At 59.8% G+C, this 55,536-nt stretch carries 60 protein-coding genes and 1 pseudogene (1 of these 61 only partly in view); 35 read left to right on the plus strand and 26 right to left on the minus strand.

Annotated features, from left to right (window positions below; translation table 11 throughout):
- From repA to DSM14862_RS21175, 6 genes are all read left to right on the plus strand, one after another.
- Entirely contained in the window at positions 1-1,188 is a 1,188-nt protein-coding gene (gene repA / locus DSM14862_RS21150; protein WP_007120631.1) for a plasmid partitioning protein RepA, read from the plus strand.
- Positions 1,188-2,258 (plus strand): plasmid partitioning protein RepB, encoded by a 1,071-nt coding sequence (gene repB, locus DSM14862_RS21155; RefSeq protein WP_007120632.1) that lies wholly within the window; start codon positions 1,188-1,190, stop codon positions 2,256-2,258. The genes repA and repB overlap by 1 nt, the downstream gene beginning before the upstream one ends.
- A 155-nt stretch (positions 2,259-2,413) precedes the next feature.
- Positions 2,414-3,463, plus strand: coding sequence for a helix-turn-helix domain-containing protein (locus DSM14862_RS21160; RefSeq protein ID WP_007120634.1), 1,050 nt, complete (start codon positions 2,414-2,416; stop codon positions 3,461-3,463).
- 153 nt (positions 3,464-3,616) lie between these two features.
- A complete protein-coding gene (locus DSM14862_RS21165) occupies positions 3,617-4,000 on the plus strand; it encodes a hypothetical protein (protein ID WP_007120635.1) in 384 nt (127 codons plus the stop codon).
- 100 nt (positions 4,001-4,100) lie between these two features.
- A complete protein-coding gene (locus tag DSM14862_RS21170) occupies positions 4,101-4,370 on the plus strand; it encodes a type II toxin-antitoxin system prevent-host-death family antitoxin (RefSeq protein WP_007120636.1) in 270 nt (89 codons plus the stop codon).
- Positions 4,363-4,779 (plus strand): hypothetical protein, encoded by a 417-nt coding sequence (locus DSM14862_RS21175; protein WP_237273231.1) that lies wholly within the window; start codon positions 4,363-4,365, stop codon positions 4,777-4,779. Before DSM14862_RS21170 ends, DSM14862_RS21175 begins: the two co-directional genes overlap by 8 nt.
- Positions 4,780-4,807: 28 nt before the next feature.
- On the opposite strand, the gene DSM14862_RS21180 is transcribed toward DSM14862_RS21175, so the two are convergent.
- Complete coding sequence (locus DSM14862_RS21180; RefSeq protein ID WP_007120638.1) at positions 4,808-5,101, minus strand: hypothetical protein; 294 nt, start codon at positions 5,099-5,101, stop codon at positions 4,808-4,810.
- Between the two features lie 367 nt (positions 5,102-5,468).
- On the opposite strand from DSM14862_RS21180, the gene DSM14862_RS21185 reads away from it, so the two are divergent.
- From DSM14862_RS21185 to DSM14862_RS21260, 16 genes and pseudogenes are all read left to right on the plus strand, one after another.
- Positions 5,469-5,939 carry a hypothetical protein gene (locus tag DSM14862_RS21185; RefSeq protein ID WP_007120639.1) on the plus strand — a complete coding sequence of 157 codons (471 nt, stop codon included), beginning with the start codon at positions 5,469-5,471 and terminating at the stop codon, positions 5,937-5,939.
- A 40-nt stretch (positions 5,940-5,979) separates the two neighbouring features.
- The gene (locus tag DSM14862_RS21190; protein WP_007120640.1) at positions 5,980-6,918 is read left to right on the plus strand and encodes an ArdC family protein; all 939 of its coding nucleotides are present in this window, start codon (positions 5,980-5,982) and stop codon (positions 6,916-6,918) included.
- A gap of 23 nt (positions 6,919-6,941) precedes the next feature.
- Positions 6,942-7,151 (plus strand): DUF6330 family protein, encoded by a 210-nt coding sequence (locus DSM14862_RS21195; RefSeq protein ID WP_007120641.1) that lies wholly within the window; start codon positions 6,942-6,944, stop codon positions 7,149-7,151.
- A gap of 87 nt (positions 7,152-7,238) precedes the next feature.
- The gene (locus DSM14862_RS21200) at positions 7,239-7,628 is read left to right on the plus strand and encodes a DUF3768 domain-containing protein (protein ID WP_007120642.1); all 390 of its coding nucleotides are present in this window, start codon (positions 7,239-7,241) and stop codon (positions 7,626-7,628) included.
- Between the two features lie 158 nt (positions 7,629-7,786).
- Positions 7,787-9,769: a ParB/RepB/Spo0J family partition protein gene (locus tag DSM14862_RS21205; RefSeq protein ID WP_007120643.1), complete on the plus strand. Its 1,983-nt coding sequence runs from the start codon at positions 7,787-7,789 to the stop codon at positions 9,767-9,769.
- Between the two features lie 72 nt (positions 9,770-9,841).
- A complete protein-coding gene (locus DSM14862_RS21210) occupies positions 9,842-10,435 on the plus strand; it encodes a hypothetical protein (protein WP_007120644.1) in 594 nt (197 codons plus the stop codon).
- Positions 10,435-11,088, plus strand: a pseudogene (locus DSM14862_RS21215) (DUF6927 domain-containing protein). Before DSM14862_RS21210 ends, DSM14862_RS21215 begins: the two are co-directional and overlap by 1 nt.
- Before the next feature lie 125 nt (positions 11,089-11,213).
- A complete protein-coding gene (locus DSM14862_RS21220; protein WP_040701733.1) occupies positions 11,214-11,540 on the plus strand; it encodes a type II toxin-antitoxin system PrlF family antitoxin in 327 nt (108 codons plus the stop codon).
- Positions 11,537-12,055 carry a type II toxin-antitoxin system YhaV family toxin gene (locus DSM14862_RS21225; RefSeq protein ID WP_007120648.1) on the plus strand — a complete coding sequence of 173 codons (519 nt, stop codon included), beginning with the start codon at positions 11,537-11,539 and terminating at the stop codon, positions 12,053-12,055. The genes DSM14862_RS21220 and DSM14862_RS21225 overlap by 4 nt, the downstream gene beginning before the upstream one ends.
- Before the next feature lie 94 nt (positions 12,056-12,149).
- Entirely contained in the window at positions 12,150-12,314 is a 165-nt protein-coding gene (locus tag DSM14862_RS21230) for a hypothetical protein (RefSeq protein ID WP_007120649.1), read from the plus strand.
- The gene (locus DSM14862_RS21235; protein WP_007120650.1) at positions 12,304-12,456 is read left to right on the plus strand and encodes an antitoxin PaaA2 family protein; all 153 of its coding nucleotides are present in this window, start codon (positions 12,304-12,306) and stop codon (positions 12,454-12,456) included. Before DSM14862_RS21230 ends, DSM14862_RS21235 begins: the two co-directional genes overlap by 11 nt.
- Positions 12,457-12,558: 102 nt before the next feature.
- Positions 12,559-16,821: a strawberry notch family protein gene (locus tag DSM14862_RS21240; RefSeq protein WP_007120651.1), complete on the plus strand. Its 4,263-nt coding sequence runs from the start codon at positions 12,559-12,561 to the stop codon at positions 16,819-16,821.
- Positions 16,822-16,942: 121 nt separating this feature from the next.
- A complete protein-coding gene (locus tag DSM14862_RS21245) occupies positions 16,943-17,329 on the plus strand; it encodes a DUF6878 family protein (RefSeq protein WP_007120652.1) in 387 nt (128 codons plus the stop codon).
- Between the two features lies 1 nt (position 17,330).
- Positions 17,331-17,801 carry a DUF6915 family protein gene (locus tag DSM14862_RS21250; protein ID WP_040701721.1) on the plus strand — a complete coding sequence of 157 codons (471 nt, stop codon included), beginning with the start codon at positions 17,331-17,333 and terminating at the stop codon, positions 17,799-17,801.
- A gap of 100 nt (positions 17,802-17,901) precedes the next feature.
- Positions 17,902-18,204 carry a hypothetical protein gene (locus tag DSM14862_RS21255; protein WP_007120654.1) on the plus strand — a complete coding sequence of 101 codons (303 nt, stop codon included), beginning with the start codon at positions 17,902-17,904 and terminating at the stop codon, positions 18,202-18,204.
- A gap of 124 nt (positions 18,205-18,328) precedes the next feature.
- On the plus strand, positions 18,329-19,057 hold the full coding sequence (locus tag DSM14862_RS21260) for a DUF736 family protein (RefSeq protein ID WP_007120655.1): 729 nt from the start codon (positions 18,329-18,331) through the stop codon (positions 19,055-19,057).
- 371 nt (positions 19,058-19,428) lie between these two features.
- Here the strand turns inward: DSM14862_RS21260 and DSM14862_RS21265 are convergent, their stop codons facing one another.
- Genes DSM14862_RS21265 through DSM14862_RS21275 form a run of 3 tightly spaced genes read right to left on the minus strand, consistent with a single transcriptional unit; the run spans position 19,429 to position 22,768 of the window.
- Positions 19,429-20,850: a phospholipase effector Tle1 domain-containing protein gene (locus tag DSM14862_RS21265; protein ID WP_007120656.1), complete on the minus strand. Its 1,422-nt coding sequence runs from the start codon at positions 20,848-20,850 to the stop codon at positions 19,429-19,431.
- Between the two features lie 3 nt (positions 20,851-20,853).
- Positions 20,854-21,462, minus strand: a complete 609-nt coding sequence (locus DSM14862_RS21270; RefSeq protein ID WP_007120657.1) for an SLATT domain-containing protein — start codon at positions 21,460-21,462, stop codon at positions 20,854-20,856.
- Positions 21,443-22,768: an SMODS domain-containing nucleotidyltransferase gene (locus DSM14862_RS21275; protein WP_007120658.1), complete on the minus strand. Its 1,326-nt coding sequence runs from the start codon at positions 22,766-22,768 to the stop codon at positions 21,443-21,445. The genes DSM14862_RS21270 and DSM14862_RS21275 overlap by 20 nt, the downstream gene beginning before the upstream one ends.
- 178 nt (positions 22,769-22,946) lie before the next feature.
- Here DSM14862_RS21275 and DSM14862_RS21280 point away from each other — a divergent pair, with 178 nt between their 5' ends.
- From DSM14862_RS21280 to DSM14862_RS21310, 7 genes are all read left to right on the plus strand, one after another.
- On the plus strand, positions 22,947-24,008 hold the full coding sequence (locus DSM14862_RS21280) for a helix-turn-helix domain-containing protein (RefSeq protein ID WP_040701722.1): 1,062 nt from the start codon (positions 22,947-22,949) through the stop codon (positions 24,006-24,008).
- Between the two features lie 7 nt (positions 24,009-24,015).
- Positions 24,016-24,501, plus strand: a complete 486-nt coding sequence (locus DSM14862_RS21285) for a PIN domain-containing protein (protein WP_007120660.1) — start codon at positions 24,016-24,018, stop codon at positions 24,499-24,501.
- A gap of 568 nt (positions 24,502-25,069) precedes the next feature.
- Complete coding sequence (locus DSM14862_RS21290; protein WP_007120661.1) at positions 25,070-25,999, plus strand: DUF2493 domain-containing protein; 930 nt, start codon at positions 25,070-25,072, stop codon at positions 25,997-25,999.
- Positions 26,000-26,535: 536 nt separating this feature from the next.
- Entirely contained in the window at positions 26,536-26,742 is a 207-nt protein-coding gene (locus DSM14862_RS21295) for a hypothetical protein (RefSeq protein ID WP_007120662.1), read from the plus strand.
- 564 nt (positions 26,743-27,306) lie between these two features.
- On the plus strand, positions 27,307-27,900 hold the full coding sequence (locus tag DSM14862_RS21300; RefSeq protein ID WP_007120663.1) for a hypothetical protein: 594 nt from the start codon (positions 27,307-27,309) through the stop codon (positions 27,898-27,900).
- Positions 27,887-30,238 carry a relaxase/mobilization nuclease domain-containing protein gene (locus tag DSM14862_RS21305; RefSeq protein ID WP_322790859.1) on the plus strand — a complete coding sequence of 784 codons (2,352 nt, stop codon included), beginning with the start codon at positions 27,887-27,889 and terminating at the stop codon, positions 30,236-30,238. The genes DSM14862_RS21300 and DSM14862_RS21305 overlap by 14 nt, the downstream gene beginning before the upstream one ends.
- 8 nt (positions 30,239-30,246) lie before the next feature.
- On the plus strand, positions 30,247-32,247 hold the full coding sequence (locus tag DSM14862_RS21310) for a type IV secretory system conjugative DNA transfer family protein (RefSeq protein WP_040701724.1): 2,001 nt from the start codon (positions 30,247-30,249) through the stop codon (positions 32,245-32,247).
- A gap of 469 nt (positions 32,248-32,716) precedes the next feature.
- On the opposite strand, the gene DSM14862_RS21315 is transcribed toward DSM14862_RS21310, so the two are convergent.
- Together DSM14862_RS21315 and DSM14862_RS21320 are read right to left on the minus strand one after the other, a co-directional pair.
- On the minus strand, positions 32,717-33,622 hold the full coding sequence (locus tag DSM14862_RS21315; RefSeq protein WP_243254691.1) for a cyclic nucleotide-binding domain-containing protein: 906 nt from the start codon (positions 33,620-33,622) through the stop codon (positions 32,717-32,719).
- Positions 33,601-34,476 carry a WYL domain-containing protein gene (locus DSM14862_RS21320; RefSeq protein WP_007120668.1) on the minus strand — a complete coding sequence of 292 codons (876 nt, stop codon included), beginning with the start codon at positions 34,474-34,476 and terminating at the stop codon, positions 33,601-33,603. Before DSM14862_RS21320 ends, DSM14862_RS21315 begins: the two co-directional genes overlap by 22 nt.
- A 128-nt stretch (positions 34,477-34,604) precedes the next feature.
- Here DSM14862_RS21320 and DSM14862_RS21325 point away from each other — a divergent pair, with 128 nt between their 5' ends.
- Positions 34,605-36,206 (plus strand): nucleotidyl cyclase domain-containing protein, encoded by a 1,602-nt coding sequence (locus DSM14862_RS21325; protein WP_007120669.1) that lies wholly within the window; start codon positions 34,605-34,607, stop codon positions 36,204-36,206.
- Positions 36,203-36,997, plus strand: coding sequence for an E2 domain-containing protein (locus DSM14862_RS22025; protein ID WP_407705406.1), 795 nt, complete (start codon positions 36,203-36,205; stop codon positions 36,995-36,997). Before DSM14862_RS21325 ends, DSM14862_RS22025 begins: the two co-directional genes overlap by 4 nt.
- A 231-nt stretch (positions 36,998-37,228) precedes the next feature.
- Here DSM14862_RS22025 and DSM14862_RS21330 read toward each other — a convergent pair whose 3' ends face one another.
- The 15 genes from DSM14862_RS21330 to DSM14862_RS21400 all read right to left on the minus strand — a co-directional run bounded on the left by DSM14862_RS21330 (position 37,229) and on the right by DSM14862_RS21400 (position 48,929).
- Positions 37,229-38,305, minus strand: coding sequence for a type IV secretion system protein (locus DSM14862_RS21330; RefSeq protein WP_007120670.1), 1,077 nt, complete (start codon positions 38,303-38,305; stop codon positions 37,229-37,231).
- A gap of 12 nt (positions 38,306-38,317) precedes the next feature.
- The gene (locus DSM14862_RS21335) at positions 38,318-38,731 is read right to left on the minus strand and encodes a hypothetical protein (protein ID WP_007120671.1); all 414 of its coding nucleotides are present in this window, start codon (positions 38,729-38,731) and stop codon (positions 38,318-38,320) included.
- On the minus strand, positions 38,728-38,922 hold the full coding sequence (locus DSM14862_RS21340) for a DUF4177 domain-containing protein (protein WP_007120672.1): 195 nt from the start codon (positions 38,920-38,922) through the stop codon (positions 38,728-38,730). The genes DSM14862_RS21335 and DSM14862_RS21340 overlap by 4 nt, the downstream gene beginning before the upstream one ends.
- On the minus strand, positions 38,919-39,905 hold the full coding sequence (locus DSM14862_RS21345; protein ID WP_007120673.1) for an ATPase, T2SS/T4P/T4SS family: 987 nt from the start codon (positions 39,903-39,905) through the stop codon (positions 38,919-38,921). Before DSM14862_RS21345 ends, DSM14862_RS21340 begins: the two co-directional genes overlap by 4 nt.
- 4 nt (positions 39,906-39,909) lie before the next feature.
- The gene (locus DSM14862_RS21350; protein ID WP_007120674.1) at positions 39,910-41,289 is read right to left on the minus strand and encodes a TrbI/VirB10 family protein; all 1,380 of its coding nucleotides are present in this window, start codon (positions 41,287-41,289) and stop codon (positions 39,910-39,912) included.
- Entirely contained in the window at positions 41,286-41,981 is a 696-nt protein-coding gene (locus DSM14862_RS21355) for a TrbG/VirB9 family P-type conjugative transfer protein (protein ID WP_040701727.1), read from the minus strand. Before DSM14862_RS21355 ends, DSM14862_RS21350 begins: the two co-directional genes overlap by 4 nt.
- A gap of 2 nt (positions 41,982-41,983) precedes the next feature.
- On the minus strand, positions 41,984-42,637 hold the full coding sequence (locus DSM14862_RS21360; RefSeq protein ID WP_007120676.1) for a virB8 family protein: 654 nt from the start codon (positions 42,635-42,637) through the stop codon (positions 41,984-41,986).
- Positions 42,638-42,751: 114 nt separating this feature from the next.
- On the minus strand, positions 42,752-43,561 hold the full coding sequence (locus DSM14862_RS21365; protein WP_007120677.1) for a type IV secretion system protein: 810 nt from the start codon (positions 43,559-43,561) through the stop codon (positions 42,752-42,754).
- Positions 43,561-44,715 (minus strand): lytic transglycosylase domain-containing protein, encoded by a 1,155-nt coding sequence (locus tag DSM14862_RS21370; protein WP_007120678.1) that lies wholly within the window; start codon positions 44,713-44,715, stop codon positions 43,561-43,563. The genes DSM14862_RS21365 and DSM14862_RS21370 overlap by 1 nt, the downstream gene beginning before the upstream one ends.
- Entirely contained in the window at positions 44,705-44,872 is a 168-nt protein-coding gene (locus DSM14862_RS21375; RefSeq protein ID WP_165481287.1) for a hypothetical protein, read from the minus strand. Before DSM14862_RS21375 ends, DSM14862_RS21370 begins: the two co-directional genes overlap by 11 nt.
- On the minus strand, positions 44,869-47,244 hold the full coding sequence (locus DSM14862_RS21380; protein WP_007120680.1) for a VirB4 family type IV secretion/conjugal transfer ATPase: 2,376 nt from the start codon (positions 47,242-47,244) through the stop codon (positions 44,869-44,871). Before DSM14862_RS21380 ends, DSM14862_RS21375 begins: the two co-directional genes overlap by 4 nt.
- Positions 47,234-47,512: a type IV secretion system protein VirB3 gene (locus tag DSM14862_RS21385; protein ID WP_243254692.1), complete on the minus strand. Its 279-nt coding sequence runs from the start codon at positions 47,510-47,512 to the stop codon at positions 47,234-47,236. Before DSM14862_RS21385 ends, DSM14862_RS21380 begins: the two co-directional genes overlap by 11 nt.
- A complete protein-coding gene (locus DSM14862_RS21390) occupies positions 47,505-47,789 on the minus strand; it encodes a TrbC/VirB2 family protein (protein ID WP_040701741.1) in 285 nt (94 codons plus the stop codon). The genes DSM14862_RS21385 and DSM14862_RS21390 overlap by 8 nt, the downstream gene beginning before the upstream one ends.
- Before the next feature lie 107 nt (positions 47,790-47,896).
- Positions 47,897-48,517 carry a lytic transglycosylase domain-containing protein gene (locus DSM14862_RS21395; RefSeq protein ID WP_040701729.1) on the minus strand — a complete coding sequence of 207 codons (621 nt, stop codon included), beginning with the start codon at positions 48,515-48,517 and terminating at the stop codon, positions 47,897-47,899.
- A 43-nt stretch (positions 48,518-48,560) separates the two neighbouring features.
- Positions 48,561-48,929 carry a hypothetical protein gene (locus DSM14862_RS21400; RefSeq protein ID WP_007120684.1) on the minus strand — a complete coding sequence of 123 codons (369 nt, stop codon included), beginning with the start codon at positions 48,927-48,929 and terminating at the stop codon, positions 48,561-48,563.
- A 201-nt stretch (positions 48,930-49,130) separates the two neighbouring features.
- Here DSM14862_RS21400 and DSM14862_RS21915 point away from each other — a divergent pair, with 201 nt between their 5' ends.
- The 3 genes from DSM14862_RS21915 (at position 49,131) to DSM14862_RS21920 (ending at position 50,170) form a co-directional block, all read left to right on the plus strand.
- A complete protein-coding gene (locus tag DSM14862_RS21915; protein ID WP_007120685.1) occupies positions 49,131-49,391 on the plus strand; it encodes a hypothetical protein in 261 nt (86 codons plus the stop codon).
- A gap of 124 nt (positions 49,392-49,515) precedes the next feature.
- Entirely contained in the window at positions 49,516-49,773 is a 258-nt protein-coding gene (locus DSM14862_RS21405) for a helix-turn-helix domain-containing protein (RefSeq protein ID WP_007120686.1), read from the plus strand.
- Positions 49,774-49,942: 169 nt separating this feature from the next.
- Positions 49,943-50,170, plus strand: coding sequence for a hypothetical protein (locus DSM14862_RS21920; RefSeq protein ID WP_007120687.1), 228 nt, complete (start codon positions 49,943-49,945; stop codon positions 50,168-50,170).
- 120 nt (positions 50,171-50,290) lie between these two features.
- On the opposite strand, the gene DSM14862_RS21410 is transcribed toward DSM14862_RS21920, so the two are convergent.
- Both DSM14862_RS21410 and DSM14862_RS21415 read right to left on the minus strand, forming a co-directional pair.
- The gene (locus tag DSM14862_RS21410; RefSeq protein ID WP_243254693.1) at positions 50,291-51,046 is read right to left on the minus strand and encodes a hypothetical protein; all 756 of its coding nucleotides are present in this window, start codon (positions 51,044-51,046) and stop codon (positions 50,291-50,293) included.
- Positions 51,047-51,150: 104 nt separating this feature from the next.
- On the minus strand, positions 51,151-52,152 hold the full coding sequence (locus DSM14862_RS21415; RefSeq protein WP_243254694.1) for an IS30 family transposase: 1,002 nt from the start codon (positions 52,150-52,152) through the stop codon (positions 51,151-51,153).
- A gap of 294 nt (positions 52,153-52,446) precedes the next feature.
- Between DSM14862_RS21415 and DSM14862_RS21420 the strand changes: the two genes are divergently transcribed.
- Positions 52,447-53,112: a L,D-transpeptidase gene (locus tag DSM14862_RS21420; RefSeq protein WP_040652264.1), complete on the plus strand. Its 666-nt coding sequence runs from the start codon at positions 52,447-52,449 to the stop codon at positions 53,110-53,112.
- Positions 53,113-53,482: 370 nt separating this feature from the next.
- Here DSM14862_RS21420 and DSM14862_RS21430 read toward each other — a convergent pair whose 3' ends face one another.
- The 3 genes from DSM14862_RS21430 to DSM14862_RS21440 form a co-directional block, all read right to left on the minus strand.
- On the minus strand, positions 53,483-53,983 hold the full coding sequence (locus DSM14862_RS21430; protein ID WP_007121392.1) for a L,D-transpeptidase: 501 nt from the start codon (positions 53,981-53,983) through the stop codon (positions 53,483-53,485).
- A gap of 198 nt (positions 53,984-54,181) precedes the next feature.
- On the minus strand, positions 54,182-54,739 hold the full coding sequence (locus DSM14862_RS21435) for a methyltransferase family protein (protein ID WP_007121393.1): 558 nt from the start codon (positions 54,737-54,739) through the stop codon (positions 54,182-54,184).
- A protein-coding gene (locus DSM14862_RS21440; protein WP_007121394.1) for a cation diffusion facilitator family transporter crosses the window boundary here: on the minus strand, positions 54,732-55,536 show its 3' portion. It continues 104 nt past the right edge of the window; the window shows 805 of its 909 coding nt (coding positions 105-909); its start codon lies beyond the right edge, outside the window; its stop codon occupies positions 54,732-54,734. The genes DSM14862_RS21435 and DSM14862_RS21440 overlap by 8 nt, the downstream gene beginning before the upstream one ends.

The following is a 55,536-nucleotide window of genomic DNA, read 5'->3' on the forward strand; positions in this document are numbered from 1 at the left end:
ATGAACGAGCAGCGGATCAGAATGGATCAAAAAATCCAAACGATGGCGACACGTCTAAGCAAATCGCTTGATGTGAATATGCGCAAGTCGTTTCTACCTGATGAACGAAAGTCTCTCAGACGCTTCTCATCCACGGAAGTTGCCCAGATCCTCGGGGTAAGCCAAGATTTTTTGCGGAAGATGTTTTTCGAGGACAAGCTCGATCTCGGTGATATCGAGACAGACGCCCGCGGCCGCAGGTTCTACACTGCAGAGCAAATCGATATAGCGCGCCACGAAATAGCCCGGTCAAGCACCAAGTTCCAGCATATCGTTCCTCGTCGTCGGGATGGGGAGCATATCCAGATCATTTCGATCGCCAACTTCAAAGGGGGGGCCGGGAAGACGACAACGGCGATCCATCTGGCCCAAAAGCTTGCCCTTGATGGTTATCGAGTTCTGGCAATCGATCTCGACCCACAAGCCTCAATGACCACCATGTTCGGTTTCCGGCCGGAAATCGACTTCCCTGAGGCCGGAACGGTGTACGATGCCCTCCGGTATGAGGACCCTATCCCATTTAGAGACGTTGTGCGCAAAACGTATTTCCACAACCTCGATCTAGCCGCGGCCGGCTTGTTGCTCTCTGAGTTCGAGACCGAAACCGCACACGCGCTTCGAAACAATATCAGGCCGCCGTTCTATCAGCGGCTTGCTCTTTGCATTAATGAAGTCGAGACAGACTACGACATTGTCGTCATCGACTGCCCACCGCAACTCGGGTTTACCACACTATCGGCTTTGGTAGCGTCGACATCCCTAGTCGTCACTGTCATTCCAAGCATGCTTGACGTCGCCTCGATGGCCCAATTCCTGCAGCTCACATCCAGCCTCATGGCAACAATTGCTGATGTGGGCGCATCGCCCGACTGGGACTTCATGAGATTTCTAATCACTCGTTTCGAGCCCAATGACGGCCCCCAAACTCAGATGGCGGCATTCCTGCGGACCATGTTCACGGATGACGTTCTTACTCAGCCTTTCCTGAAATCCTCCGCAGTCTCTGACGCTGGACTCACGCAACAGACACTGTTCGAGATCGCCAGAACGGATTTTCATCGCCAGACGTACGATCGGGCTATCGAGTCCATCAACGGGGTTGTGGCGGAGGTCGAAGGGCTCATCAAAACGGCATGGGGGCGTAAGTAATGGCCCGCAAAGTCACATTCGACATTCCCGAGGATGAAGAAAAGCAGCAGAGCTCGTCGATTTCTCCGACTCGAACCCAGTCACGAGCCCCTGCCCTTTCGGGAATGGCCCGTTCTCTTCAGGATGCGGCACAATCTTCAATTCAAGAAATCAGTACCGACCTTATTGATGATTCCGAGTTCCAGGATCGTCTGGCCCTGGATGACGAAGATGACATCAGGGAACTGGCTGAAAGCATTGACAAGCAGGGACAGCTTATCCCGATACTTCTGAGCCCCGAAGGGGGGCGGTACAGGATCATCTATGGGCGCAGGCGATTAGCCGCCCTTCGACTTATCGGCAAGCCCGCAAAGGCTCTCATCAGAGGCTTGGATGAGGATCAAGCGATTCTTGCACAAGGCCAAGAGAACAGCTTCCGAAAAGACCTCAGCTGGATCGAGAAAGCCCTGTTTGCACGTTCTCTCATAGAGTCCGGCAAGGATGAGGGACTGGTCTGTGACGCCCTCAACATCGATCAGAAAGCCAGGAAAGCCGGTGACAAGCTCACGGGACTTGCTCGCATGAAACAAGTCACTTCCTGTATTCCGACTGAACTCATCCAAAAGATCGGGGCGGCACCCGGGGTTGGACGGGATCGTTGGTATGCTGCCGCAAAGGCTTATGAGAGCCTTGGCTTCTCTGGAGATGAAGGGTTTCCGGCCGGAAACCGAGAATTCCATGATGCTCTCATGGAATCCAGAGGTTCAGGCAAGACCTCCGACGAACGCTTTGCGATCTTCGAAGGGCTCCTAAAACAGCACAAGCCCCCTGCCCCATCGGCAATCAAGACAAAACTCGGGATGGTGAAGGTCACCAAAAGAAATGTGATCATCACCGTCAAGAACGGAAATGACGGGCTTCATAAGTGGATCTCTGAGAATCCAGAGGCCGCTCTTCTAGCGTTGGCGAACGCGAAGGCCGCTGGTCCAGGGCAGATCATTACCCCAGAGAAAATGGAACCCATAGGTAACCCAGTCTCCGGCAGGGATCAGGATCTTGATGGTCCTGACATAGACGATAACAAAAACTGAGCAGAAAGGAGGACAGGCCAGAAAAGGAAAGACCCCCCGAAAGCAGTGCTTCCGAAGGGCCTCGATTAGCTTAGACACCTGATTGATACCCCGAAGCCGAATCGTTTTCAACACCGTTCGCGGTGAACGGGGAAGCTTTTTCAGCCGAAATCATCATGAGACAGGTATTTTCTCACACACCCGCCTTGGCGGAACGATCTACTATACCCGGTACGAACCCGTACAGGGTAATCGAGCCAATCCGAGCGATTCGCAAAGAACTCGGTCTGACACCAAATGACCTGGTAACACTGCAGGCCTTGATCAGCTTCATGCCGAAGAAGGCCGGACAAACAGCTCCAATGACTATCGTCTTTCCCTCAAACGCATCATTGTCTGAGAGAACGAACGGCCTGAACGAGAGAACGATTCGACGGTGTATCGGACACCTCGTGGATGCCGGGCTGATCCAGCGCAGGGATAGCGCAACCCGCAAACGGTTCCCTCTTCGCTACGGTGGATTGATCAGAGATGCCTTTGGCTTCGATCTGCAGCCAATGTATGATCGGGAAAGAGAGTTCACCGAACACGCAGAACAGCTTGTGGGCGATCAGGAAAAGCTACGGTCACTCAAGGCGGAGGCACTGGCCCTTCGTGTCGAGGCTTTGCGCCAAGCAAAGGATGTTGAGACTGTCTCATTTCTCCAGAACGTACGAAACATCCTACGCCGTGCAACTCTCAAAGCCGACGAAATCATAGAGCTTATCAAGAGGCTGGCAGAGTTGGTCGGAGCGACCATCAGAGAGTTTCCGGCCGGAAACCATGACGCTCAGGAAACAATGCCCGACCAAATGTCCGGCGACGACGGACAAAATGTCCGGCACGTAGAACCCACAAGATTGAATATAAAAAAAGATAGAGCAGATGCACACTGCACCTCTGGTTTTCAGGAACGCCGAGATCCAACAATTATGGCATGGACGGACCTGAAAAACATATCGGACTTCTTCCCGCATGAACCAAGAGATCATCAATCAGTTCTCGAAATATTGGCCGATGTCGGAAGATTGCTAAGAATAGAACAGGGCAGGATCATGAAACACCTTAGAGAACGAGGTCCAGGGCAGCTCCTTATTGCACTCAACGAATTAATTTTGAGAGCCAGCTTAGGACAGGTGAAAAACAACAACGCCTACCTTGATGCTATGATGAGGCAAGGAAACTGATGCTCTTGCCACATAAACTCGACCGGCTGGTGAGTCTGCATAGCCATCGAAGATCAAGAGACAATTGCGGCACACTTCAGATCACCCGCGTCAGGTGCAAGTCTGGAATGTTGTAGCTTATCATGGAACAAGAAGCCATTCTAGGTTTGCTAGATGTTCACAGACGCCTCGGCCCAAGTGGCCAACCTTACCGTCGTGTTTGTCTGTGTTAATGCTTATAACGCCGAGGGTGATACAATGCTGCTCGATTGGCTGGTGACGGATGAACAAGCGACCCATACCAAACTACTCTCCGAGTATCAGGCCTTGGAAGAAGAGTACGCTAGACAAGATGAACCCCCCGAGATTGATACTCAGCTTGGCGTGTTGGAAGCAGAGATCCAAAAGATCGAGATCCGGCCGTTAGCCTTCAATCCGACAGACATCGGGCGGGCAGGGGCCTTCGTCATGTTTGACCGCTACGGCGCGCTGGCAGTCTCTCGCGGCTACGACCACCTGACCTCGGACGAGTCCGTTGAAGACGGCAACACCGCCTAAGAGTACGCCTACACTGGACCGTGCGGCGGTTCGGATGACACATGGGAGGGCTCAACCCATCTCTTGCAGAATATCCAGAATGTACGTATATTCTGCACGAATGGAGACCCAGATCATGCATGAGCTTCCCGAGTTCAAGGCGGCCGACCTGACGCGGCACACAAGTGACCTGTTTGACGCGGCCATTCGGTCGCCGATTGCGATCACCAAGCATCGCAAGCCGAAATTCGTGCTGATGAGCATGGACCAGTACCAGCAGCTCGCGCGGGGGGCCACGCAACAGGCTCATATGGTTGACGAGATGCCCGAGGATCTCAAGGCGCTGATGATTGAAGGGCTCGAGCGGGACTTGACGCGGGCGGATGACTAAGCCGAGTGCGGGAGAGGTTTTCCGCTACCCGTTCCTATGGAAACGCGAGCAGATGGCGGGCGAGACCGAGGGCCGCAAGACACGGCCTGTCTGTATCGCCGTCACTGTCGCCAAGTCCGATAGCGAGACCGTGGTGTTCATCCTGCCGATCACGACGCAACCGCCCTTGCCCTCGCGCAAGTGCATCGAGGTGCCACAGATCGAGTCGCAGCGTGTGGGGTTGGAGACCCATGTCCGCAAATGGGTCATGCTGGACAAGATCAACACCGATATTCTGGAGCGGTCCTATGTCTGGGAGGACCGCACGCCCATCGGCGCGTTCAGTTCCGTCTTCACATTCAAAATCCAGTCCAGCCTGATCGCGCTTGCCAGGTCGGGCGGGGCATCGATTGTTGATCGGCTGAAGTAGTCTCAATCACCGCAGGGGCTACCCAGCTTCATTTGTTCCCATCGATCCATTTTGACATCAGCCCCTTGTCGCGGAAACACTCATCCGGGACGGCGCGGCGTTTGATCCGGGCGAGACGCTCGGCGAAGGCGACCTGCTTCGATGTCGGGCGGCTGTCCTGCGCGCCCGGGTTCAACTTGGCTTGTGCGTCGATCCAGGCACTCAAGGAGCGCCGATCTTGCTGAACCTCCCACGGCAGAAGCGTCTGGTTGCGCAGGGCCAGCAACCGCGCATAGGCAATCTGCTTTGGCGTCGCGGGCAGGGCGTAAGTAGTGCTTTCCATCGGGGATTTCCCTTCTTAGCTCGGTTCTTAAAAAAGAACATAACGGGAACAAATACAAGCCACCTCCGGAAATCATGGGGTTTGAGAGGAAGAGGAGGGCCGGAGAGGGTCAGGCCTGAGGGTGTCGGAGAGAGGGTACCCGAAAGAGGGTTGAACCGGCTTGATCCTGTTCCTCATCGGGGTCTGATGCCGGAAAGTGCAGGATCCTGCGTTCTCATGAGCTTCGCATTTAACAATCTCCGGCATCAGATCCCTAAAGAGTGAAAGTGTCCTTCGGGTTTTGTGACTGACGGATGAGGGCCTTTGGGGTCCCTCAGATGGGTCCGGGCCGGGTTCCGGTCTGTCTTTCCTGATTAAGGGCATTCCCATGCAAACAGGTGTCTTGCGCGTGTTGCGCGCGACCGCTGCCTCGTCGTGGCGACACAAGGAACTACGCCGAACCGGCCAGACGGGGCAGTCACAACGGCGCGAGCGCGAGACTGTCCTGCGTGACCTCGGCTATCTGAAGCAGGCGGCGTCATTGCCAAACGCGCATATGATCTGCGGAGAGGGCGGGACATTCATCCATCTTGGTTGGACCACCGTGTCGACCTTCGCGCCGATCGAGCGCTTTCCCTTGGCCACTCTTGCGGTCGCACGAGGGACCCCGTTCATCGATGTCCGGCCCGTCACCGATGTCATTGCCTTCGCGAACTTGCCGCGGGTGGCGCGGGACGGATCGGACGACTCTGAACCTTGGGGTCCCGGCAGGTCCGTGTCGCTGACCACCTACATCGACATGGTCGAAGCCCTCGGTGCCAGGATCATCAACGATCCGCGGCCCCGTCAGTCAATCTAATCACCATTTCCTCTCACAAAAACTCGAAAGGAGGCCAGCCATGGCCCGATCCCGCACGCCCAAATTCGATGCCTCCGAGGTCATCACAAACGAAATCGTCCGCATCATTGAGCGCGGCGTTCTGCCGTGGCGCAAGCCCTGGACCGCAGGCGGCAGCTCTCGTCCCCTGCGCGTGGGCGGTGAGCCCTACCAGGGGGTCAACAACTTCCTGCTGACCATGCGAACGGTGATGGCAGGCCACAGCTCGCCTTTCTGGATGACGCTGCCGCAGGCCAATGCCTTGCACGCAAAGGTCCGCAAGGGCGAAAAGTCCTCGGTCGTGATCTATTACGGTCAAAGTCGGAAAGACGCCGATGGCGAGGACGACCGCAGCGACGGAGATGATCGCTCCGAGGAGGCCCGCATCTTCCGCTTCCAGAAATCCTACCGCGTCTTCAACGCCTGCCAGATCGAGGGCTTGCCCGAGAGCTTCTTCCCCGATCCGGAACCCGTGCCCGAGCATCCGCCGTCCGAGCCCGTCACGCACATGCAGGCGTTTTTCGATGCCATCGACATCACAACCGTCTTCACGGGCACGGAGGCGTACTATTTGCCGCCCGTGGACAAGGTCTACATGCCGTCCATCACGCGGTTCCAGGATCCGCGCAATTTTTACGGGGTCTGGACCCATGAGCTGGCCCATGCCACGAAGGCCCCCCATCGACTGAACCGTGATTTCGGGTTCTCGAAGTTTGGCAACACGTCCTATGCGCGCGAGGAGATCGTCGCGGAATTGACCTCGGTGTTCTTGGGGCAGACGCTCGGCTTCACGGCGCATACGCTCGAGATGAATGCCGCCTACCTGCACAACTGGTTGCGCGTCCTTCGGTCGGACAAGGGTGCGATCTTCAAGCACGCCGTGGACGCGCAGCGGGCCTGCGACTATCTGATCGCCAGATCTGAAGCGGGTAGGGCAGGGCGCAGCGCCGAGGCCGCGTGACCACACGGAGAACGGAGTCGTCCATGTCACGCAAGGAACCCAAGACGCTGCGGGTGGCCTGCTTCGAAGACGGCCGCCGCAAGATCATCACCTTCAAACGCAGTGCCTATTGGTGGAGCCGGTCCGAGGGCGCTTATCCGCTCTCGGCAGCGCTCGAGAGCATCACGGACCAGGGCGGCTGGATCGCAACCATTCCCAACCCGAATTACAGACCCAAGGGGCTGTTCGGGTAGGGCACCTTCTCCTTCGGCCCTGCCGCCAAGCGGAAAAGAAAAAGCAGGCTTTGGGAAGGGTGTTTCAACTTCTCAAAGGAGATCCCCATGTCCATGACCGTTCAACCCCAGCCAGACCGTCCGGATCCGACGGTGATCGCGGCGCAGAACGACGCGTTTCGCAAGCTCGCGTGCCTTGGAGTGCCGCCCGCGCAGCCCATCCAGGGCCGGATGCATGTCACCCGCTCGCTTATGGAGGCCGGCGATGGCTTCATGGCCGAGGCGGTCAAGGCAACCCGTGAGTTTGCCACGTTCGAGCCTGAGAATGATCCCGAGGGCTTGCACGATTTCGGGGCGGTCGAGATCCGGGGCGAGACCGTGTTCTGGAAAATCGATCTCTATGAGGCAGACTCGGATTTCCGCTACGGGGCTGAGACCCCGGACAATCCCGCCACCACCATGCGCGTGCTGACCATCATGCTGGCGCGCGACTGGTAGAAGGGCAGGGGACACCCCCTCCTGAAACCCCAGGCGATGAAGGCCCACTGACCCCTCAAAGGGAGAGTGGGCCTTTTGTCGTGGTGATCCCTGAAGCCGGGGATTGGTCACGCGCGTGAGCGCGCGGGCCACACCTCACCCACCTGGAAGGATATCCCATGACCACAAGCTTTGCCCCTCTCACCGTCGCTATCGGCGATCTGGTCCCGCATCCCGCCAATGTGCGCAGCAACGCGCCGGAAACCTATGACCCCGAGAACATCGCGCATCTGAAGGCCAGCATCGCCGTGCTGGGCCTGCTCCAGCCGCTCTTGGTCCAGAAGCTTGACGGCAAATATGCAGTGCTGGCCGGTGGCCGGCGCCATGCCGCGCTGAAGGAGCTGGTCGCCGACAAGGTCGCCAAAGGGTTCACTGCGAAAACCAAGATCGACTGCCGCCTTGTGCCGGAGGACTGTGACGTGACCACGGCGCTGTCGCTCGCCGAGAACATCACGCAAGCCCCGATGAACGCAATCGACGAGTTCGAGGCTTTCGCCCGGATGATGGGGGTCGACGGCCAGACGCCCGAGACCATCGCAAAGACCTTCGGCACCACGGTGGCCGCCGTGAAAGGCCGGTTGCGCTATGGCCTGATCCACCCCGACATCCGCGCCGCGGCGCGGGGCAAGGTGATCACGCTCGACACGATGAAGGCCTTCGCCGAGCACCCGAGCCAGGAGGCGCAGCGCGAGGTCTTCGAGGCGCTCACGAAAGACGGCGGCTATCTGCAGGCCTATACCGTCCGTCAGGCCCTCAAATCCCGCGGCGTGCAGGTTAGCGATGATATCGGGGCTTTCGTGCGCGAAGACTACGAGGCGCGTGGCGGTGCCGTCGCAGCTGACCTTCTGGAAGAGCATTCCGTGCTTGAGGATGCGGCGCTGGTCGAGACCATCCTGCTTGAGAAGCTCGGGGCTGCTGCCGAAGAGGCCCGCATAAAGCTGGGCTTTGCCTGGGCCGATGCGATGGTCCGCTATGATTACGCGACCATGGCCGACTACGGCCGCGTCTATCCCGGCCCGATCGAGCCTGATGAGGCTGCCCAGAAGCGCATCGATGAGATCACCGCCGAGCTTGAGAAATTGCAGATCGAGATGGAGGATGAGGGGCTCGAGGACGGTGCCTACAACGTGCTTTACGAGCGCGTGGACGCCTTGGAAGAGGAAGCGCGCGATCTGCAGGAGGCCTACAGCACCGAGGACCTCGCGCGGTCTGGGGTGATCGCGTCGTGGCAAGGTGGGCAGATCACGCTCCATGTGGGCCTCGTCCGCCCGAAAGACACCGTCAAAGAGGAGGGCGCGCGCGGCTCCTCGGCAAGCCCGACCGCGGAGGAGGCCCCAGACGCCGGCGAAATCAGCTACCCGGCCTCACTGGCTGAGGACCTCAAGACAGAGCGGGCCATGGCCCTTGGCGCTGCGATGGCGCTGCATCCGGAGGCCACGCTCGATCTGACGCTCTTCAAGCTGGTGAGCGACGTTCTTGCCAGCGGAACGAGTGTCACGCAGGCGATCAAGATCGATGCCCGCAAGGAATACCGCAGCCATGCCAAGATGGACGAGATCGACGAGACCTCGCTCGAGCAGGTGGCGGCGGCGCATGATGTGCTTGATCTCTCGTGGCTAGATGACGCCCGCGCGCCCGCTGATCAGTTCGCGGCGTTTCGCGCGCTGGAGACAGGGGAGAAGGCCAAGCTCGTGGCCTATGCCACGGCCAGCACCACGCAGTCCTGCTTCGCGCGGGACCCGCGGCGCGACAGCCTGATGCATGACTTCGAGATCGAGATCATGCCCGATATCCGCGCCCACTGGACGCCGAACGCGGCGCTCTTCAACCGCTTCAAGAAGGCTTGGCTCCTGAAGATCCTCGGCGAGGATCTGGGTCTCGCCCAGGAGGCTGTGACGCTCGCCTCGTCGAGCAAGAAAGAGATCGTCGCCTTCTGCGACAAGCTCTTTGCCGAGCCCTTCGCCACGCTCACCGACGCGCAGCGCGCTGCCGTTGCCGCCTGGTGCCCGCTGATGATGCAGACCGCCGGTGTCGCCTTTGATGAGGCGGAGCCCGCTGCGGAAACCCCGGAGCCTGACAGCGAGATCGCGCAAGCGGCCTGAGCCATCACGCGACCCGCGCGAGGCATTCCCCGCGCGGGTCGACCCTTCCAAACCACACAGAAAGACATCCCCATGGCTATTCTCAAGTTCTCTGCCTCCGCTGTTGCGGCGCAGATCGCCCATGCACGCGCCTGCAAAACCTTCTTGCCCAACTGGAACGGGCCCGTGGACAGGCCGGCCTTGATCCTGATCGTCGGCAATGGTGTGCATTTGCGCTCAAACGGCATCGATGGCACGACCACCCGTATCGTCACCACCGAACAGGCCGATCCGTCCTTTGCTTTCGCCGACGGCATGAACCCGTTTCGGGACACCGACTGGATGGCGCAGCGCCGAATGGCGTTCCGCGATCTGACCGGCCAGTTCTACACCGACATCCTGGATGACGTGCAGGTGCTCATCGAGAGGGGGCGGGGGGCGATCCGGCTCGCCACCGATGGCCACAGCATCCGCGTCTTCGTGCGCCGGGCCTCGGATTATCTCATCGGCGGGACCTACGAGGTGCCGTCAGGCCTCGGCGGCACCTTCCGGGTCATCCTCAAGGATGCCTGCGACACCTTCGCGATCGTGCAGAACTGCGGCAATTGCGAGGATTTTGACGCCATGCAGCCCTATCGCGTGCCGCTTGATGCGCTCATGGAGATCGACGATCGGAGGGCGGCATAGTGGGATGGCTTTTCTACACCGACGGCCGCGTTAAATCCTACGCGGATGAGAAGGCGGAAATTACACGGCTCTGCACCTTCGAGGGCGACACGCGCAGAACCGAACTGGTCAAGGCCTGCAAGGTCGCCTCCACCTGGTATGCGGCGGCAAGGGTCACCAATCTCGACGGCACCGCTGTCGAAGACGCGACCTATATGACCGATGCGGATGACTCCATCACGTTCGGGGCTGTCTTCCTCACCCGATACGATGACGGCTGCTGAGGCTACAAGGACATGGAGGAAAGTGCTGGCCCGAACGAATCTCGTGCTCCCCTTGGGCTGATCGAGCTCCTCTCCGACCTGAAAGACCCGGACAGCTACGCCCAGGACTGGCGCCAGCGCTGCCGGGATTGGGCGTCGATTCCAGACTACCAGGAAGGCGACAAGATCAGGCTCGCAGCGCCCGTGACGCTCACCGATGGCAGTACATGCCGGATCGTCACCGCGACCCACTACAGGCGGGGTCGGCAAAAGCGCCGCTGCTACCGCATCGAGGAAACCGGCGGGCTCGTGCGCCTGTCGAAAGCCTCGCTCGCGGGCTCGGAGCTGCTCAGCTCCGCGAAGGGTGCGGCCAGTCCTGTGTTGGCGGAGTATCTCGCGGGGCGAAATTAGGTCCTGCGCTCGACGGTTCATCGACCTGCCCGGCGACAGCAGATCCTGCGGCTTGTCTTGACAAGGCAATGCAAATGCATTACCTATCGCGGGCAGCAACGACCCTTTTCTTTCAGGAGACTGCCATGACAGCGCTCGCACAAGATGTCTCGAAACTCACGGATCGGTATCAGACGACCGTGCCGGCGGGTGTGCGCAAACAGCTCAAGCTGGGCAAGGGCGACCAGATTCGTTACTGCACCGAGCCGAGTGGCAGGGTCTATATCGAGCCCGTGCGCAGCGACGAGGAAGATCCCGTGCTCGGAGCCTTTCTCGATTTTGTCGAGGCCGATATCAAGGCGCATCCGGACCGCATTCGGGCGTTCGATGGGGCTTTGCATGACCGTCTTGCAGCACTGGTCGGAGACGTTGGTGTCGATCTCGATGCGCCGCTATCGCTCGAGGATGAATGAGCGGCGATAGCGTGCCCGCCCAAGCGCCCCTTGTCGTAAACGGATGGTCGATTTATGCGCATCCGCTCTTTCTGGAGCAGCTCGAAGGGCTGACCCTGGAGGTCGAGGCGCGCAAGGCACGCGATCCCAAGACTTGGCGCAAGAAAAATTCCACGAAACGGTTGGCCGCCATCTTCAAGCTGGTCACCGAGGCCATACCGGCGGATCCGGGTGCCGCGGCCTTCCGGCAAGGCGGCACACTCGGCGATCACCGCAAGCACTGGTTCCGGGCGAAATTTTTCCAGCAGTATCGGTTGTTCTACCGGTTCAACAGCGATGCGAAGGTCATCGTGGTGGCATGGGTGAACGATGACAAGACCCTGCGCGCCTATGGCAGCAAGACGGATGCCTATGCGACGTTCAAAGGGATGCTGGAAGATGGCAACCCACCTGACAATTTCGACGCGCTCTTGAAAGAAGCAGCGGCGGCGGACAAGCGGTTCGAAACTTCCCTTGAAGCGGCGCCAGATCGGTAAGTGGGCCAGCTTGCTGTGACGCTATGGCATTATCGTTTACGACGCCACGCTGGAAGATGTAGCATCGGCTGTTAATACGGTCGGAGAAAGCACAATGGACGAAACGGAAAAGGATGGGCAGCACCTCGGTCTAGAGGAGCAATGCGCGCCTGACCTGACGGGGCACCGTTTCCCAATTGCTGTGCGCGTTGCAGACATGCCCGATGACCTCGGCAAGCTGCTGGATATCGGGCTCGAGGAGCATTTCCGTGGCCGCTGAAGCGAATTCTTATGACGCGTGGTTTTGCGCGCAGGTGCAGGCCGCGCTGGAGGATGCACGCGCCGGAACTTCACAGGTTCAGGTAATGCAGGCCGCGCAGGCTTTGATTGATGCGAAGCGCGAGGTCGAACCCAAGTCCTGACCAAGCCTTGGAGGTCAGCGCGGTCCGACCTCATCTCCCTGAAAAGCGAAAGCGGGCTTTTTGTCCTTTGGAACTCAGACCCTGATCCAAAGGAAAATCCCCATGTCCAAGCCCAAACCGGCAAACCCGGCTTTCCCAATCTCCGACACTGATCTCGCAAATGCCATCGCGCAGATCGGCACGGAGGTCGACCACCGACCCCTGCGCAGTTCAGCGCTCGCGCGCATTATGCGCGAGACGTTTCATGGCAGTGATGCTGGTGGTGCCTGGGACTGGCGGATGGCCTATGACCTGATGCAGGCTGCGGCAATCCAGGTGCTGCTGCGTGGGGACGGTGCAGCAGGCGACATCGCCGCTGCAAAGCTGCTTGCCTCGCGGCTCCTCACGGAAACCCGCCGGTCAGAGCAGCAGATCCGGCTGCAGCAGTTTTCCACGCCGCTGCCATTTGCGACCATGGCGGTTCGGGCCGCGGCGATCCGCAAGGGCGAGACCGTTCTGGAGCCCTCGGCTGGCACCGGTGCCCTGGCCGCTTTCGCCGCCCGCGCAGGTGCCACGCTTTTGCTCAATGAAATCGACCCCTTTCGCCAGCGCCTCCTGCGCGCGGTTTTCGGCGGCGAGGTGACGGGCCATGACGGCGAGCATATCGACGATCTGCTGCAGTCGCCGGTTCTACCCGACGTCGTGGTGATGAATCCGCCCTTCGCCTCCTCGGTCGATCGGTCGCGTGACAAGCACATCGCCGCCAAACATCTCATCGCGGCTGCAAAGCGTCTCGTGCCCGGTGGGCGGCTGGTGGCGATCATGCCGCCGGGATTCACGCCCGAACGCGATGCCGCGCATTGGTCCCGCGCCTGCGGTCTCCTGACGCCACGATTGGCGCTGACGATGCCGGGGCAGGTCTACCGCAAGCTCGGCACCTCTGTCGAAACCCAGCTGATGGTCTTCGACAAGGTGCAGGAGGACGGCGAGATGATCCGCGCCATTGTGTGCGATCTGGACGAAGCCCTTCCTTTTGTCGACGCCGCGGCCGCAACCCGGCCCGAGATGCGCCCCGCCCAACGGCCTGAAGCGATCCCTCACGGGCGGCCGACCGCTCCATCATCTGCCCCGCGCAAGACCGCCGCTGCGCCTGTCGCCGCCTCCAAAGCCCGGGCCAATGCCGTCCGTCCGCTCAGCTTTACAAGCTTCGATGTCCCGCGCGACAACACGCCCATCTCGGACATCTATGCGCGTTACCGGCCGCAGCGGATCGAGATCGCGGGTGCGCAGGAACATCCCACGCCGCTGGTCGAGAGCATCGCCATGGCCTCGGTTGCCCCGCCCATGCCCTCAAACACGGGCAGTGATGACTTGCGCCTGCCCGCACGGTTGGTCGAGGAGGGAGATCTCTCCGAGGCGCAGCTCGAGACCATCATCATGGCGCATGATGCCCATGGACGCGACCTGCCGGGGCGGATGCGCCTAGATGACGACCAGAACAAGCTGACGCGCGCTGATGATGACCCTAAAGCACGGGCCTATCGCCTCGGTTACTTCCTCGGCGACGGCACCGGCTGCGGCAAGGGCCGCGAATGCGCGGGGCTCATCCTCGTGAACTGGCTTGCCGGGCGCAAAAAGGCGATCTGGGTCTCCAAATCCGCCACGCTTATCGAGGACGCGATCCGCGACTGGACCGATCTCGGCGGCTCGCCAGCCGACATCCAGCCGCTCTCCAAGTGGAAACCGGACCAGCCCGTCCCGATGGGCGACGGTATCCTCTTCGTCACCTACGCCACGCTGCGGTCCGCGGGCAAATGCGGCACCACGCGACTGAGCCAGATCCTCGACTGGATGGGCGCAGACTTTGAAGGCGTCCTCGCTTTTGATGAGGCCCATGCCATGCAGAATGCCGCAGGGTCAGAGCAGGGCAGGGGGGTCAAGCCCTCGCAGCAGGGTCTTGCGGGCCTGCGGCTGCAACTGGCAGCACCCCGCGCTCGCGTCTTCTACATCTCGGCCACGGGCGCCACGAGCGTCCACAACCTCGCCTATGCCGCGCGGCTCGGTCTCTGGGGGCAAGGGCCCGAATACCCCTTCCCGAGCCGCGAGAGTTTCGTCTCGGCCATGGAAGCCGGCGGTGTCGCCGCCATGGAGGTGGTCGCGCGTGATCTCAAGACGCTCGGGCTCTACACGGCCCGCGCCCTCAGCTTTGATGGCGTGGAGTATGACGTGCTCGAACATGCGCTGACCCCGGCCCAGATCGAGATCTACGACGCCTATGCAGGTGCGTTTCGGACGATACACCACAATCTCGAGGCTGCCCTGACGGCGACCGGTGTCAACGATGCTTCGGGAGAGACCAATGCCTCGGCCGCACGCGCCTCGGCCAAGTCCCGTTTCGAGAGCACGAAGCAGCGTTTCTTCAATCATCTGCTGATGGGCATGAAGGCCCCGACCATCATCCGCGCCATCGCGGACGATCTGGCGGCAGGCAATGCTTGCGTCATCCAGGTTGTCTCGACAGGCGAGAGCCTGCTGAAGCGTCGGCTTGAGTCGATGGACCCGGAGGATGAACTCGTCGAGGGTGCCTTGACGCCGCGCGACTATGTTCTGGGCTACCTCGAACAGGCCTTCCCGATCCATGCGCAAAAGCTGGTCGAGATCGACGGCAATATGGTGGCGGAACCTTTGCGGGATGAGACCGGGGCGCTCGTTGTCTCGCGCGAGGCGCTCGCCCTGCGCGATGCGGCCATGATGGAGTTGATGACGCTGGCGCCGATCCCCTCGGCGCTCGATCAGATCCTCTGGGCTTTTGGCGACGAGGCCGTGGCCGAAGTGACCGGAAGGTCGATTCGACCTCTGAAGGCGGACGATGGCCACCTCTTCATCGAAAAGCGCGCCGCCAGCAGCAATTCGTCCGAGACCCAAGCCTTCATGGACGGCGAAAAGGATATCCTGATCTTCTCCGATGCGGGTGGGACGGGCCGCTCCTATCATGCGGCACAAACGGCGAAGAACCAGAAGCGGCGGCGGCACTATCTTCTGGAGCCCGGCTGGCGCGCCGATGCGGCCATCCAGGGGCTCGGCCGCACGCATCGCTCGGCTCAGGTCAGCGCGCCCTTCTTCCGGGTTTGCACCTCCGATGTGCATGGCGAAAAGCGTTTCACCTCGACGATTGCCAAACGCCTCGACCAGCTGGGGGCCTTGACCAAGGGCCAGCGCGAGACCGGCTCGCAAGGCATGTTCCGGGAGGAGGACAATCTCGAAAGCCCGATCGCACGGGCCGCACTGCGTGGCTATTTCGCCGATCTGGCCGCCGGGCGTGCCGAGGCAATGAGCTACGAGAGCTTCACCGACTGGACGGCCCTGCGGCTGATCGACAAGGACGGGGTGCTCCTTGAGGAGCTTCCCCCGATCCAGCGGTTTCTGAATCGGGTGCTTGCCCTTCCCATCCACATGCAGAACGCGCTCTTTGGCGAGTTCATGCGCCGGATCGCTGATCAGACCGAACGCGCGCGGGCGGCGGGCACGCTCGATCTCGGCGTCGAAACCTTGCGCGGCGAAAAGATCGAGCAGGTCTCCACAGAGGATCTCTGGACCTGCCCGAAATCCGGCGCCGTGACGCGGATCATCGGGCTTGAGGTGACGGACCCGGTCCATGTCCTGGGCGCCGAAGAGGCCATATCGCGCAATCCGGACAAGCTGCCAATGGTGAATCGCGCCTCCGGTCGCGCGGCGCTCATCTCGGCGCGGCCGATGCAGATGTATGACGAGGACATCGTCACGCTGATGCGCAAGGCGGTGCGGCCCAACGGGTCGAGCTATCTGGAGGAGACGCGGTTCGAGTCCTCGGCCTGGGAAGAGATCGGCAAGCCTGAGTTCGCACGGCTTTGGGATGCCGAGGCGGGGTCCCTGCCGAAAACCACCACGACCAAGCTCTACCTGCTGACCGGGCTGCTACTGCCGATCTGGAAGGATATTCCAACCACCAATGAGCGCATCTACAGGGTCACGCCGGACGGGGCGACCGCCATGATCGGGCGCACGCTGAGCGAAGAAGGGGCGGCCGCGCTGCGCGCCCGCTTCCTCGTCTCCAACCCGCAAACGCCGCAGGAGATGCTGACCGCCGCCCTTGGCACCACCGCGCCGGTCGATCTGGGCCGGGGACTGACCCTGACCCGTCGCCGGGTCGCAGGCGAGATGCGCCTCGAGCTTGGCGGCGCGGACAAGGGCATGATCGAAGGCCTCAAGGCCATGGGGTGTTTCACGGAGATCATCGCCTTCCAGCTGAGGGTGTTCTTGCCGCATGGGGACGGGATCGACGCGGGAAGCATTCTGGCCCGGATCGTGGGGCAGGAAGCCGCCAGAGCGGCAGAACAAGCCGCCTGAAAAGTCAAAGGGGGCTTCCGGTCGGGCGTCGCGGATTTGGGTTTCACCGGTCTGCGCTTTCCGGGCGCGCGCAGACCAATGCCACGCCTGGCCCCCCAAATTCAGACAAGAGGACGGACCCATGACCAATCCCCAGATCGACTATGCCGCACTGGCGGCTCAGTGGCGTGCAGAGCGCGAAACCACCTTGAAGGCATCCAGAGTGGAGCTGCTCGCGCAACTACGTGCGCTTGGCATCAGCGAGGTCGCTGTCGAATACGAAGGCTATGGCGACTCCGGCAATGTCGAGGATGTGACGGTGCAGCCTGCAGAGGGCAACCTGCCGGAGGCGCTTGTCACAGAAGTTGGCGATTTCGCCTGGTCGCTCGCCTATCACCATCACCCGGGGTTCGAAAACAACGAGGGCGGCTACGGCACACTGACCTGGGACTTGCGCAACGACAGCATCACCCTCGATCACGCGGACCGCTATGTCGAATGCTCGCACAGCTATGATGAGGGTCTTTGAGATGGCCCATCCGCTTCATCATGCTGAAAGCTCTGCCCGGAAATTCGGCGGGGTGCCGTCTGACTATCAGGCCATCCATGACTGGTTTGATGCCTCGAAAGAGCATCTTGCGCTCTTCACGCACAGAGCCTTGCGTCACCACGCCCAAGGCCTGTTTGAAGCCGAGCGTGTCTTCAGTCTGACCCTGACCAATAGCGCGGGTCGGGACATCCCCGTGCGCTGGATCGGCGAGCAACATGTCCGCGAAGACTGCCAAGGCCGTATCCCGAGCATGGCGGACTGGCTGCGTCGGATCAAGCCCGAGCCATGGATGGCCAATGGCCACATCGACCGGCATTCTGGCGATGAGTCCTGCGGCGACCCAAGGGTTGCCTGGGCCTCCGAGGTCGCCGCCGGACGAACGGTTCTTGGCCTGAAGGATTGGATGGCCGCACGCGCGACGCAAGCCACGCAAGCCACGCAAGGTGCCTGACAGCTCTGGGCCGTTTGCCAAACGAATGCTGAATGGAAGCCCGGTTGCACGACCGGGCTTCTTGCGTCGTTTCACACCACTCTTCTTGAGGAAGACCCCCATGACACTCGATGAAATCAAGGCCGCCGTCGATGCCGGCCAGACCGTGCACTGGACCAATACCGGCTACGTTGTCCACAAGGACCGGCTCGGTCAGTACCTCATCACCTATGTGCCGAACGGTAGCTGCATCGGTCTGACCGACCGGGGCGGGCAACGGTTGAACGGAAAAGAGGCGGAGTTCTTCATCGCGCGATCGGAGGACGGCGCGGAAAATCCGGGCAGCCAATCAATACCAGACGGGCAGGGGAGGGGCGTAGCACCCGGAGGCGCGGGGGCATTCCCACTCGGACGGCAGCTTTGACCCGTGGGCGAGGCTGAAAGGAAAGCAGGCTTTCTGATTTGTGATCCCTCAAGGGGTCGAGAAAGCAATCCCGGATGCGCTGGCAAGGACGTCAGACACCGGCCAATCTGAAAGGAACCATCCCATGTTCGCAGGAACCCTCACCCGCAATGTCGAGACCGCAGCCGCTCAGTACACCGGCATGATCCACGGGGCGCGCTTTGACATCGCCATCCAGTTGGAGGCGCGGGCCAAGATGTCCGAACGCAGCCCGGATTTTGACGTCACGGCAGTCAACAAATCGGGCCGCAAGGTACGCATCGGCACGGCCTGGAACGAGACCGGCAACACCAGCGGCAACCCCTACATCTCGATGCAGATCGATGTTGGTCTCGGCCCGTTCCGGGTCAACGCGGTGCAGACGAAAGAGGCGCGCGCGGCCCAGAGCGGCGCGTTCGAGATCATCCCGCTGGTCTCGAACGGCCTGATGAAATCCGGCTCGATCTCGGGCGAGCTCACCGCTATGGACGCCGACAACGCCTTCACCGGCTACATCGCCAACATGATGTTCGATCTGGAGTTCATGCTGATCGAGAACAGCTACAAGACCGAGGAGACCCACCCCGATTACCGCATTGAGGTCAGCTCGCCCCGTGGCACACCGATCCGCGTCGGCTCGGCCTGGATGGCGAAAAGCAGCCGCACGGGCAATGACTACTTGTCACTGCTGATCAACACGCCTGATGGCGACCTGCGCGTCAACGCCGTGCAGAACGAAGAACAGCGCGGCGGGCAGACCTTCTCGATCATCCCGTTCATCGACAGCGGTGAGCAGCCGCAGGACGCAGGCGCGGGGCTGTCGCTGGTCGCATGATCAACGCGCGATATTAGACATCCGCACCGAAAGGGGAGCCGTGGGACCGCGGTTCCCCTTTTTCTTATCTCGATGTCGCAGCGAGACATATCGTACGATACTTGGGAAGACACCATCCATATCCTACCGGAGGTTGAGATCTACATCAATTCCAGGATGCTACGCTGCAGCTTGGCAAATGAGTCACTCGCTGTGGTCACTGGGTGTTGGGTCAATTGAACTCGCACATCGCTGCGCAGCGCGTGATCTCAGGGGATTCCTTTCGTGCGACACTATGGTCTTCTCTCACTTGCTGTTTCCAGTGTGACGTGGTCAGTCCCACATTAAGGTGAGCCGAGAAAGATGTTGCGGAAAAGGCCCGAAGACGCGTTTTACGTCTTATAGAAACGCTTTAGATCGCGTCGCTTGCTCAGTTGTTGCGGTCGGTATGGTTTGACCTCTCCGAATTGAGCGACCGCGGTCGCCTGCATGCGTTCTTGTACGGATGGGTGGAGAGGGAAATCGTCGCCGACTTCTCGGATTCCTTTTTTCCATGGAATGCTGACTGGTCCGAACGCCAAGATCGCGTCCTCGCGGTGCTGCAGGCCCAAAGGGTCAGGAGCGCGGTTAAGGTAATTTTCGTTGATTTTGATTGAAGGCACACACTCCTTTAACTCATCGACCATCCAGTCTAGGGCGATATCACTGAGACGGGATTCGGCCTCGGGGTAGCTGCCACCGATGTCGCTGTGACAACCCGGGAACCAGACCTGCTTGAGCCAAGCCGGTTCTCGGTTCTTGGTCTCTATAGCGGCTTTTTTGGACGCCCATCCAACTCGCGGGAAGTCTGCGCGGTCTTCATCGATCGCCATGGCGTGGCGGGCGTGGTTTACGTCGGGATCCAGCCACATGTCGTAGTTGCGCTTGTTCCAAGCGGCGAAATGCCCTGTCTTCAGAATCTGTGGCCAGTCTGTAGGGCGCAATATCTTCAATTTGCGACCAGGATCATCCGAGAAATACTTGAAATTATCGAGCAGAAGTGAGCCGAGTTGCCAAACAAGCACTCCGAGCAAGGCGCCGAGCGGGATGACAAGAAGCAATGACCATCCCAGCACGATTCCGGCAAGAAAGGCGGCACCGACTGTGAACGTCACTCCCCAAACAAGCGCGCGCACGACCGCAGTCCGCAGTGACGCCACCGTATCGAACACTCCGATGAAGGTTGGCTGAATATTGCCCTGATTGTCTTCGCCCTCGAGGGGAGCACTCGAATACTTCTCGCGAAATCTGTGACCGAGCTCTTCGCGATGCTTGAAGTACGGGTTCTGTCCGCGAGGCTTTCCGGCGCCGTGGTTATAAACGAACTTCACCGCATCCGTGGCGATCTTGCGTAAACCGGGTCCGTGACGCGGGATGGGTTTGCCATCGGGCATTTGTGTCGGGACACCGCAAAGGTTCATGACATTCGCTAGTGCCCTGACCGTGTACGCCCCGCGCGAGAAGCCGAATAGCAGCACACGGTCACCGGGCTCATAATGGGCGATGATCTGTTCATAGCAATCGATGATATTGTGATCGATGCCGGTGCCGACTGCGCTTTCAAGGATAGGTTTGATGCGGCCAAAGAGTCCCCCGCTTTCGCCCGTGCCCAGCCCAGGATCGTAAAAGGTGACTTGATCCTTTGGGCTAATTGGTGAGTCTGGGCCGGGACGCATGGCGCGATACATCTTGTAGACGTTCGAAAGGCGTTGGTCCGGCCTAGACCCGCCCATTTGCCCGGTCCCATCGGAAAAAATACAGATATTCTTTGTCATTTTTTACCTTTTTCCTTCAGCCTGATTGACTTCTGTCTGTTTAGGCCGTCCGCCGGATCGCTTTAGCGAGAGTGGAAGAAAACAGTCTATCTCGTCAGCTGTGAAGCTCATGTCTTCCATCTCCTTCAGCCGTCTTTGGGCCTCCTCGTAGGCTTTTCCGTCAGTCTGAGGTGCCCCTTCATAGAGGGCAGAAAGTATGGCCTGTAACTCGTCCCGACGCTCAACTGCGGCTTCATGTGACAGTCTTGGCAGATCGGTTAGCAGTGAGAGGTAGCATTCTCGGACGTTCCAGAGCTTCGCGGCTGCGTCACGATGTTTTTGGGCGATAGCACCGGGATCGAAGTTCTTCAGATATGCCGCAACAAATAGCGTCATAAATGAAATGCCGACAGTCGCGACCTCGACCCATAATTCTTCTCCCACCACGACTCCGATCGCCCCTGCGCTCGTCAGTGCTGAAAGGGTGATTTGCAAAACCTTGTACCTGCGAAGTGTATCGGCAGAGCGATCGGCCATACGTTCGTGGGTTTTGTGGGTATAGACCACCCGTCCGAAGCATTCACGGACCTGATCCTCGAACGCGATATCGTAGTCAGGCGGCATAGTCTTCATCCTCGGCATCTTTCACACGGATCGGGACGTGGATGTTGTCACGCGCAACGACCACGCCTCGGCTGACCGCGTAGCATTCTACGAGGTGATCTCCGCGGAAGTTTGTGGTCTCTTGGCGCTCACCGCGACCTTCGTCGCGCACGATCTGTCCTCGGATCACGTCTCGACGCTCGGCTTCTTCGCCACGGTTCAAGATCTTCCAAAACAACTCGGTATCATCGGGAAGATCGGTTGCATCCGCGATGAAGAATCGAAGGCTCTTTTTCGGCAGCAGAACGCCATGCCGCTCCAATAGGTCCCGAAGCATTCCCGGACGGAATCCATCCTGCGTCACTTCGCAGTTGATACGAAGATGGTATCGAATATCGACCGGAAATCTGTCTTCGACAAACTGCTCAGTGTTCTTGAAGACATGCGCGAATGCGGCAGCCTCTCCCGCTGCACTCTTTGCCGGTGCTGGGTAGGCGTTCCCGAACACATCCCGCCATTTTTGGCGCTCGTTCTTCTGTCCGCTCGCATCGATGGCTTTTAGACATAAATCGTATGCCTTCTTCGCCTTCCGCTCGAACCGCTTCTTGACGCGGACGCGTTGGCGACTGCCAAGCGCTGCATACTCGGATTGCTTGGGCTGATCAGCCAGGAATTCGAAGAAATCTCGGCACATGTAGTCGTAGTAGTGGTAGCTCTTGGTATCGTATTCGTCGGTCGACTCGAGGAAGTTGTAGGCGAGAGTGTCGATCAGAAGGCCGCCCATGGCGACGCCGTGCTTGTTCTTCCAGGCGCGCGCCATCTTGCACAAGCGGCGAAGGTTCCGGTTCTTGCGCTCATTGGCTTCTCTCATTTCATCGAGTTCAGCCTGCGGCTTGGTATTCTTCCACGACCCACCGTTTGCGGTGTCAGGGTACTTATAGCTCCCATCAGCTAGCTTGAAGGCCGGCATCACTTCGATGTGGAAATCGTTGTAGAGCACCCGGACAACCAAACGATCCACCTTGACGGTCGTCGAAGGGTATCGCCGCTTGATCGCAGCCTTGGCATCGTGAAGAAGCCGATACTGGCCCCCATCCTTGTAGCTATCCCACTTCCCGGCAGGCATGATGTAGATCATGTCCAAGTCGGAAATGCCCTTGATCGCCGTCCAACGGCCATAGGAGCCAACTTGAAGGCTGTTAGCCGTTTTTGACTCTGTGTCGCGAAACTCCTTGTTAAGGGAAGCAGTGACTTCGCCGTATCGCAAGGCAATCGTCGCGGCATTATCGATCTTGATGTTATCGAGAAAGGTCTTGAAGTCTTCAGAGGTGCCCATTGGAGTCTCGCGTTTTTGCCGGTTCAGCGCCTCTTAGGCCGGTGCGGCGGTTTACAAATTTGCCTTTCTTTCGGATTCCTGTTATAAGTTAGGGACGAAAGACCGCACTTTCAAGCGTTGTAGTTTACAAAATATCAATCATATAGGTGGAATGTAAACCACCCACTGGGAGGACGTTATGATTGGCAAGCGACTCAAAGGAGCCCGAGCGGCATCTGGCCTCTCGCTCCGTGCACTTTCTGATGCCATGGAGAACAAGGTATCCGCCCAAGCCATAGGCAAGTACGAGCGTAATGAAGACATGCCCGGTTCGGGCGTGCTGCTAAGTCTTGCCCGAGCACTCGGCGTCTCTGTGGATTTCCTGCTCAGCGATGATGAGCTTGAGTTGGAGGGCGTTGAGTTTCGCAAGTCAGCCAGCTCTTCAGCCAAAGAGATCGCGACGATCGAAGCCAAGACGCTTAATATGGTTGAAAAGTACCTAGCTATCGAAAGCTTGCTGAATCTTTCGAGCCAGGAATGGGATGCCCCGCACGAAGCACCCTATTGGGTGGCCGATGTTCGAGATGCCGAGGACGCGGCTCGCAACATGCGTGCTTCTTGGCAGTTGGGTCATGACCCGATTCCAATGCTTGCCGAACTCCTCGAGGAGCACGGGATCAAAGTGCTGTCTTTGGATGTTGATCGGATTGACGGGCTTGCGGCGAAAGTGCGTCGAAAAGAGCATCACTCCGCCCGTGTTATCATGATCAAGAAGAAGACCTGGTCTGAGCGGAAGCGCTTCAGTTTAGCTCACGAATTGGGCCACATGGTTCTTAAAGTCGCCGAAGGGTGTGATTCAGAACGCGCCGCAAATCGATTTGCTGGTGCATTCCTCGTTCCGGCAGAAGTGCTACGGCAGGAGATTGGTGCCCGCAGAACGGACATAAGCATTGGTGAGCTCATTAGTCTGAAGGATCGGTTTGGCGTCAGCATTCAAGCGCTGACGTATCGATGCAAGGATTTGGACATCATCAACCAGGCAACATTTGCGCGTCTGTTCAAGGTCTATAAGCAACGAGGTTGGCGCGATGAGCCGTTCGAGGAGCCAAATTCCATTCCTTGGGAACGAGAAGAACCGGACCGCTTTCAACGTTTGTGTTTTCGTGCCCTCTCCGAGGGGTTGATTGGGTTGTCTCGCGCGGCAGAACTTCTCGAAATACGGGTTAAAGAACTGGAAGAGCGGTTGGACCACATGGCATAGTGCCTATGTGCAAATTCTTGTTTCTGATACCTCTGTCCTGATTGACATTGAAAGAGCCTCGCTGACCGCGAGGCTCTTTGACCTGCCCTATGATTTTGTTGTTCCGGATGCTCTCTATCAAGCCGAACTCCTCGACTGGATGGGGCCAGATCTGATTGACCTGGGGCTGAGAATAGAAGAGCTCACGCCAGAAGAAACCGCACGTGCGACAGAGCTGAAGCGGGCAAAGGCTATGTTGTCGACGCCTGATGTCTTTGCGTTTTGTCTGGCGGCGGGAAGGGATTGGGTTCTACTAACCGGAGACGGTGCGCTCAGGGCTGAGGCGGAGCGCCAAGAACTCGCGATGCATGGTGTTTTGTGGGTGTTCGATGAGATGGAACATCACGAGGTTTGTTCGACCGTCCTCCTCAAGTCGGGCCTCGAGGCGGTTCGTGATCACCCGAGATGCAGACTTCCCATTAGGGAAATCAATAGGCGCCTTGCGAGATACTAGATTGTTTATTCGGCTTGCTGGAGGGAAATTGTTGCGAAGCTCTTCTTCGCTTTAGCCTTGCGGCCTCCCCAGCTCGGCTTCGCGTGTCGCAGGGGAGAACAGCCCTACGGTCCGTCGCGCATTCGGCCATGCGGCCTCACCGCGGTGTTGCACCCGGGATCCCGGTTTGCCCGCCTCGCGAGCACGTCCCTCCCCGGCCGCTCCGCCGGATTGCGCTCTGGTCTGTTTTGCGGGGCAAAACGATCCCGCCGCTTCATCCGTCTTCCGCGTCCGGTCGGGCCGTTTGCCTGCTCGGGTCGGGCAAACCTACCGTCAAAACACACACACATGAGTGCGGAAGCATATCCTCCGGATGGCCCCCAAATCAGCCCGCGTCAAGGATCGCAAAACTTTTCGGCGAGGGCGGGGCCTGTGGCGTGGGGCGGTCCCGTGCTGCGCGCCGAAAACTTTTGCGCCCGGCAAGCCGGCGGCTGCGCCGTCCCTGACCCGGGCAGATTCGGAAACCAGGCATTCGGCCATGCCCCCACACTCACGTGGTGGCCTTGGAAACGAACACTGGAGACCAGACATGGCTTACGACACCGCAAACACCTACGAGACCATCGAGCTTTTCGGACTGACCGAGAAGGACGCGCAGCTGCCGATCCCCGAGGATCAAATCCTGACCGACCACATTATCCGCGAGAGCTTCGAGGCTTTGCTCGGTCAGCTGCGCGGGACCGGGCTTGAAGCAGAGATCGAACCGCTGGCCCATGGGATCGCGACGATCCTGCAGCGCCGCAAGGTGGCGCTTGGCAAGGAGGTCGACCGCACCGCCGACAAGATCGGCGCGCTGGCAAAATCCCACGACGGATCAGAGATCGCCGAGACCGCGCTCGAGGAGGCGCAGGCGCGCTTTCTGCAACTGCGCGAAATTGTCAGCGCCATCGAGGTGATGAGCGAGGCAGCGGCGGAATGCTACGAGATCGAGACGGGCCACGCCTTCATTCCGGCAGCCGGGTCGCGCGCAAGCGTCCGGGCGCAGGAGACCGGGGCAGTCTTTGAGGCGCGGCAGCTCCTGGAGCAGCACGACCGCGAAACCGCCGAGAAGTCGAAAGTCGAGGGGGTGCCCCTGATCGTCTCAGGCGCCACCGACTGGACCGATGTCGATGTGATCTTCAACACGCTCGACAAGGTTCGCGAACGGATCAAACAGAACCGCAATCAGGAGATCTTTCTCTGCCACAAGGGTGGCAAGCACGGTGCGGAGATGATTGCGGCTCGGTGGGCGCGCACACGGGGTGTCGCACAAGCGCGCTTTGATCCGCGCTGGTCCGCGCATGGGCGGGCGGCACCGTTTAAGTGCAACGATGAGATGCTGGACGACAAGTTCGCGGCGACAGGGGTTGTCCTCTTCGGCGGCAACGGGGTCGCGCTGAACCTCGGGCAGAAGGCGGAAGCGAAAGGTCTGACGGTCATGCGGGTTGCTGACCCGGCGAAGAAGGCGTCGCAGGATTGAAGAGAGGGGGTCGCGCTTGGCGCGGCCCTTTCGTCATGTCTCATGGCGCGTGCGATCGGTCACACGTGATCGGCAGTCTGCGGCGGCCAGCACCGTTATCCCTCTACCAAGTCCGTCAGAGTTCGGCCCATCCGCATCGGTGCGGGCTGGGGATGGTGCGCACCTCACGCACATCGTCAGCATCGCAAGACACGAAAGCTCGAGACGTCCCACTTGAGGCTGAAGACCTGCACGTCCCTCGGGTGGTGTTTCTAAACATCGCACCCACGCGGGCGGGCTTCATCAGCACCCCGGCCAGGATCGGCGGGACGAGGACGCGGATGGTGGCGGCTGCGTGATGGCAGGGGTCATTTGGGTCGCTCCTTTTTGCTATGCATGTGGATCGCACGGGGTCGGCCCGTCCGGCCCTCAGCTCACGCTTCGGCAAGCACAAATACGGCTTCCACGGCTGGCCGCGGACCCTCCGCATTTGCGCTTGCGACCGGGCCTCTTGCCCCCGTGCCGGGTGATCCCCATCGCAACAAGGAGTAACCCAAATGACCAACCACTACGTCGCCACCGTCCCCGTCAAGTTCACCGATACCGACGGCCAGGAGCGCACCCGTTTTCAGCGCGTGGGGGCGATGTTCCGCAACACCCGCAACGGGGATGGATCGGAGTTCTTCAGCCTCAAGCTCGACTTCCCCGTCGCGGTCTCGGAGCTGGTGATGTTCCCGCCGAGCGCGAAGGATCCCCAGGACTGAATCCTCTGACGAAGATGGGCCGCCCCGGGACGATCTTGGAGCGGCCCGATCCCTGTTCCAGGGATGCCGGTTCCGTCGCGGGTGATCGCCGACAGCGACCTCCCCTTGGTGCCGGTCCCTGCGCTCTCAAAGGACGATCGCCGCTCGGAATAGTCTGGCCGCGACAGACCGGCCAGTCAGCCTCAAGGGGGCCATCCTCAAAAACCTATCGGCCAGGGCCTCCCGGTTTTTGCGGCAGAGATTTGGCAAGCCAAATCTGGCCCTCCTTGACCCTGCCTGTCCGCCCTGTCGGTGGGGTTTGCGCCCGCCCGCGGTTCCGTCCGAACACATGGGTGTTCGGCCAGAGCCTCGGGCGGTGTTGGGGAAGGGGACCCATTGGACAGGTGGGTCGCCCGGTGGTGAGGGCGGCAGAGCCGCGTCCCTGAGGGCCGCGGCGTGAAGCGGACACCAAGGCTGCCTGAGACTGAATGCGACGTAAGTATATAATTGACAGCTGGGTATATTATCGTAAGGTGGGGGCAGCCTTGGTGGAAGGTGGCAGGAAATAGGGGGTCTTTCTTCCGCATGTCCCGATCAAAACGCCTGACAGAGATCGAGAAGATGCAGATCGTCCGCGAGGCCGCGGAGGGTGTGTCGACGTCTGAGCTGGCCGAGCGTTTCGAGGTCACATCGCGGGCCGTGCGCTACGTCTTGAAAGCTGATGCCGAGCGCCAGACGGATGCCGCGATCCCGGTCTCAGCGGTCAGTGTGAAGGTCACGGCTGCGGAGCTTGCGGCGCTCGACGAGGTGTTGGCCGCGGCCGGGATCGAGAGCCGGGCCGAGGGGCTGCGCCGGCTCATTCAGGCGGCGGGTGGGGTGTTCGTTCCGGACGCGCAGATGGCAGCAGAGATGGCGCGCTACCGCGCCTCACTGCACGAGGTCGGCAACGGAGTCGCGCAGATCGCCAAGCAGATGACGCGGACCAACCAGCGGGGGCAGGGGGTCGTAGGGGGCACGAGTGCCGAGTTCACCGAATTGCGCCTCGCGCAGATGCGCGGGCTGGCGCGGTTCATTCTGGATTCTGCTGACGAGATCGATCTGCTCCTGCGCCGCCGTCGGGACGCGATGCAGCTGCAGGCCACGGTTGCGCTGAGGGAGTTTGCCCATGCGGCTGAATGATGCCGTCCATGCCGTCACGGGCGAGGTCTTCCGGGACGGCTGGAGCCGCGTCCGGGGCTCGATGCAGGGGCTGCATGTCGCCAAGCAGAGCCAGCTTGTACGCGCGGCAGCGGGGCATCGGCCAGCGGTCTTCAAGGCGATCCGGGGCGGGGGGACGCATACCAAATCGCAACTCGCAAACCAGCTCGACTACCTTACCACCAAGTCCACCCATATCGTGGACAGTAGCGGGTTCCTGGATGGCAAAGCTAAGCTCGAGGCCAAGGACATCAAGGACCTCACCGAGCGCTTTGCCAAGCGGTGGGATGCGGGCTTCAAGCCCAAGCTCGGACAGACCACCCACATGCTCATGTCCTTCCCCGTGGGCACGCGTGGGGAGGATGTGCGCGACATCGCAACGGATGTGGCGGAGCGGTTCTTCCAGACCGACGCGGGGCATTTCGACTACATCATCGCGGTGCATGAGGACCGCGATCACCCCCATGCGCATCTGGTGCTGAACCGCCGCTCGCAAGAAGGCGAGTTCTTCTTTCTGGGCCGCAATCATCGCTTCAACTATGACGATTTCCGCCTCGCCATGGTCGAGGAGGCGGAAAAGTATGGCGTGCGCCTGGAGGCCACACGGCGTGTCGATCGCGGCGTCGTGCATTACCCCGCCCCTACCCGCGAGGTTTATGCGGCGAAAGAAGAGGGTCGCGCGCCCCGCGAGCGCGAACGCGTGGGGCAGGACCTGACCCGGACGCTGGCGGAGATCGCCAACACCAGAACCGTCTACCATTCGCTTGCCGTGGAGGCCTCCCGGGAGACCTCCGAGGTCCGCGGGGCCCGCGAAGACATTGCCGCAGCACTCTTCCGCGCGGGCGAGGTGCTGGCGCATGGCGGACAGGTGGACCGAACAGGAGATGTGTATATGGCCGAGGATCAGAGTTTCGAGGATCTGAGAAGCCTCTATGCGGAGAAGCTCGCGCGGGTGCAGGGCATGATCGCAGAGAAGTCTGACGCGGAACGTCCCGTGCTGGAAAAGCGCCTCATCGAGATCCAGGCGCAGGTCCAGCACATGCAGCCTCTCGGATTGCGATCATCCACGCTGTCAGAGACCCCCTCGGAGGGCGGGATCTATTCCGAGGCCAATATTGACGCCAACCAGCGCGAGCGTCTGGCAGAGCCCGATCTGAGATCGCGCATTGACGCGGCACTACGGGGCACCGGGATCAGCACATCGGAAGTGGTGGCCCGGATCGAGACGGGCGCCTCAAATGCAGCGCTCGAGCATCAATGGATCGCAGACGATCTCTTCAAAGTAGCTGAGGCGCGGAACCTGAACCTCGAACGCCGCGCCGATCTGGAACAGGCGCGCGACATTCTCAACGATGTGCATGTCGCGCTCGGCACGCTTCTGGAGCGCGAGAACGTGCTGCGCCGGGATGGCGTCATGGAAGCGGAAGCGGACAGCGAGCAGTTCCATTATCATGAGGGCGCGGTCCGGGCGATGGAAGGGACAATTCGTCAGGAGATGCGCGCGGAGGGTCTGACAGCGCAGCAGATCGAGGACCGGGACTGGGAGGTTGTCTCACGGGCGGAGCGCCGGATCGAGACCGAGCAGCGCACGTATCTCGCAGCACACCCGGACTTGCTCGCACGTCCCGGCGATGTGATCGACCGGTCTGAACCCTACAGGGAGACCATCACCGATGCGGCCCGCGCCAGCGAGATCACCCGCGAGGTCGATCGGATCATGGAGGGACGCGACCTCCGCACGCCTGTTGCAGATGCTGCTACGGATGACTTCATGGGGCGCTATCCGGACATGCCGTCCCACCTCGCCCGCGGGCTTGGCGCGACCTATGCGGCCGTCGTCGAGATCCGCGACAAGGAGGTCATCAATCAGGTCCGCCGCGAAAACGAGATGCGCGACGGGCTTGGGTCTGGCACGCGCGACGCACTCCTCGCAGCTCGCGGTGAAACTGCGCCGCAGTCTGACCGTGCCGACCGCCTTGCAGACGAGATTACGCGTGTTCTGGAGCATGAGCGGGCGGGGGAGTTGTCCGCGCCCTTCGAGACCGAGGCGGAGCGGGACGCCTTCCGTGGCGAGATCGCGCGGGTGCTGGACGTTCGCCAACTCGACCGGCTCACATCCGGCCACGCCGATGCGCTGGAACAGGTTCTCGAGGACCGCCTCGACCGGCTCTATGTCGCCAAGGTCTACCTGCAATCCGATGCCGCCACGGCCAACACGGAGGCCTTGCGCCAGGTGGTCGATGATCTTGCCGACACCGAATATGAAAAACACCGCACTGGCGATGTGGATGGCGAGACCGAGCGGGGACAGGTCCATTGAGCGCCTCCATGGGAAAAGCGGGGATCGCCACGGGCGTCCTGCTTGTGACGCTGGTGACCGGGGCCATGGGCTATACCATCGCCTCGGCGGTGCTGACCTACCAGGATCTTGGGTTTGGGGCCGAGATCGACTTTGCTTATATCGCGCAGAACTACATCACGATCCTCGATCGCCGCCCGGAGGACGCGCAACTTATTCACCTGATCATCGGCAGCTTCGCCGCCGCCGGCCTGATGCTGAGCCTCGCCCTTTCAGGCTCGGCCCTCACACGCTTTGGCCAGACCCATTGGCAGACCGCGCGCGAGATGAAGGCCAATGGCTTCTTCGGGGCGCCAGGGACCGGGTTCATCCTCGGCAAGCTGGGGCCGCCGGGCTCCCGCGCCAATTACATTTGCTCCAAGGTCTTCCCCCATGCGCTGATCGTGGCCCCCACGGGCCGTGGCAAAACCACGGGCTTTGTCATTCCGAACCTGCTGACCTGGCAGGGCTCTGCCGTGACGCTCGATGTGAAGGGCGAATGCTTCGAGGCGACGGCCCGGCACCGCGCAGCCCAAGGCGACAAGGTCTATCGCTTTTCCCCCACCGATTGGGAGGGCAGGCGCACGCATCGCTACAACCCGCTCCTGCGCATCTATCAACTGAAAGACCCCGCGCGCCAGCAGATGGAACTGCAGCTCCTGGCGACGCTGTTCCTGCAAAGCGACAACGACCGGGTGCAGGGCCTCCTCAAAGGCGGGATCGATCTCTTCGTGGCGGCAGGGCTGCTGGCCTTCCAGCGCAAGCGCCCCACCTTGGGCGAGATCTACCGCATCGCGGCCTCGGGCGGGAACAAGCAGAAGGAATACTTCGCGCGCGGCCACGAGGTCGACAACAGGGCCGCCAAGCTGATCTTCACGCGGCTGGCCTCGACCAACAACGACACGCTGACCTCATACGTCTCGCTCCTGATGACCTCAGGGCTCGATCAATGGCAGAACCCAGCGATTGATGAGGCGACGGCGGTGTCGGACTTTGATTTCCGCACGATCCGGAAAAAGCCCTTTTCGGTCTATCTCGTGGTCCAGCCTCTGATGGTGAAGCCCCTCGCGCCGCTGATCCGGCTCTTCTTCTCCGATCTCCTCTCCGCCATGCAGGAAAAGGATCCCGGCCCCGACGAACCCTGGCCCGTGATGATCATGCTCGATGAGTTCAATCGCTTGGGCAAGATGCCCATCGTGGTCGAGAGCATCGAGACCCTGCGCACCTATCGTGGGCACCTGGCCGTCGTCACTCAGACCATCCCCGCCCTCGATGAAATCTATGGCGAGAACACCCGCCGCGCGCTGCAGGGCAACGCGGGCGTGAAACTCTACCTGACGCCCTCGGATGAGAAGACCGTCGAGGAGCTGAGCAAGGCGGTCGGTAAGACCACGAAAACCGTCGTCACGCGCTCCCAGTCCATCGGCAAGAACCCCTTTGAAGGGCGCAGCCAATCCACACGGACCGAAGAAAGTTCCTTGCTGCCCGAAGATGAGGCGCGCCGCCTGCCCCTCGATGAAATCGTCATGGTCATCGATGCCCAGATGCCGGTCCGGGCAAAGCGGATCCAGTACTTCGACGATCGCCTCTTTAAGGCGATCCACGCGGCGCAGACGGGCGAGTTGCCGTTTCCGAAGCCTGGGGGAGGTGGGTCGCAGGGCACGCTGCCGTTGAGTGTGCGCGCCATGCCGATGACGCCGCTACCGGACGGGTCAGGCGGATCCGAGACCGATGTTGAGGCCGCACGCCAGACTGCTGATGGCCAATCGTCAGGGCAAACCGATGTCACCCCAAAGAAGACCGCGCCTATCGTTCAAGCCGTCATCGCCGAGAAACAGCGTCAGATGGAGATGGATTTCGGGAGCCGGGTTGTGGATGCCGAGGCTGCGATCGTGGTGGATGAGGCGCAGATGCGCTCCGCTGTCGATGGATTGGATGAAATGGAAGAGATGCTGCGGGAGGGGGGGAGTGAAAAGCTGGTTGCTCGATAGGGTGGCGAGGATGGTATGTCTGTCGGGCAGGGCGAATTCTGTTGAATAACTCTTATACAGCGCGTCGGTCGCAAATTTCGCAGAACAAAATTCTGAATCGCTCAGTTTTCGGCGGCGTCACGTGGCGCAATCAGCTCTTCGGGGAGCGGCTTCTTACATTTCCTAAATTCGCAGTTGCAGAAAGGAGTTTTTCCACAGAATCGGCGGGAGCGGCCCTCAGTCTGGTTCACGCTGCCGGACCTTGGTAATCGACATTGAGCGAAGATTCCGGAAGTTAGCTGCAGGCAGCATCACGGACTGGCCGCAAAAACGGACACACTATCAGTTCCGTGCCGGCAGACATGGGGCGACCGAAGAGGAGGGCGGAATCCGGTACTTTATGCAGAGCGTTCCGCTCCAGCCATGAAAGAACAGCGGAGAACTTTCTCCTCAAACGGTCTAGTTTTCAAGATGCAGTGCAGCTTCTTTCTTAGTCCGGGTTGCTCCTGCGATCCATCCACGCACAAATAATCAAAGTGAGGACAAAGGCTCCTTGATTTATGAGGGTTTGCCGCCAGTCACTTTGGGTCTCACCAGTACGAATTGCTACTTCTAGGCTGGCAAATCCATGCTCTGCCTCCACAGATACAAACTGAGCAAGGGCAAAGACCCCCACCATAGCCAACAAGACAAGGCCGAAGCATCGCCTCCAAAAAAAAGCCGGATTATGAAGAAGCATCAATATGAACGCCGCAAGACCAAACATGGCGGTTGCTGCCAGGCGGGCATCATGTGTCCATGTTGCAGGGACAAGAAATAGCCAAGTGATGAGACACGATGCCAAGCCCACTCCAACAGAAGTCCAGAACCATGAAGAGGAATTATTACGCCTTGCAACTTCGCCAGCAGCGATCCTTTCGCGATGGCGCGCGGTCATCTCTATTTGCAGGTTTTGTTGCAAATCTGGGTTATTCGTCCATATTCGGTTAAATTCCTGTCCCGGCACTTTAAGGGCGGCAGCCTCATCTGTCAGGACATATACACTTGCCGATCGTTTGCTTCCAAGTTCAATCGCTGCCATCTCGCCAACTTGGTTCGGAGCAACGCGTTTCGAACCAAGCTGACGCTTGAAAACGATATCCACCTCACCAGACAGAAGAAAATAAACATCATTGTCCTGATCACCTTCATGAATCAAACAGTCACCCTTGCGAAAAAATACAATCTCACCGTGATTCATTAGTTGGTCTACGATTGTCGTGTCGCCACGAATTGCCCGGTTCTCACGAAGCGTTTTTCGGACAAGGTCGGGCGCACTGTCCCCGGAGAACAGCGCAGGCAGCTTGGCTTCTTTTTCCCAGCCGATGATTTTTCTTAGCTTCGCCGACCAATACATTCGTCTACTTCTTCCAGGTTTTTGATAGATAGTGAAAAGCTACTTTTGTTGCGGATCATCCCTTCCTCAATGTCGTGAGGATTGAACCCATAAAAGCGTAGATAGTAAAACAGCATCGCCTGGCGCACTTCCAGCAACAGATCTCCGTCGCTCATGTTATATTCGATTTCCAGACGTTCACGCTGCCTATCACCGAGAGTTGGATCAGGCTGCAAGCGTAAATCTACGATTTTTGACCATTCTTTATCTTCTGGAAGCTCTTGGTCATTATCTTTTTTGGTTGTGATCTTCTCAATGCGCGAAAGCACAAAGTCTGAGTAGCGGTTCTTGTCGCGGTCGAATGCACGCATGTGCCAGCGATGGCCATCACTGGCAATCGCATGCGGGTAAAGACAGCGAGGCGACTCTGATTCAGAACTGAGGGAAACATACAAGACCTCAACGCAGTGGCGGTCACGAATGGCACGAAGCACGGCCTTTAAGGTGGCGGGGTCAGTCTTACGCGTAGAAGCCGCTACCGCGTCAAATTCAGGTATGTTTGCAGGCCATATTTCATCGGGGGCACGATAACCATGGTGCAGCATTTCTAGGTGTTGAAGATACTCCGTCGCTTCTCCCTTCACAAAAGCCGGACAAAATCCTGAGCGTGCGATGTAGGTCCTCTGACGCGGGTCGTAGGCCATGTTCTTAGGTTCGAGATCCAGGTACGATGTGAGGTCCAGCGTTGCTTGCTGCGGAGAAATTTCGAACTTCTCCGTAAGAATCTTGCGTCCAACCGTACCGCCCCACATGAGCTGGAACTCGATAAATTCGTAGCGTTTTCGCTGACTTGGCTTGATGGATTCGTGTTTCATGACTGCTTTGTCTCCCTGCCATAGACTAGCATATTGACAAATTATGTGATACCCCTAAATTATAGGAGTACAGTAAAAACTAGAATCGGCGCGGCGGCTCATCCGGTGACGCAGAAAGGAAGATCAAGATGGCCTGGCATGAGGCAACAGCGCTCGCGCGCATCAACAAGCTGAAGGGCGAGGCCCCAGACTTCAACGTTCAGCGCTTTGAAGAATACCAGCGCCTGTATCAGGCCGACATTGCCATGCGGGTAGCGAAAGAACAGCCCACCACGCCGCCGCTGTTTAGTCTACCGAGAGGCAAGGCCGTGGTGGTGGACACCGTGCAAATCTACATCGCGATCACTAACTATGATGAGTTTCGTCTTGACGAAGGCCGCGAGACAGAAGCCTCGCACGAGCGCGCGATGCGCCTGCTGCACCTCTACTACAGCGCGGCTGACCGAGCGATTGAGCCATCCGCAGCGCAACGGGTGGATTTCCACAATGGCCGCGTTCATGCTGTTGTACTGGAGCGCGGAAAGCAGGGTGTCACCCGTGACACGCTTGCCCAGGCACTCGCTTTCGTCGATGACTTCAAGCGGGTTGCCGATGCGGCAAACCGCGAGCTTGCTCGGAGCGAGTTCAATGCAGAGTTCCGGATCGGTATCGACGTAGGTACATGCGTTGCCATCAACAACGGCACGGGCTGCGAACAGGAGCCGATGTTCCTTGGCAGCGCAGCAAACCATGCCGCAAAGCTAGCGTTTGGCAAGGAAGCGGGTGTCTATGTTTCCGACCGCGTGCGGGCTCTTCTGAACCTTCAGGAGTTCGGTGTGATTAGTGAGTTCGTTAGTCTCGCCGATGCTGACATCATCATGAATGCTGCGCGCCAGGATGCCAGTGGCAACCTAGTATTTGGCGTCCAAGATCGCCAAGCTTACACGCCGGATGTGGTAGCCAACTGGAAAGAAGAAGTGCGGCGTGGTGAGTTTCCAGACTTCACTGACCCTAGCTTCACCTTCTCTCACAGGGAGCCGCCGCTGCGTGATATCGACTATGGGGAGCTGTCGCCCAGCCGCTCGATCCGCATGCCGTTGGTGTCCATGTACGCTGACTTGTCCGGGTACACCGACTATATCGATGCAGCCGTGGCTTCAGGAGGCATTCGCGACGCAGTCCGCGCCCTCCACGTGATCCGACAAGAGTTTCAAAACGTGGTGGAGAAAGATTTTGGAGGCCGGAAGGTCAGGTTTATCGGGGACTGTATCCATGCGCTAATTGCCGAAGGAACGCGCACCGAGACCGACGAACGCAAATCAGTATCTTCCGCAGCGCAGTGTGCTGGCGGTCTCCACTCGTCATTCGGCTTGTGCAAATCTGTTCTCGGCAATCTCGACAATCTTGGGCTGGCCATCGGTGTGGAGCTTGGTCCGACACCGGTTTCCCGGATTGGTATCCGTGGTGATCGGTCCGTGCGCGTGGCATCAAGCATCGCGACAACGCGTTCGGAGCAGATGCAGCGCGACTGCGAGGACAACGGCGTCAAGTTCGGACCACGCGCGCTGAGTGTTGCCCCCGTAGCGCTTGGGGACTTGCTGTACGAGGACGGCTATACTGCGAGCATGGACTATGACGATGTAGCGGCCTGCTTGTCGATTGCTCCAGCACAAGTTGCCAGCCCGAACTACGCCAGAGTCCATGTTCCGAGCCAGTCGCCTCAACCTCGGGCACATTTCAAGTCCGAATGAACACGCTGCACCGACTACTCCAAAATATCCCAGAATGGGCGAGCATTGAGGACAGAAAGACCCGCCAAACGACCGTGTTGGTTTTACCTCAGGGCACAAGAAGTGTGTTTCCCGACGGGTTTTGTCTCAAGCTTGAAATTTCAGCGCATGGCGGCGTTGCGGTCAGGGAGGCGGAGAATAAACGCCAATTCCCTGAGTTCTGTCTCGAACGACACATCAATCCGGACAGCACATTCTGTGTCTATTTTCGTTCCGAATATCCGCTGGACGATGAAGAGGCAGCCAAGACGTGGTGGTCCTACTTGGGCGTTTACCTGAGAAACCAGGTGTACGCCCACAAGAGAGGTGTATGGCCGCTAGGTTCCGGTCTGAGTCATGGCGATGCGGCACATGTTCAGGTCGAAATGGAGGCGCTGGCCAAACCTCTGGGATGGGAGGAGGATTTGTGGTTGGCGATGTTTCGGGGCGAAGGATGGTTGGCCGAGAGCTTGCCGCGCATATCCAGAGATCGCAGGCAAGTCTTGAATGTGCGTACACCCTGTCCAAGAGGATGCAGGTGGAAACATAGGCTTCTGCGAAAGAAATCTTGCGTCGCTGAAAAGTGCAGTCCGGGCTGCAATCGGTTTCATAAACCGGTTTTACGTGCCGAGTGCCCAAATAAAGATGTGATTGAAGAGTTAGTTCTGCGAGAGCATGAGCGGCGGCGGATCGAGTCCGAGATAGTTGATATCTTAAAGCGAGATGGCAGAAAATGCTGCGGTTCAATGAAGAGCTGCCCGCTTGCTACGTAGGGTGTGCAGAGCGCGCCTTATAAAAATTAGGAACGCCTTTTGCCCTCTTTCGACAGTGGGTGCCCACTAGTACCTATACCCTTTTTCACTTCGAAAAGCCTACCGAAACAATTCGCAAGGGCAACTACGGACCTTGCAAACTTGACCCATTCTGCACGACTGCATGGATGGCCGGTTCCGGGAAGTGTCATCGAAGCGATAGCCTGTCCAGCCGATGTCCGCAGAGGACCGTCACCGTCGCCCAAGCCGACCCAGTCTCGCCAGCTGCGCCAGCATTTTGGACCCTGCGTCAGTGGACCCTGTGCCGCCTCCGGAACCCTTCTGCCCCATGCCTTGCCTTGCAGGCATCTGCTGCACGCCAAAGAACTGCCGCGCCCTGAGGGCTGCGTATTCTGCGCCACTGGCCCCGCCGATGAGGTAGCGATTGTAGGCCTGCTGGCCTCCCATGGCGGCGCGGGCAAAGCTGTAGCCGCCGCCGAGACCTCCGGAGAGGGCGGGCATCATGATGTTGCCGGAGATCGCGCGGACGATGAAGGGCGTGGCGATAATGAAGCCCTTGGCCATAAGCACCATCATGAAGAAGGGGATGAGCGCGCCGATGTTTGAGGCCCCTTCGGGATCGCCTAGTTCGCCGATGAGCGCGGAGGAAACGCCTGTGATCGTTGCGAACACGCCTGCGACCACGATAGGGTATAGCGCAAAGGAAATCAGCGCGGATAACCAGCGCGCGAAATAATCCTTGGTGACCTCGAAGAGGGTCAGGAAAATCATCACCGGGGCGATCCCGATCAGAAGCGCGATCATCAGTCGGGAGGCCACGAGGATGAAGGCGGCCAGTCCGCCGAGGATTGAGAGCAGAAGAACACCGACGATGTCGAGCATGGCGCCGGCCATCCAGTTCAGCTCGGACCCGGCAGCGTTCAGATAGTCGCCCAGCTCGGCGATCAGCCGGTCGAATTCTTCGGCGAAGGTGCCTGAGGGGCCAGGGCTGCCGCCGCCGACGGAGGCTACCAGGGCACCCGCGATACTGTCGATCCCATAGAGAATGGCAGACGAGAACGCGTTGAACTGCATCCAATTGGTCGCGAATATCCCGATGAGCCCGATCTTGACCGCGAGCCAGAAGGCTGTGTGCCCATCCATGGCCCGATATTGATAGATCATGTTGATGCCGACGAGGATCACCACCAGCGTTGTCCCCAAAACCAGGAGCGTGCCGACCGTTGCCGCAACCGCACCAAACTGGGTCTCAGCGGCGGTGTCGAGATAGGCTTGGGAGGTTTCAACGAAGTAGGTGACGACACTCATCGCGGGGCTGCCTTACCAATTACCTGCGGCGTCGCAGATGGCCTTGCCGGCAGTTCGGGCGGCGTTGGCGCGGCGGTTGTAGGCGTCGGAGGCTTCGAGCATTTCCCATCGTTCGTCGCTCGCGTAGCTCTCCCGAAACACAGCCTCGGCAGCGTCCCAGGACGGGAACCGGGTCTCGCAGTCGCAGCTGCCGGTTTCGACGATGCGCTCGAGGTTATGGGCGCGGTAGATGTCCTGTACCAACACGCGCTGATAGGCTTGGCGCAGGGGGATCTCCTGCATCCAGACGGGCTCGGCGGGCCGGTCCGGGCAGACGGTGAACCTGCGCTCGAGGGTCGGCACCAGGTTGCGCTCGGCGAAAGTGGGCGCGGTCGTCAGTCCCAGGACCAGCGCGGCCAGCACAAGGGTACAGCGCGCTTGCCTCATGTCTTGGCTCCAGCGGGTGTGGTTTCACGCTTCAGGAAGACGGTGTGCCCGACATTGGTGAATTCCGAGGAGCTGATCGACACGACCTCCCAGCCTTCCGCACCTTTGGCATTCAGGCTGGCCTGCATGTCGGCAAGGCTGGTTTTGCGGGTCATGGGAAAGGACAAGATATCGTATTCAAAGGTCTTCATGGGGAAGTTCCAATCTCAGTTGCGCCGGGGAGGTAAAATTCCGTGATGCCGCGTTTGCCGTCATGGCGGCCGGCCTGGATGATCACGTCGATGGAGTTCTCGATGTACTGGATCATGTCGGCATAGGTCATCGGGATTTCGGTCTTGAGTGCCGCGATCGCGAGGCGCTGCACGGCCAATTGCGGGGTTTCGGCATGCAGCGTGGTCATGGACCCGCCATGGCCGGTGTTGATGGCTTCCAGAAAGGTCATGGCCTCCTTGCCGCGCACCTCGCCCAGGATAATCCGGTCGGGGCGCATGCGCAGCGTCGCAGTGAGAAGCACATCGGCGGTCTGGAATTCCGCGTCACGATTGGCGATGAGGGTCACGGCATTGGGCTGGGTCGGCGACAGCTCGGCGGCTTCTTCGATGGTGACGATGCGCTCCTCTGCCGGTACATGAGAGAGGATTTTGCGCGCGGCCACGGTCTTGCCGGTGGATGTGCCGCCCGAGACGATCATGTTGAGTTTGTTCTCGACGCAGAAGGCCAGCGCATCATCGATCAAACCCGCGGCCACCACGGCACGCAAGGCGCGCTTTTTTTCCACGCGCAGATCTTCGAGCTTGCGCTCTTTGCCATAGAGAAAATCGAGCGCAATGCCCTCGAGTGGCAGGCTTGAGAAGAACCGCAGGCTGATTGACATGGCCGAGAGCACAGCGGGCGGGGTGATGACCTGTGCGCGGATCGGGCGACCCTTGTAGGTGATCGAGACCGAGACGATCGGGCGGTCCTTGCTCATCGTGGTATTTGCCGATGAGGCGATCTGGTTGCCAAGGTCCTTGACCTGAACACCCGTCAACCTCTGGTTCAGCGCACGCATGAAGTGATCGCCCTGGAATTCGCCCCAGCAGGTCCCGTCGGGGTTGATGCAGATCTCGATGACATCGTCGCGTGCGGCGGCGTCGATCCTGTCGAGGGAGGTTTCGAGATAGCTCAGCGACATGGGCTCAGAATATCTCCAGATCGCGGTCGACCATGACCGTGACGCGGGCGCCCTGGTCGACATAGATGACGGGGCCGATGGAGAGGTAATCGCCTATGACGCTGTCCGTGGCATCTGCCAGATCATCGCCAACGTCTTCGAGAACGTCGGCGGCAGTCTCATCCTGGACCTCGGAGGCGGCGGCACTTGGTGCCGCGGAAATCAGCGAGATCAAGGCGGCCGACCCGAAACGCTCGGCGAAGCGTGTGTCTATGAGACCCGTGACACCGGAACGGCCCAGTTCATCGCCCCCGAAAGAGCTGATCTGGACGGTTTGGCCCGCGGGCAGGATGATCCGGTCCCAGGCGATCGTGACACGGCGCTGCGCGATATCGACGCCAGCGCGGTAACGCCCGACGAGACGGGATCCGCGGGGGATCAAGAGGCGCACGCCATCGACGCTGTAGACATCCTCGGACACCACGGCACGGGTCTGGCCGGGCAGCGAGCTGTCGAGGGCGGTTTCCATGACGGCCTGGATCATTGTGCCCTGGATGATGGTGTTGGAAGGATTGGCGATCACCTCGGCCTGCGTCACGGTGGAGGGCAACGCACCGTTCAGCACGAAATCCGTCACCTCGCCAAAAGTGCGTTCGGTCAGAGCCGTTTCATTCGCTCCGGAGGCACCGCCAAAAGCGATGGTGGGCGAGGCGATGCGCCGCTCCTGGAAGGCGCGTTCCTCCGCGGCGCGGCGCTCCAGCTCGGCCATGCGCCGGGCTTCTTCCTCGCGGCGCAGTCGCTCTTGCTCGCGTGCGTGCAGCTCATCTTCCGTGGGGCCCGCTGGAGCGGGTTGGGGTCGGCTGGCCTCGAGTTGGGCCAGTTCCAGATCCATGCGGAGTTGCTCAAGGCTGCGATCCCGCGCCGTCAGTTCGTCCTGGAATCGTTGCTGTGCTGCTTCCGAGGCGGCTTGCAGCGCCGCAATCTGAGCGGTCAGCGCGTCGATCGCCTCTGCGGCGGCGGTGTCTTCCTCGACGACCGGTTCAGGGGCGTTGCGCAACTCCTCGATCTGGGCCTGCAGGGCGGTGATCTGCGCCAGAAGCTCGGCATTGGGCTCAGCGGGGTCTGGTCCGACGAACACAACCTCGGGCTCGGGCGGGGGCAAGGTCTCGATGGTGCCAAAGCCGTCCCCCTCGTTTTGGAAGACGTCCGGGGTGGCCGTCGGCAAGGCTTCCTCTTCGTCGGGCTGTGAGAGGAGATAAAGCAGGACACCACCCGCGCCGATGACGAGGACCACGATCAGCGCGAGAAGGGGCGACCGGCGCTGCGCCGCCGTGGGGGCGCGGGCACTGCCTTTCTCCAGGGCGGCTAGGCGTTTTTCCAACCCGGTGTTCTCGGTATCGCTCATGAGGCCACCTCCGCGGGCGGGATCGCCTCGATGCAGACCACCTCTTCGCCAAGTCGCAGGACCCATTGGCGGTTCACGCCGCTGACGCGGATCACGCCGTCCTCAGGGGTTTGCGTGTTGACCGTGCGTTCACGGCCGCCCGCGTAGCGGAAGATCGCTGGCACAGGTGCGTTTCTCGGAAAGGCGAAATACGTGAACGTCCCGTCATCCCAGATGCGGGTTGGCGTGAACTCGGTCCGCGCGCTGGCACCGTAATTGTAGTTCGGCGCTTGGGCCGCGATGGCCCGGGTCGGGCGCGCAGCGTCGTCTGGATAGCGGAACTGCACGACGTAGAAGGTCGGGCTTCGGACCTCTTCGACGTTGAAATAGTAGCTGCGCCTGTTCGTGTAGACGGTCACATTGGTATGGACGCCGCGCGCAACGGGCTTGATTGCGAAGGCCTGCCCCCCCGGCACGCCATCGATCTCAAACCCTTCCGTGTCGCCCGCGATGATCGAGCGGATGCTTTCGCCCTTGCCGAACTCGATGGTGGTCACATGGGTGAGCGACACGCTGAGACGGTAGACCTGACCCTCCTGGTAGGTGGCCAAGCGCACCCGGCTGTCGTTGGGACCGCCGCGCGGGATGGCTTCGGCAGAGGCGAGGCCGGGCAACAGGGCAATGACAAAAATAAGCGATCTTATAAACAACAACGTCAGTTCTCCAATCTGTCGGAGCGGATGGAATATTCGAGGACGGTGAAGCCGAATGGATTGGTCCAGACCTCATCGATGGAGCGGCGGGTCTCCGGGCGGAACTCGAAGAGAAGCGTCGCAGTGAAGAGGCCGGTCTGGGTGCCGTTAATGGACGTCAGGCGCTTGCGCAGGCGGACCGTCGCGCGGTTGGTTCCGATCCGGTTGATGCTGAGGATTTCCACGTCGAGCCGAGCATTGGGGCCATAGACCGTCGGCGGGTAATTCTCGTTGGCGCTGTTCCAGATCTGGCGCAGCCCGCTCTCGGCAGCTCCGTCCGAGCGGCGCAGGACGCTGCGGATGCGCAGATCGTTGTCGAGCTGGTTATAGACCTCCCGGTCGGCCACATAGCGGAACACCTCCGCCTCGATGATCGCCTGGTTGGCGGTCACCGAGGAGGCGCCCACCGAGGCTTCGGGGAGTGCAAAGCCGGTGGCGGGATCATAGGGGACAACGACGGGGGGCGGGTCGACATCGAGGATCGAGACAGCCGCGGCACTCAGACAGCCGATGATGCCGAAGACAAGACCTGTCAGACCAAGGCGTTGCCAGAGCCGTTCGCGGCGCAGGGCACCGTAGACCAGTTCTTCCTCGATGATTTCTTGTTCAGTCGCCACCCGTCATGCCCCCGCTCGGCGTTTCGAAATGAGTTGAAGCGGTTCTTCGCTGCCTCTCGCTGCGCTCGAACGCGAAAACCGATATTTGTTTTTGGGGATCAATTTCGAAACGCCTTAGTCTGCCCGGAGGTCCGGCAAGGTGAAATCCATGAAGCGCTGTTCTTCGGCGATGGTGGCGGCATCGATCACGCCGCCGGTGCCATCGCCCACGGTCTGGATGGCTTCGAGTTGCCACATGGCGACCAGCGCAATGGCGAGCTCCGCGGTCACGCGCGTGTTGAGATCGATGCTTTCCTTTAGTTCGTCCATGTCGTCGATGAGTCCGACAAGGCGGTCGACCCGCTCGAGCGATTGGCCGGCATCCTCATAGCTGTTCTGGGCCGCCGCCGATACAAGGGCACCGGTGGTGGCCTGCGTCGCCACGCGGTTGGCCCCGGGATTGCCGCTCGTGGCCATTTCCGAGAGGGTGTCATCGTCAAATCCGAGATCGGCCAGCACCCGGTCCATCTGGGTTTCGATCTCGCCTGCGCCAGAACCGGACAGGCCGGAGAAATCCCCAGTCTTGATCGCCTCAATCGTGGCGAGGATGTCCCCGAACTCTTGGTCGAGCAGACCGTTCAACTCGTCTTCCATTTCCGTCCGGATGATTTCTGGAAGCTCGGCGAGGCGGGTGAGGGCCTCGTAGGTTCTTTGCAGCTCCGCGAGTTGGTCCGTGAGAAGGCCGAGCTGTTCGCGGAGCTGCGTCAGCTGCTCGTTTTGCAGAATCTCGTCCTCGATCATCTGCCGGAGCTGCTGGATGTTTTGCGCGATGTTCTGGGTGTCGACGACCGGTACACCTTGTGCTGCGGCAGGGGGTAGGGCGCTGAACTGCAAGCCAACGCCAAGTGTCGTGGCCAAAGCTGTCCTCAAGAGCAGATGTCCCATCATTCAATCTCCCTGATCGTAAAATCCATGAACGCGCCTTCGGCCATGCGGGCGCTGGCCTGGGCCAGCTCTTCGGCGGAGAGCACGCGGGTGCGGGCGGCCTGAAGCCGGATGCGGGCAGCGACGAGGCGCACGAGTTCGGCGCGGGCATAGGTGTTGAGTGCGATGCTTTCCTGCACGTCTTCAGTCTCGGAAATCCGTTCGACGATATCCGCAATACGCAGGGCGGCTTGCCTGATCGCGGCGGGCGAGTTGTTGCCATAGAAGGCCGCGCCGTGCCCGGTGATTGAGAGGTTGGCATTGGCCAGAAGCGCGGGGTCGATCGTGCCGAGGGCGTCGATCCCGCCGATACGGCTTAGATAGAGATTGTAGCGTTCAGGGATGACCGACACGTAGTGCTGGGTCTCGCGGAAGGGTGGCACGCCGCCATACTCGAAGACCCGGCCGGGTCCGGCGTTATAGGCCGCGAGGGCGTTGATGATGTTGCCATCGAATGTGTTGAGCTGGGTCGCGAGATAGCGCGCGCCGCCATGCACCTGCAGATAGGGGCTGTCGTAATATTCCGGGTTGATGCCGAGATCGCTGGCGGTGCCAGGCATGATCTGGGTGAGGCCATAGGCGCCGACGGGAGAGCGTGCACCGATGGTGAAACGGCTTTCCTGCCAGATCAGCGCTTGCAGCAGCGCGCGCCACTGGACGGACGAGAGCCCTGCGCGGCCAACACCCGCAAAGCCGCTGGTCTCCTGAGCCACGCGGATGATGAGTTGCTCGATGGTCTCAGACGCATCCCCGAACATCTGCGCACCGCCGGGATTGGGATCGATCTCGCCCGTGCCATAAACGGCTTCTACGGCGCGGTCGGGATCGCCGCTGCCGTTTTCTAGCCCCGAGACCATGGCGGGCAGTCCCTGACCGCCGAAGCTGGTCTGGGCATCGAGGATGCGTCGGAGGGTTTCCAGCTGCTCCCGCTCGATCTCGGCGATGAGTTCGCGCAGGGCAAGCTTGTCCGCCTGAACGGCCAAGTCTGCTTCGCGGTCGCCGGTCTCGACGATATCGCGCGCGGTCAGCCCGCTGTCATTGGTCGGCACACCTTGGCCCAAGGCGAGACCGGGCAGCAGGCAAAACGCGAGGATATGAGGCAGGCTAGACTTCAACGTCGCCCTCCGGCGCGCCGAGCGGTGCGAAGTGGCAATCCTGGCCGGTCGCTGCCGTCGAGACGAGAAAGGAAAAGCAATTGGCCTGCGGCTCCCGATACTGGGTGCAGGAGGCCAGCGCGCCGAGCGCAGCCAAAGCGATAAAAATACGGATCATGAAAGCCTCCAAAAATCTGGGCGGTCGCGGTAATCGGCGCCGACAAGCGCTTCTCCCTTTTCCATGCCGCCAAGGATCGTGAGATTGGGCCCGAGAGCACTGAGATCGGCATCGACGACGATTGAGCCCTGATCGTCGCGGATCAGTGCGAGGCGGCTGTTGCTGCCCGTGTTGAGAAGGATGTCGAGCTCCTTCTCCGTGAGGTTCAGCATGGCGTAATCCGCGGGTTGCGCGCGGATATTGGGCAGCAGGATCTGTGTCGGAACTGCCTCGACGATGGTCTTGCCGGTCCGGGTGCGCTCGAGCTGGCTCGCGTATTGCGTCATCATGACCGCGACGGTGTTCTGCTTGCGCGCGGTCACCAGCCAGTTCGACAGCCGCTCGGCGAAATACGCGTTGTCGAGCGCCTTCCAGGCCTCGTCGATCACGATGATGGTGGGGCGGCGATCCTCGATCTCGCGTTCGACCCGGCGGAAGAGATAGGAGAGGACCGCCATCCGTTCCTTGTCGGCCTCGCTGTCGAGAATGCCGGTGAGATCGAAGCCCACCACATCGCCTTTGAGCGAGAAGGTATCTTCCAGCGACTGCCCGAATATCCAGCCATATCGGCCGTCTTCGGTCCACTCGAGCAGGCGCTGGTGCAGATCGCCGCCATCATCGGTGGACACAAAAAGCGACGCGAAATCCCGCCAGTTCCGCAGGGCCGGATTGGTGGCCTGCGCGTTCTGGCGCACGACCTCCTGGATGCGGTTGGTCTGCGCCGGGGTCAGGGGCTTGTCGGCGCGGTAGAGCAGGGTTGTGAGCCAATCCGAGAGCCAGGCGGTGCCGCGCGCATCGGTCTCTGTCCAGAGCGGGTTGAGACCCGTGGGCTGGCCGGCGTTCAGGGAGGCGTAGCGCCCGCCATTGGCGCGCACCGCCATCTCCATGCCAAGACGGTAATCGAAGACGAAGATCCGGGCGCCCGCGCGACGGGCCTGGGTCATCAGAAAGGCCGACAGCACCGATTTGCCGGACCCGGGCCGCCCCATGATCAGGGTATGGCCGCTGGTCGGTTCTTTATCGGGCGATCCCTGCTCGTGATAGGAAAACCGGTAGGCGCTCTGCTCCGGCGTGGGCAAATATGTGACGACCCGGCCCCAGGGGGTAAGTGCTGCAGGTTTGCCGAGCTGTGTCCGGTGGAAGGCCGCAAAATCCGCGAAGTTGCGGTTGGTGACGGCGCTGGCGCGGACGCGCTTTGGCTGGTTGCCGGGGTGCTGGCTGAGGTAATGCGCCTTGGCCGCGACCCGCTCGCCAATCATCTTCACGCCTTCGGTTGCGGCGGCGTTCACGATCTCGGCGCTGAGGGTTTGCAGTTCTTCGAGCGTGTCGCAGAAGAGCGTCACGACCATGTGGTGCTCGCCGAAGCTTTGGCGCTTGGCCTCGAGATCATCGGCGGCGATGTCGAGGGCCTCCAGGAGCGAGAGGGCTGCGTCCTGGCTGGCCTGCATCTGGCGCTTTTGCCGCTTGATGCGGCCCGCCATGAGGTTCGAATTGATCGGCGTGAAGGAGTGCGTCACGATCATGTCGACCGGCAGGTTCAGCATGTCGAACATGGTGCAGGAGGTGCCTTCCGAGTATTCTCCGATGGTGAAGCTCTTGCCGTAGCGGTGGCCCACGACGCCCTCGGAAAGCTCGAAATGGTCTCCGTGGAACGTCACGCGGGTATTGGCGACGTTGAAGGACAGAAAGCCGTAGGTGTTGGCCGGGTAGAGCGGCAGCTCGGTGCCCGTGTTGAGCGCGCCCAGAAACCCGACCAATTCCCCAGATGCGGCGGAGAGAAGCCGCGGCTTGAGCTCGGTGAGGCCGGACAGAAAGACGTTCACGGCCTCGCCCAGGCGCTGCAGGCGTTTGCGGGTCTCCTCCTTCAGTCGGTCCGGCGCGCTGCGGCTCAGGAACGGCAGGAGGCTTTTGGGGGGTGGGCGGTGAATGACGGTGAGCGTCAGCGTCTTGTCGCGGAGCCCGCTGGTCTCGAGTTTCGCGCGCCAGCGCCGGTCCACCTCGCCCGCGAAGCTGTCCTCACGGATCGGGTCCAGATCCGGTTTGATCGCCTTGGAGACCTTGTGGACGTAATAGCTGAATTCCGGCCCAAGCTGCGCGATAATGCGGGCAAAAAGCGCTGTCACCTTGTCGAGATAGGCATCGTCCGTCGTGTAGCTGTTGATCCCCTCGAGCCGAATGCAGCGGAAGAGCTCGTTCACCCGTGTCCGCACGGTCTGGTCGTCAACGAGGCTCACATAGGGCAGCATATGCGCGAGGCGGGTCTCTCGCGCATACCAGTCCGGCGTCATCGTGCGGGGATCGAGCGCCTCGTCACGGGCTTCATCACGGGGCATAGCTGTCCCCGCCATGGATGCTGCGGTTTCGCGTGGGTGGCGTCTCCTGCAGCGACGTCATCATCACGTCGATGAAACGCGGGTCCCAATCCGCGGCTTTCCACAGCACCGGATAGAGTAAGGCGGCGACACCCAGCACTACGATGTGCTGGACCCAGACGAACAAGAGCACCGAACCGAAGAGCCAGACCATCGCATACATGATCGGCAGGCCCATTAGCTTGGGCGGGCGTACGAGGCCGAGAAAGAGAGGTGAGCGCTCAGCCACCGGCAAAGACCGCAGCAACGATCGTCGGGGCAGCCGCGACACCGGCGATGCCGACAAGCACCCAAAGCGCCTGGCGCAGATCGATGATGTTGAAGAACCAGCTGAGAAAGACCCCGAGTACGGCCAGCGTCGCGATGACAACGCCAAGGGGTCCGGTCAGCGCATCGACAATGCCCTGCAACAGGCTTTGGATCGGGGAGAGATCGATGCTCTGTGCAAGTGCGGGCTCGGCAATGAGCAGGGATAGTGCCAGCGAGGCGACAAAGAGGTTTGGAATCCAACTTGTTTGGAAAAAGCGGTATCGCCAATGCACTGCCGCGCTGCGCGCTCTCGTGACATTGCCGATAAGTGTTTTGAGGAATGATTTCCAAAAAGGTTGGGACATCATGAATTTGATCCTTCCAATCGGGCCACGACAGCCATGACGCGGGCCACGTGGTTCTGGGTTTCTCTGTAAGGTGGAATGCCACCGTACTGGCGTACGGCGTCCGGCCCGGCGTTGTAGGCTGCCAGCGCCAAATGCGGATCGCCGAAGCTTTCCAGCATCATTGTCAGGTAGCGGGCGGAGCCGTCGAGGTTCTGCAGCGCTTCATGAGGATCCACACCGAGATCTCGGGCAGTAGCAGGCATCAATTGGCCCAGACCAATGGCGCCCGCGCTCGAGACGGCATTCTGCCTGTAGGCGCTTTCCACCTCGATATTGGCCCGGTAGAGAGCCAGCCAATCCGTGACGGACAGTCCCGCGCGGCGCAGGCCGGGATGGCCGACATAGCGCAGGGCTGTTGCCTCGATGCCCAAGAGAACGTCTGCGCGGGTCAGGGGTGCTGGCTGGGCGAGTGCCGCAAGCCTCAGCGAGTCAAGTTCGAAAGCTGCTTCAGTCTCACCAAGAATGGCCAAACCATCGGACGCCGATCCCAGACCAACGCCGTCATTGTAGTTTCGAGCAAAACCGCTCTGAGACCGCGACGGGGTCAGAGAGCCGTCGCTCTCCATGATCAGGACCATTTGCGCTGAGGCAGGTGCTGCGACCAGCCAGAGACAGACGAGGTTAGTTGCCAGTGCCCAAGTCTGATGGGGCTTTGTCTGGCGGGGCGAGTTTATGCGTGCGGCTTGTACCCGCCTCAAGCGGCAGGTCGATATGCGCAAAGCCAAGGCCAATGAAGAAAGACACCACGCCGGAGATCGTCTTGAACTCGCGGATCTTGATATCGTTGTAGGTCGTCCGCGTGCGGGCGGTGACGAGGAGCTTTTCCACCCCGTCATCAGAGACAACGCGCATGATCCAGACCCCGTAATAGCTGGGGCCTTTCTTATGTGCTGATTCCTGGCACAGGATTTCTGCGCTATAGCCGCTTTCCACGAGCTCGCGGAACCTGGCTTCCGTAACCACATTTGGTGCTTCGATGTCCCAGTTCATGGCCCGGCTCACGCTTTCTCCAATGGCGCGACCCCAGGCATTCCCACTTGAAGCCTAGAGTTACGATAGTATACTATCAACCGCAAGATGTAATATCATGCTTTAGCTGTAGTTTGGTTACGCAAACACTAGTCACGGCCAGTGTCCGCGATCAAGGAGATAACAGGTTTGAGAAACCGCAGGTTGAGAGGCCAACACCTATTGCGGGCTGTACCGATACTCCTGGTTGTCCCTGGCGCGGGTTTCGCAGAATCCTGCTTCGCCCCGGCCCGTCCTTTCCTGCCAAGCGATTCGCAGGCAGCGCGGGACTATGCAGACATCATCCGTGGCGATTTCGAAGATTACATCCAGGATATCCAGAGCTACTTCCGTTGCCTAGACGGCGAACGGGCGCGCGCCTTCGAGGAAGCGCGCGAAGTCAGCGAGGACTATGGCCGATTTCTGCAATTGGTAGGGGATTGATGGGCAGCCTCGGGAGCATCAGACTTGCAGCCCATGGAAACCAGACGCCGATAACACCCTCATATATCTACTTTTTAGATAACAGATTTCATCCGCTAGCGACGTCACAAAAGGTATGTGACGCGTGGCAAAGACAATCAGAAGCAAAGGGCAGGTGGCACTCTGCCAGGCGTTGGTCGACGCTCGGATCAAGGCAGGCCTTGGCCAAGATGAATTGGCGACCAAGCTCAGATGCCACCAATCCCTCATTGCCCGCCTTGAAAGCGGTCAGCGCCGGGTCGACGTTGTCGAGCTGGTCGTTCTGGCGCGCGCCATCGGCTTTGACCCGTTCGAGGTTCTGGCGATCGTTGAATCCGCCACGGAGCCCGACCACAGGATTTAAAGCCAATGAATTGTTGAGAAAACCGGAACCCATTTTCCCGGTCTGATGATCATTCTCTCATCGAGGACCAGGTAGCCAAAATCAACGAAGGCTGGTGCATGGTCGTAGTGAACACTCTGCAACCACACGCCGCATTTCGCAGCGCCACAGTGCAGGAAGTCAGTAAACAGTGAACGATGATAAGGGTGAGGGCGTCGCGATCGCCAATCTGATCGGGACCGATGGGTGCAGTGTTGTTGGTTGGGTTTATCGCTGGAGTACAGGCTCACATGCGGTGATGTGGGACGTCCAAGGGCCCCAGCCGGTATCGGAAACCCGGCCGGATATAAGTGACGAACAGAAGCAAGAAATCGACTTCGATGCGCTGACGAGGATCGGAAGAAGCGACGACAGGTGAACAGAGCGAACCCGCAGTGTTTGCCGAAACGCCAAACAGCATGTGGACCGAGACGCGTATGCGGTGCGGTCGTACACGCCAAAGGAGCCGTCTTCCGAGACAAATCTACGTGGCGGCAGGTCAGTAGTTCACCTGCTCGAACCCGTAGTTGCCCTCATAGTCACGCCAATCGACGAAGACGGATCGGTGATAAATGCTAGGGCAATGCTCGCCCCAGCGTTCAAGACCTACGTGAGCCGAAGGAAGGGCAGTGACGGAAGACCTTTGCCAGGCGAAGTCACCTTGGGTCCCATATGTGCCGAGGACCACGGTCGCACTTAGGTTGCAATCCCCATCTCGCCCGGATTCGTGCTGGCGGGCATAGCGAACGTCAAAGACGCGGATGGACCGCACAAAATTGAACTCCGGACCGCTGATATCGATATCAGCACGATCCTGAACAAGGCGAAGCACGAAGTCTGCTGGAATGCCGCCCGTTCCGGTTTCTGGAGAGCGCCAAACGGCATTTGTTGATTTTGTTTGGACGGCAACATCATTGCCTGGAAACGATTGGTGGGGCGAATAGTCCTTGGCGTGAAACAAGGTTTCGAAGATCCGGCCTACATTGCTCGGATGCCGTTCGGTCTCATAAGATGCGCCCATAGGACAGCGCCAAATCTGTAGTGGTGGTTCCACAGGCCATGGCGTGATGCGACGAATGAACTCGGCGCGGGCACGGCTGCAAGGCACGGAAGCGGGCCAACCCCCGGACAGACAGAGGAGGATTGCGCAGTCGATTGGGTAGGTTTGAGCCTTTGTGATGCTCGGCAGCCAACCAGCCGCTAAAGTGATTGCTGCGGTTAGGCATAGCGACAGTCTCTTGAGTTGAAAGCGCATGGTAGGGGCCCCTTTGTCGGACACCATCGTACCTTCAATAATATACTAACGCAACTGTGAGCGATACCTGAACCGCGACTCTTGTCGAGCTCAGGGTAGGGGTGTCATCGCATTTCCTCCAACATCTTTTCGCGAAAGACCTCGGCTGGCGTTTTCCATCCAAGGCACTTGCGCGGCGTGTTGTTGAGGCGATCACAGATCACCTTCATATCGTGATCTGTGCATTGCCGGATGTCGCGTTTGCGGGGCAGCCACCTTCGAAGGCGTCGGTTTGTGTTCTCGACTGTGCCTTTCTGCCAGGGGCTGGAGGGGTCGCAAAACCACGTCTGGGTTCCGATCTCGGCTTGGAGGTGCGGCCAACTGACAAACTCGGTTCCGCGGTCAAAAGTAATGGATCGACGGGCGACGAGGGGGAGGTCTTTGAGAGACTTCATGATCTTTCCCATGACCGGTTTGGTGCGCTTATTCGGGTTCTTCAGGATCACGGTGAAGCGGCTGACGCGCTCAACCAATGAGGTAACGTTGGACTGGCCAAGCTTTTGTTTGAACAGCATCAAATCAGCTTCCCAATGGCCAAACTGACGGCGATGAGCGACATCATCGGGTCGGAACAGAATGCTGACATCGCGGTGGAATTTGGGTTCTCTGCGCCTTCTGGTGCGACGTGGTCTGCGGGCGACACGATGGGTCGGTAGATACCACCACAGGTCTTCGCGCTGACCTTCTGTGGAATAGATGTAACGATAGATGGTTTCTTGGCAGACCCTAAGCGGAGCACCCTCGTGGATCATGCGGTTACTGATCTGCTCGGGTGTCCAACCGTTCCTGATGCGCTCTATCACACGTTTACACAGCTCAGGATGTTTAATCAGCTTGCGCTCTCGAGCACGACGTTCCGCTTGCATCAGGTGGGCAGCAGCACCGTAATAGCCATCGCATCCCGGCATGCTCTCGTCCGAGAAATGGTTGCGCTTTAGCTCGCGAAATATCGTTGATCTGCAGCGCTTCAGAACGCGCGCCATCTCGTCAACTGGGACCTTCGCGTGTCTCCAGCGTTCTATCTTGCGTCGTTCTGTGATACTCAGTTGATCGTAAACGGCTCCCATACCGATTCCTCCCGTTAGATAAACTACTGTTTTCTAACAAGAGTCGCACTTGAAGCTAGCGCGCGCCACACTAAGTATATTGCACCCATAATACAGGTTATGTAAAAACACGACTGTAATTTACATTAAGTGCTCGAATAATCGCCATCGACCACGCGACAAGATGTAGAAGCCGAGCAATCAATCTGTGTCAAAAGAAACTCCTTGAAGCTCTAGTTGGTAGAGGTTCTATGGTACATTAAACGCCGTTTCTCGTGTCACGGCATTCGCCAGACAAAGCTGGAAGAGTATAGTATGCTGACTAGACGACATTTCGTGATGACCACCGCCGCCCTCTTTTCTGCCCCGGTTGCCAGCCCGGTGCTGGCAAATACCTGGCCGACCGAATCGCAGAAGGTTGCCTGGGACGCACAGGTGACGCCGCCCGGCTTTGACCCGGCAACCTCGAACCCCTGGGGCTTACATCCGCGGTTTCTCCCGACCCGGGTGGCCGCGAAAGACGGGCTGACACCGGGCGACATTCATGTCGATGCGGTTGCGCGCTACCTTTATCACATCGAGGAGGGCGGGACTGCCATGCGCTATGGCGTCGCCATTGCTCGTGGTGATCTATACGAACCAGGTACATACACGATCAAGCGTAAAGTCAGATGGCCGCATTGGCAGCCGACGCAGAACATGATCGACCGCGACCCAGAACTCTACGCTGATATCGCCGACGGTATGGAGCCCGGACCTAAGAATGCGCTTGGGTCGCGAGCTCTCTATCTCTTTCTCGGCGACCGGGACACTTATCTCCGCATTCACGGTACGCCACAGCCGAGAAGCATTGGCGGTCGTGCAAGTTCCGGCTGCGTCAGAATGGTCATGGCGCACATAAACGAGCTTTATCCCAACGTCGATATTGGTTCGACGGCTTTCCTCTACTCGGCCGAGGACAGTGTCACTGCGGGAAGCTGAGGCCGTGTACCAAAGCACCATCGGTCAGGGAAAGTGACGGGAGTTTATCCTAGCCGGGGAGCACTTCGGATTACTGAACCCCGCTAGGCCGCCGGCGCGGTACAAATCGGATTTCCGCGAGGTGTTCGGAGCGGCACCAGGGTAACTTCCACGGGACTGTTGTGCAGATACCAGTAGCAGCCGTCTTCCGGCAAAAGGCGCGCGGACTGAAGATCCTGACCTGTTGCGGCCATAGCGACGACTGCCTCCGGCAGTGGTCTGTTTTGTGCAGTGTCGGGCCCGCCAGGAATAGAAGCGGAACACGCTCCCAACAAAAACGCTGCTGGGAGAAGTAAGCCAAGATGAATTCGCATATTTAAAATTTCCGCCCTTAGAACAACTTAACCTGAGTACCAACCTCGGCTAATCCAAACAACTCTTCGATATGTTCGTTGTAGAGGCCGATGCAGCCGTTCGACGATTGTCGACCGATCTTGCGCGTGTCACCTGTGCCGTGAACGCGGTAGTACTGCCATGACAGATAAAGGGCGTGTGTTCCAAGGGGATTGTCGGGGCCAGGGCCAACGAAATCCGGCCATTCGGGATTGCGCTCCTTCATCGACGGCGTAGGTCGCCAGCTCGGGCCATCCACCTTGCGAACGATTTCGGTGTAACCGCGCCGCGTCAACTCCTCCGTAAGAGGGACGCTGGAGGGGTAAAGCTTGTAGACGTTTTCGTCTTCCGACCAGAACTGCACCGCGCGGGAGTCAATGTCGCAGAGAATCGCGCCATTCCGCAGGTTGTCAAAATGATCTTGCCAGGACGCAACCCTAAACCCGGAAATATTGCTTCGCACCGCCGGTGCCGCCAGACCCTCGCTTGTCTGTGCCATGGCCCTACTGGTCGCGAGAACCAACCCACTTGCTGCTGCACCAAAGAGTGCAGTCCGGCGTGTGAACGGTCTGTCGTTAGCTCGTCTCATCAAGAAAACCTCTGGTCTCGTTATTTTTCCCGGTTCTAAGACCTACACCCGCTAGAGCTTCAATATGTTTCTGCTCACAAACCCGTGAGATTGAACTCGGTCATGGCATCAAAGAAATCTGCGGGTTTTTTGGAGGTAGGTTCGGTAAGCATCCCCATAGCGATCAATCAACCAGCGCTCTTCGGCGAAGGTCGCAAGGATCAATGCCGCGACGCCGGTGATAATCACCGGCCACGCGAGGATTGAGGCGGAGAGCAATCCGATCCCGATGAGGATCGCCATGTCAGCCACATATTGAGGATTGCGGGAGAAGCGGTAAAGGCCACGGGTCCGCAGAACGCCTTCATCACCACTCGTCACCGCTATTCCAAGTTGCATCACACCGGACCAGACAACGGCATTGCCCAGAACGATCAGACAAAGCCCTAGACCCCAACGTATGATCCATGGGAAGTCGAGCTCACCCCATTCTAGCAGACCCAAAACGATGGCAGATCCGAAGCCGACGCACGTAAGTCCCCAGACGACAATCTTGTGGGCTCCTGTAGAGTGAATCGGCGGCCAGACACGTCGCTCCGGTTGGAACATGGACCAGAGTATACCCGCGATCAGCAACAGATTGGCCGCACAACCCAGCACGAGAACCACGGTTTTGAGGTCACCCATGACCATACCTGTCGGCGTCCCGATGTTTGGTTGCTGAGCGTTCAAACTCCAGCGTTGAGTGGTCGATCCCGAATTCCTCGTCGAGGCGGGTCTTGATTGCCGTCTTGATGTTTTCGAGGTCATCCCAGCGGTCCTCGGCGATTACGACGTGGGTATCGAGCGCCGCACGATGCTCCTGCATCTGCCAGAAATGTGCGTGATGAACTTCCTCGACTCCGTCCACGTCCTCCACGGCCGCGATAACCTTGTCCGTGTCGATATCGGGCGGGCTTCCCAACATCAGGGTGCGGATTGGGCCACCGATCTCGCTGAAGGCGAGCCAGAGGATATAGGCGGCAATCCCGATGGTGATCGCCGGATCAACCCAGCGGACATCGTAGAGAAGGATTAGAACGCCACCGACGATCACGGCCACAGACGCCAGCGCATCGCTGAGGTTGTGGAGGAACAGCGCCCGGATGTTCACGCTGCCTTTCTGCATCGAATAGGTCAGCCACGCGGTGAGGGTATCGATGAACAGCGCCACACTGCCCAGGATGACCACGGTCCAACCCGCGACTTCGGGCGGATCAACAAACCGCATCGCGCCCTCATAGACCAGATAAAGGCCGATGATGATCAGCGAGGTATAATTGATAAGCGCGGCGACGATCTCGACCCTGCCATATCCGAAGGTCATTTTCGCATCGGCCGGGCGGCGCGCGATCTTGCGCGCGCCGAATGCGATGACGAGCGACGCCATGTCGGAGAAGTTGTGGATGGCATCCGCGATCAGCGCGAGGCTGCCGGATAGTATC

Source organism: Sulfitobacter indolifex, from assembly GCF_022788655.1.
Lineage (GTDB): Bacteria > Pseudomonadota > Alphaproteobacteria > Rhodobacterales > Rhodobacteraceae > Sulfitobacter > Sulfitobacter indolifex.

Coding starts and splice junctions, on each gene's coding strand:
- DSM14862_RS21375 (WP_165481287.1), bottom strand. CDS start 44,872: ATGATCCGTATTTTTATCGCTTTGGCTGCGCTCGGCGCGCTGGCCTCC.
- DSM14862_RS21175 (WP_237273231.1), top strand. CDS start 4,363: ATGACTAAGCCGAGTGCGGGAGAGGTTTTCCGCTACCCGTTCCTATGG.
- DSM14862_RS21315 (WP_243254691.1), bottom strand. CDS start 33,622: ATGTATTGGTCGGCGAAGCTAAGAAAAATCATCGGCTGGGAAAAAGAA.
- DSM14862_RS21225 (WP_007120648.1), top strand. CDS start 11,537: ATGAGCGGCGATAGCGTGCCCGCCCAAGCGCCCCTTGTCGTAAACGGA.
- DSM14862_RS21210 (WP_007120644.1), top strand. CDS start 9,842: ATGGCTATTCTCAAGTTCTCTGCCTCCGCTGTTGCGGCGCAGATCGCC.
- DSM14862_RS21280 (WP_040701722.1), top strand. CDS start 22,947: ATGATTGGCAAGCGACTCAAAGGAGCCCGAGCGGCATCTGGCCTCTCG.
- DSM14862_RS21300 (WP_007120663.1), top strand. CDS start 27,307: ATGTCCCGATCAAAACGCCTGACAGAGATCGAGAAGATGCAGATCGTC.
- DSM14862_RS21275 (WP_007120658.1), bottom strand. CDS start 22,768: ATGGGCACCTCTGAAGACTTCAAGACCTTTCTCGATAACATCAAGATC.
- DSM14862_RS21200 (WP_007120642.1), top strand. CDS start 7,239: ATGTCCATGACCGTTCAACCCCAGCCAGACCGTCCGGATCCGACGGTG.
- DSM14862_RS21410 (WP_243254693.1), bottom strand. CDS start 51,046: ATGCGCTTTCAACTCAAGAGACTGTCGCTATGCCTAACCGCAGCAATC.
- DSM14862_RS21340 (WP_007120672.1), bottom strand. CDS start 38,922: ATGAAGACCTTTGAATACGATATCTTGTCCTTTCCCATGACCCGCAAA.
- DSM14862_RS21230 (WP_007120649.1), top strand. CDS start 12,150: ATGGACGAAACGGAAAAGGATGGGCAGCACCTCGGTCTAGAGGAGCAA.
- DSM14862_RS21190 (WP_007120640.1), top strand. CDS start 5,980: ATGGCCCGATCCCGCACGCCCAAATTCGATGCCTCCGAGGTCATCACA.
- DSM14862_RS21195 (WP_007120641.1), top strand. CDS start 6,942: ATGTCACGCAAGGAACCCAAGACGCTGCGGGTGGCCTGCTTCGAAGAC.
- DSM14862_RS21170 (WP_007120636.1), top strand. CDS start 4,101: ATGGAGACCCAGATCATGCATGAGCTTCCCGAGTTCAAGGCGGCCGAC.
- DSM14862_RS21420 (WP_040652264.1), top strand. CDS start 52,447: ATGCTGACTAGACGACATTTCGTGATGACCACCGCCGCCCTCTTTTCT.
- DSM14862_RS21160 (WP_007120634.1), top strand. CDS start 2,414: ATGAGACAGGTATTTTCTCACACACCCGCCTTGGCGGAACGATCTACT.
- DSM14862_RS21380 (WP_007120680.1), bottom strand. CDS start 47,244: ATGCCCCGTGATGAAGCCCGTGACGAGGCGCTCGATCCCCGCACGATG.
- DSM14862_RS21255 (WP_007120654.1), top strand. CDS start 17,902: ATGACACTCGATGAAATCAAGGCCGCCGTCGATGCCGGCCAGACCGTG.
- DSM14862_RS21180 (WP_007120638.1), bottom strand. CDS start 5,101: ATGGAAAGCACTACTTACGCCCTGCCCGCGACGCCAAAGCAGATTGCC.
- DSM14862_RS21350 (WP_007120674.1), bottom strand. CDS start 41,289: ATGAGCGATACCGAGAACACCGGGTTGGAAAAACGCCTAGCCGCCCTG.
- DSM14862_RS21250 (WP_040701721.1), top strand. CDS start 17,331: ATGGCCCATCCGCTTCATCATGCTGAAAGCTCTGCCCGGAAATTCGGC.
- DSM14862_RS21305 (WP_322790859.1), top strand. CDS start 27,887: ATGCGGCTGAATGATGCCGTCCATGCCGTCACGGGCGAGGTCTTCCGG.
- DSM14862_RS21430 (WP_007121392.1), bottom strand. CDS start 53,983: ATGGCACAGACAAGCGAGGGTCTGGCGGCACCGGCGGTGCGAAGCAAT.
- DSM14862_RS21240 (WP_007120651.1), top strand. CDS start 12,559: ATGTCCAAGCCCAAACCGGCAAACCCGGCTTTCCCAATCTCCGACACT.
- DSM14862_RS21320 (WP_007120668.1), bottom strand. CDS start 34,476: ATGAAACACGAATCCATCAAGCCAAGTCAGCGAAAACGCTACGAATTT.
- DSM14862_RS21310 (WP_040701724.1), top strand. CDS start 30,247: ATGGGAAAAGCGGGGATCGCCACGGGCGTCCTGCTTGTGACGCTGGTG.
- DSM14862_RS21245 (WP_007120652.1), top strand. CDS start 16,943: ATGACCAATCCCCAGATCGACTATGCCGCACTGGCGGCTCAGTGGCGT.
- DSM14862_RS21395 (WP_040701729.1), bottom strand. CDS start 48,517: ATGGTCCTGATCATGGAGAGCGACGGCTCTCTGACCCCGTCGCGGTCT.
- DSM14862_RS21185 (WP_007120639.1), top strand. CDS start 5,469: ATGCAAACAGGTGTCTTGCGCGTGTTGCGCGCGACCGCTGCCTCGTCG.
- DSM14862_RS21435 (WP_007121393.1), bottom strand. CDS start 54,739: ATGGGTGACCTCAAAACCGTGGTTCTCGTGCTGGGTTGTGCGGCCAAT.
- DSM14862_RS21330 (WP_007120670.1), bottom strand. CDS start 38,305: ATGAGTGTCGTCACCTACTTCGTTGAAACCTCCCAAGCCTATCTCGAC.
- DSM14862_RS21290 (WP_007120661.1), top strand. CDS start 25,070: ATGGCTTACGACACCGCAAACACCTACGAGACCATCGAGCTTTTCGGA.
- DSM14862_RS21220 (WP_040701733.1), top strand. CDS start 11,214: ATGACAGCGCTCGCACAAGATGTCTCGAAACTCACGGATCGGTATCAG.
- DSM14862_RS21400 (WP_007120684.1), bottom strand. CDS start 48,929: ATGAACTGGGACATCGAAGCACCAAATGTGGTTACGGAAGCCAGGTTC.
- DSM14862_RS22025 (WP_407705406.1), top strand. CDS start 36,203: ATGAACACGCTGCACCGACTACTCCAAAATATCCCAGAATGGGCGAGC.
- DSM14862_RS21325 (WP_007120669.1), top strand. CDS start 34,605: ATGGCCTGGCATGAGGCAACAGCGCTCGCGCGCATCAACAAGCTGAAG.
- DSM14862_RS21345 (WP_007120673.1), bottom strand. CDS start 39,905: ATGTCGCTGAGCTATCTCGAAACCTCCCTCGACAGGATCGACGCCGCC.
- DSM14862_RS21365 (WP_007120677.1), bottom strand. CDS start 43,561: ATGGGACATCTGCTCTTGAGGACAGCTTTGGCCACGACACTTGGCGTT.
- DSM14862_RS21270 (WP_007120657.1), bottom strand. CDS start 21,462: ATGAAGACTATGCCGCCTGACTACGATATCGCGTTCGAGGATCAGGTC.
- DSM14862_RS21205 (WP_007120643.1), top strand. CDS start 7,787: ATGACCACAAGCTTTGCCCCTCTCACCGTCGCTATCGGCGATCTGGTC.
- DSM14862_RS21415 (WP_243254694.1), bottom strand. CDS start 52,152: ATGGGAGCCGTTTACGATCAACTGAGTATCACAGAACGACGCAAGATA.
- DSM14862_RS21260 (WP_007120655.1), top strand. CDS start 18,329: ATGTTCGCAGGAACCCTCACCCGCAATGTCGAGACCGCAGCCGCTCAG.
- DSM14862_RS21265 (WP_007120656.1), bottom strand. CDS start 20,850: ATGACAAAGAATATCTGTATTTTTTCCGATGGGACCGGGCAAATGGGC.
- DSM14862_RS21335 (WP_007120671.1), bottom strand. CDS start 38,731: ATGAGGCAAGCGCGCTGTACCCTTGTGCTGGCCGCGCTGGTCCTGGGA.
- DSM14862_RS21295 (WP_007120662.1), top strand. CDS start 26,536: ATGACCAACCACTACGTCGCCACCGTCCCCGTCAAGTTCACCGATACC.
- repA (WP_007120631.1), top strand. CDS start 1: ATGAACGAGCAGCGGATCAGAATGGATCAAAAAATCCAAACGATGGCG.
- repB (WP_007120632.1), top strand. CDS start 1,188: ATGGCCCGCAAAGTCACATTCGACATTCCCGAGGATGAAGAAAAGCAG.
- DSM14862_RS21165 (WP_007120635.1), top strand. CDS start 3,617: ATGTTCACAGACGCCTCGGCCCAAGTGGCCAACCTTACCGTCGTGTTT.